Annotated in this window: 64 protein-coding genes, 1 pseudogene and 1 other annotated feature (1 of these 66 running past the window's edge); of the genes and pseudogenes, 48 read left to right on the forward strand and 17 right to left on the reverse strand. The window is 43.8% G+C overall.

What is annotated here, in order from left to right; all coding sequences use genetic code 11:
• Positions 1-93 precede the first annotated feature (93 nt).
• Positions 94-991 (forward strand): annotated as a pseudogene (locus tag NSQ16_RS05830) (S1 RNA-binding domain-containing protein).
• A gap of 52 nt (positions 992-1,043) precedes the next feature.
• Here NSQ16_RS05830 and NSQ16_RS05835 read toward each other — a convergent pair.
• Genes NSQ16_RS05835 through NSQ16_RS05845 form a run of 3 tightly spaced genes read right to left on the reverse strand, consistent with a single transcriptional unit; the run spans position 1,044 to position 3,075 of the window.
• Positions 1,044-1,628, reverse strand: coding sequence for a sporulation delaying protein family toxin (locus tag NSQ16_RS05835; RefSeq protein WP_003244950.1), 585 nt, complete (start codon positions 1,626-1,628; stop codon positions 1,044-1,046).
• The gene (locus tag NSQ16_RS05840; protein WP_032730460.1) at positions 1,625-2,554 is read right to left on the reverse strand and encodes a sporulation-delaying protein SdpB family protein; all 930 of its coding nucleotides are present in this window, start codon (positions 2,552-2,554) and stop codon (positions 1,625-1,627) included. The genes NSQ16_RS05835 and NSQ16_RS05840 overlap by 4 nt, the downstream gene beginning before the upstream one ends.
• Complete coding sequence (locus tag NSQ16_RS05845; RefSeq protein WP_041850995.1) at positions 2,539-3,075, reverse strand: SdpA family antimicrobial peptide system protein; 537 nt, start codon at positions 3,073-3,075, stop codon at positions 2,539-2,541. The genes NSQ16_RS05840 and NSQ16_RS05845 overlap by 16 nt, the downstream gene beginning before the upstream one ends.
• A 177-nt stretch (positions 3,076-3,252) precedes the next feature.
• Between NSQ16_RS05845 and NSQ16_RS05850 the strand changes: the two genes are divergently transcribed.
• The 4 genes from NSQ16_RS05850 to nprB all read left to right on the forward strand — a co-directional run bounded on the left by NSQ16_RS05850 (position 3,253) and on the right by nprB (position 6,248).
• Positions 3,253-3,600 carry a PadR family transcriptional regulator gene (locus tag NSQ16_RS05850; RefSeq protein ID WP_003245674.1) on the forward strand — a complete coding sequence of 116 codons (348 nt, stop codon included), beginning with the start codon at positions 3,253-3,255 and terminating at the stop codon, positions 3,598-3,600.
• Complete coding sequence (locus NSQ16_RS05855) at positions 3,597-4,184, forward strand: hypothetical protein (RefSeq protein ID WP_048654860.1); 588 nt, start codon at positions 3,597-3,599, stop codon at positions 4,182-4,184. The genes NSQ16_RS05850 and NSQ16_RS05855 overlap by 4 nt, the downstream gene beginning before the upstream one ends.
• Positions 4,185-4,203: 19 nt before the next feature.
• Complete coding sequence (locus NSQ16_RS05860; protein ID WP_048654861.1) at positions 4,204-4,497, forward strand: DUF3784 domain-containing protein; 294 nt, start codon at positions 4,204-4,206, stop codon at positions 4,495-4,497.
• A gap of 134 nt (positions 4,498-4,631) precedes the next feature.
• Positions 4,632-6,248, forward strand: coding sequence for a neutral protease NprB (gene nprB / locus NSQ16_RS05865; protein WP_048654862.1), 1,617 nt, complete (start codon positions 4,632-4,634; stop codon positions 6,246-6,248).
• 46 nt (positions 6,249-6,294) lie between these two features.
• On the opposite strand, the gene NSQ16_RS05870 is transcribed toward nprB, so the two are convergent.
• Entirely contained in the window at positions 6,295-7,146 is an 852-nt protein-coding gene (locus NSQ16_RS05870; RefSeq protein WP_003245785.1) for a DegV family protein, read from the reverse strand.
• Between the two features lie 137 nt (positions 7,147-7,283).
• Between NSQ16_RS05870 and NSQ16_RS05875 the strand changes: the two genes are divergently transcribed.
• Both NSQ16_RS05875 and NSQ16_RS05880 read left to right on the forward strand, forming a co-directional pair.
• The gene (locus tag NSQ16_RS05875; RefSeq protein WP_003245017.1) at positions 7,284-8,126 is read left to right on the forward strand and encodes a YitT family protein; all 843 of its coding nucleotides are present in this window, start codon (positions 7,284-7,286) and stop codon (positions 8,124-8,126) included.
• Between the two features lie 18 nt (positions 8,127-8,144).
• Positions 8,145-8,600 carry a BsuPI-related putative proteinase inhibitor gene (locus tag NSQ16_RS05880; protein ID WP_014479419.1) on the forward strand — a complete coding sequence of 152 codons (456 nt, stop codon included), beginning with the start codon at positions 8,145-8,147 and terminating at the stop codon, positions 8,598-8,600.
• A gap of 30 nt (positions 8,601-8,630) precedes the next feature.
• On the opposite strand, the gene NSQ16_RS05885 is transcribed toward NSQ16_RS05880, so the two are convergent.
• The 3 genes from NSQ16_RS05885 to yitU all read right to left on the reverse strand — a co-directional run bounded on the left by NSQ16_RS05885 (position 8,631) and on the right by yitU (position 9,897).
• Complete coding sequence (locus NSQ16_RS05885; protein WP_003245613.1) at positions 8,631-8,828, reverse strand: DUF3813 domain-containing protein; 198 nt, start codon at positions 8,826-8,828, stop codon at positions 8,631-8,633.
• On the reverse strand, positions 8,829-8,981 hold the full coding sequence (locus NSQ16_RS05890; protein WP_017695668.1) for a hypothetical protein: 153 nt from the start codon (positions 8,979-8,981) through the stop codon (positions 8,829-8,831). It abuts the gene before it with no gap.
• A 103-nt stretch (positions 8,982-9,084) separates the two neighbouring features.
• Entirely contained in the window at positions 9,085-9,897 is an 813-nt protein-coding gene (gene yitU / locus NSQ16_RS05895) for a 5-amino-6-(5-phospho-D-ribitylamino)uracil phosphatase YitU (RefSeq protein WP_014476412.1), read from the reverse strand.
• Between the two features lie 120 nt (positions 9,898-10,017).
• On the opposite strand from yitU, the gene NSQ16_RS05900 reads away from it, so the two are divergent.
• From NSQ16_RS05900 to NSQ16_RS05960, 13 genes are all read left to right on the forward strand, one after another.
• Entirely contained in the window at positions 10,018-10,785 is a 768-nt protein-coding gene (locus NSQ16_RS05900) for a prolyl oligopeptidase family serine peptidase (protein WP_038427598.1), read from the forward strand.
• Positions 10,786-10,848: 63 nt separating this feature from the next.
• Entirely contained in the window at positions 10,849-11,157 is a 309-nt protein-coding gene (locus tag NSQ16_RS05905) for a metal-sulfur cluster assembly factor (RefSeq protein WP_003232998.1), read from the forward strand.
• Positions 11,158-11,221: 64 nt separating this feature from the next.
• The gene (locus NSQ16_RS05910) at positions 11,222-11,392 is read left to right on the forward strand and encodes a YqaE/Pmp3 family membrane protein (RefSeq protein WP_003232996.1); all 171 of its coding nucleotides are present in this window, start codon (positions 11,222-11,224) and stop codon (positions 11,390-11,392) included.
• A 60-nt stretch (positions 11,393-11,452) separates the two neighbouring features.
• Positions 11,453-12,883, forward strand: coding sequence for an FAD-binding oxidoreductase (locus tag NSQ16_RS05915; RefSeq protein WP_003232994.1), 1,431 nt, complete (start codon positions 11,453-11,455; stop codon positions 12,881-12,883).
• Positions 12,883-13,422, forward strand: a complete 540-nt coding sequence (locus NSQ16_RS05920) for an MFS transporter (RefSeq protein WP_003232993.1) — start codon at positions 12,883-12,885, stop codon at positions 13,420-13,422. The genes NSQ16_RS05915 and NSQ16_RS05920 overlap by 1 nt, the downstream gene beginning before the upstream one ends.
• Positions 13,423-13,628: 206 nt before the next feature.
• Entirely contained in the window at positions 13,629-14,666 is a 1,038-nt protein-coding gene (gene argC, locus NSQ16_RS05925; protein ID WP_003232991.1) for an N-acetyl-gamma-glutamyl-phosphate reductase, read from the forward strand.
• A gap of 19 nt (positions 14,667-14,685) precedes the next feature.
• Positions 14,686-15,906, forward strand: coding sequence for a bifunctional ornithine acetyltransferase/N-acetylglutamate synthase (gene argJ / locus NSQ16_RS05930; RefSeq protein ID WP_003232989.1), 1,221 nt, complete (start codon positions 14,686-14,688; stop codon positions 15,904-15,906).
• Positions 15,907-15,920: 14 nt separating this feature from the next.
• On the forward strand, positions 15,921-16,697 hold the full coding sequence (gene argB, locus NSQ16_RS05935; protein ID WP_003232987.1) for an acetylglutamate kinase: 777 nt from the start codon (positions 15,921-15,923) through the stop codon (positions 16,695-16,697).
• On the forward strand, positions 16,694-17,851 hold the full coding sequence (locus NSQ16_RS05940) for an acetylornithine transaminase (protein WP_230488453.1): 1,158 nt from the start codon (positions 16,694-16,696) through the stop codon (positions 17,849-17,851). The genes argB and NSQ16_RS05940 overlap by 4 nt, the downstream gene beginning before the upstream one ends.
• Before the next feature lie 70 nt (positions 17,852-17,921).
• Positions 17,922-18,983, forward strand: coding sequence for a carbamoyl phosphate synthase small subunit (locus NSQ16_RS05945; RefSeq protein WP_230488454.1), 1,062 nt, complete (start codon positions 17,922-17,924; stop codon positions 18,981-18,983).
• Positions 18,976-22,068, forward strand: coding sequence for a carbamoyl phosphate synthase large subunit (locus NSQ16_RS05950; protein ID WP_339232609.1), 3,093 nt, complete (start codon positions 18,976-18,978; stop codon positions 22,066-22,068). Before NSQ16_RS05945 ends, NSQ16_RS05950 begins: the two co-directional genes overlap by 8 nt.
• Entirely contained in the window at positions 22,056-23,015 is a 960-nt protein-coding gene (gene argF / locus NSQ16_RS05955; RefSeq protein WP_327837727.1) for an ornithine carbamoyltransferase, read from the forward strand. The genes NSQ16_RS05950 and argF overlap by 13 nt, the downstream gene beginning before the upstream one ends.
• Before the next feature lie 85 nt (positions 23,016-23,100).
• A complete protein-coding gene (locus NSQ16_RS05960) occupies positions 23,101-23,280 on the forward strand; it encodes a YjzC family protein (protein ID WP_003245356.1) in 180 nt (59 codons plus the stop codon).
• Between the two features lie 45 nt (positions 23,281-23,325).
• On the opposite strand, the gene NSQ16_RS05965 is transcribed toward NSQ16_RS05960, so the two are convergent.
• Positions 23,326-23,511 (reverse strand): DUF2929 domain-containing protein, encoded by a 186-nt coding sequence (locus NSQ16_RS05965; protein ID WP_003245236.1) that lies wholly within the window; start codon positions 23,509-23,511, stop codon positions 23,326-23,328.
• 248 nt (positions 23,512-23,759) lie between these two features.
• On the opposite strand from NSQ16_RS05965, the gene NSQ16_RS05970 reads away from it, so the two are divergent.
• From NSQ16_RS05970 to comZ, 4 genes are all read left to right on the forward strand, one after another.
• Positions 23,760-24,494, forward strand: coding sequence for a hypothetical protein (locus tag NSQ16_RS05970; RefSeq protein ID WP_033883595.1), 735 nt, complete (start codon positions 23,760-23,762; stop codon positions 24,492-24,494).
• An 81-nt stretch (positions 24,495-24,575) separates the two neighbouring features.
• Positions 24,576-25,133, forward strand: coding sequence for a hypothetical protein (locus NSQ16_RS05975; protein WP_014479435.1), 558 nt, complete (start codon positions 24,576-24,578; stop codon positions 25,131-25,133).
• A gap of 89 nt (positions 25,134-25,222) precedes the next feature.
• Positions 25,223-26,176 carry a transcriptional regulator Med gene (med, locus tag NSQ16_RS05980; protein ID WP_014476425.1) on the forward strand — a complete coding sequence of 318 codons (954 nt, stop codon included), beginning with the start codon at positions 25,223-25,225 and terminating at the stop codon, positions 26,174-26,176.
• Between the two features lie 14 nt (positions 26,177-26,190).
• On the forward strand, positions 26,191-26,382 hold the full coding sequence (comZ, locus tag NSQ16_RS05985) for a ComG operon transcriptional repressor ComZ (protein WP_003224559.1): 192 nt from the start codon (positions 26,191-26,193) through the stop codon (positions 26,380-26,382).
• Between the two features lie 29 nt (positions 26,383-26,411).
• Here comZ and yjzB read toward each other — a convergent pair whose 3' ends face one another.
• Positions 26,412-26,651, reverse strand: a complete 240-nt coding sequence (gene yjzB, locus NSQ16_RS05990) for a spore coat protein YjzB (protein WP_003232972.1) — start codon at positions 26,649-26,651, stop codon at positions 26,412-26,414.
• Positions 26,652-26,815: 164 nt separating this feature from the next.
• Between yjzB and fabH the strand changes: the two genes are divergently transcribed.
• The 9 genes from fabH (at position 26,816) to NSQ16_RS06035 (ending at position 36,672) form a co-directional block, all read left to right on the forward strand.
• A complete protein-coding gene (gene fabH / locus NSQ16_RS05995; RefSeq protein ID WP_003232971.1) occupies positions 26,816-27,754 on the forward strand; it encodes a beta-ketoacyl-ACP synthase III in 939 nt (312 codons plus the stop codon).
• Positions 27,755-27,776: 22 nt separating this feature from the next.
• Positions 27,777-29,018 (forward strand): beta-ketoacyl-ACP synthase II, encoded by a 1,242-nt coding sequence (gene fabF / locus NSQ16_RS06000; protein ID WP_003244890.1) that lies wholly within the window; start codon positions 27,777-27,779, stop codon positions 29,016-29,018.
• Between the two features lie 75 nt (positions 29,019-29,093).
• Positions 29,094-29,879 (forward strand): DUF2268 domain-containing protein, encoded by a 786-nt coding sequence (locus NSQ16_RS06005; RefSeq protein ID WP_032725393.1) that lies wholly within the window; start codon positions 29,094-29,096, stop codon positions 29,877-29,879.
• A 191-nt stretch (positions 29,880-30,070) separates the two neighbouring features.
• Positions 30,071-31,057, forward strand: a complete 987-nt coding sequence (gene appD, locus NSQ16_RS06010) for an oligopeptide ABC transporter ATP-binding protein AppD (RefSeq protein ID WP_046160279.1) — start codon at positions 30,071-30,073, stop codon at positions 31,055-31,057.
• The gene (gene appF, locus NSQ16_RS06015) at positions 31,054-32,043 is read left to right on the forward strand and encodes an oligopeptide ABC transporter ATP-binding protein AppF (protein ID WP_041056494.1); all 990 of its coding nucleotides are present in this window, start codon (positions 31,054-31,056) and stop codon (positions 32,041-32,043) included. The genes appD and appF overlap by 4 nt, the downstream gene beginning before the upstream one ends.
• 87 nt (positions 32,044-32,130) lie before the next feature.
• Positions 32,131-33,759: a peptide-binding protein gene (locus tag NSQ16_RS06020; RefSeq protein ID WP_326144936.1), complete on the forward strand. Its 1,629-nt coding sequence runs from the start codon at positions 32,131-32,133 to the stop codon at positions 33,757-33,759.
• Between the two features lie 74 nt (positions 33,760-33,833).
• Entirely contained in the window at positions 33,834-34,784 is a 951-nt protein-coding gene (locus tag NSQ16_RS06025) for an ABC transporter permease (protein WP_015252362.1), read from the forward strand.
• Positions 34,785-34,799: 15 nt separating this feature from the next.
• Entirely contained in the window at positions 34,800-35,714 is a 915-nt protein-coding gene (gene opp4C, locus NSQ16_RS06030) for an oligopeptide ABC transporter permease (protein WP_339232612.1), read from the forward strand.
• 205 nt (positions 35,715-35,919) lie between these two features.
• Complete coding sequence (locus NSQ16_RS06035; protein ID WP_339232613.1) at positions 35,920-36,672, forward strand: YjbA family protein; 753 nt, start codon at positions 35,920-35,922, stop codon at positions 36,670-36,672.
• 34 nt (positions 36,673-36,706) lie between these two features.
• On the opposite strand, the gene trpS is transcribed toward NSQ16_RS06035, so the two are convergent.
• Entirely contained in the window at positions 36,707-37,699 is a 993-nt protein-coding gene (gene trpS, locus NSQ16_RS06040; RefSeq protein ID WP_230488456.1) for a tryptophan--tRNA ligase, read from the reverse strand.
• A gap of 58 nt (positions 37,700-37,757) precedes the next feature.
• Positions 37,758-37,972, reverse strand: a binding site (T-box leader).
• Between the two features lie 470 nt (positions 37,973-38,442).
• Between trpS and oppA the strand changes: the two genes are divergently transcribed.
• The 8 genes from oppA to spx all read left to right on the forward strand — a co-directional run bounded on the left by oppA (position 38,443) and on the right by spx (position 46,685).
• Positions 38,443-40,080: an oligopeptide ABC transporter substrate-binding protein OppA gene (oppA, locus tag NSQ16_RS06045; protein WP_021479550.1), complete on the forward strand. Its 1,638-nt coding sequence runs from the start codon at positions 38,443-38,445 to the stop codon at positions 40,078-40,080.
• A gap of 106 nt (positions 40,081-40,186) precedes the next feature.
• Entirely contained in the window at positions 40,187-41,122 is a 936-nt protein-coding gene (oppB, locus tag NSQ16_RS06050; protein WP_014479444.1) for an oligopeptide ABC transporter permease OppB, read from the forward strand.
• 3 nt (positions 41,123-41,125) lie between these two features.
• The gene (gene oppC / locus NSQ16_RS06055; protein ID WP_021479549.1) at positions 41,126-42,043 is read left to right on the forward strand and encodes an oligopeptide ABC transporter permease OppC; all 918 of its coding nucleotides are present in this window, start codon (positions 41,126-41,128) and stop codon (positions 42,041-42,043) included.
• Between the two features lie 4 nt (positions 42,044-42,047).
• Positions 42,048-43,124 (forward strand): oligopeptide ABC transporter ATP-binding protein OppD, encoded by a 1,077-nt coding sequence (gene oppD / locus NSQ16_RS06060; protein ID WP_072173823.1) that lies wholly within the window; start codon positions 42,048-42,050, stop codon positions 43,122-43,124.
• A 1-nt stretch (position 43,125) separates the two neighbouring features.
• Positions 43,126-44,043, forward strand: coding sequence for an oligopeptide ABC transporter ATP-binding protein OppF (gene oppF, locus NSQ16_RS06065; protein ID WP_003239287.1), 918 nt, complete (start codon positions 43,126-43,128; stop codon positions 44,041-44,043).
• 106 nt (positions 44,044-44,149) lie between these two features.
• Complete coding sequence (locus NSQ16_RS06070; RefSeq protein ID WP_085186279.1) at positions 44,150-45,367, forward strand: MFS transporter; 1,218 nt, start codon at positions 44,150-44,152, stop codon at positions 45,365-45,367.
• 163 nt (positions 45,368-45,530) lie between these two features.
• Positions 45,531-46,109 (forward strand): GNAT family N-acetyltransferase, encoded by a 579-nt coding sequence (locus tag NSQ16_RS06075; RefSeq protein ID WP_230488457.1) that lies wholly within the window; start codon positions 45,531-45,533, stop codon positions 46,107-46,109.
• A 180-nt stretch (positions 46,110-46,289) separates the two neighbouring features.
• Entirely contained in the window at positions 46,290-46,685 is a 396-nt protein-coding gene (spx, locus tag NSQ16_RS06080; protein ID WP_014476435.1) for a transcriptional regulator Spx, read from the forward strand.
• Between the two features lie 45 nt (positions 46,686-46,730).
• Here spx and NSQ16_RS06085 read toward each other — a convergent pair whose 3' ends face one another.
• Positions 46,731-47,387 (reverse strand): TerC family protein, encoded by a 657-nt coding sequence (locus NSQ16_RS06085; protein ID WP_003232944.1) that lies wholly within the window; start codon positions 47,385-47,387, stop codon positions 46,731-46,733.
• Between the two features lie 169 nt (positions 47,388-47,556).
• On the opposite strand from NSQ16_RS06085, the gene NSQ16_RS06090 reads away from it, so the two are divergent.
• Positions 47,557-47,697: a hypothetical protein gene (locus NSQ16_RS06090; protein WP_119122854.1), complete on the forward strand. Its 141-nt coding sequence runs from the start codon at positions 47,557-47,559 to the stop codon at positions 47,695-47,697.
• Entirely contained in the window at positions 47,664-48,320 is a 657-nt protein-coding gene (mecA, locus tag NSQ16_RS06095; RefSeq protein WP_003232942.1) for an adaptor protein MecA, read from the forward strand. Before NSQ16_RS06090 ends, mecA begins: the two co-directional genes overlap by 34 nt.
• Here mecA and NSQ16_RS06100 read toward each other — a convergent pair.
• A complete protein-coding gene (locus NSQ16_RS06100; RefSeq protein ID WP_021479547.1) occupies positions 48,315-48,437 on the reverse strand; it encodes a hypothetical protein in 123 nt (40 codons plus the stop codon). The genes mecA and NSQ16_RS06100 overlap by 6 nt on opposite strands.
• Before the next feature lie 43 nt (positions 48,438-48,480).
• Here NSQ16_RS06100 and coiA point away from each other — a divergent pair, with 43 nt between their 5' ends.
• On the forward strand, positions 48,481-49,632 hold the full coding sequence (coiA, locus tag NSQ16_RS06105) for a competence protein CoiA (protein ID WP_268992296.1): 1,152 nt from the start codon (positions 48,481-48,483) through the stop codon (positions 49,630-49,632).
• Between the two features lie 229 nt (positions 49,633-49,861).
• A complete protein-coding gene (pepF, locus tag NSQ16_RS06110) occupies positions 49,862-51,691 on the forward strand; it encodes an oligoendopeptidase F (protein ID WP_003245178.1) in 1,830 nt (609 codons plus the stop codon).
• Between the two features lie 37 nt (positions 51,692-51,728).
• Here the strand turns inward: pepF and NSQ16_RS06115 are convergent, their stop codons facing one another.
• From NSQ16_RS06115 to NSQ16_RS06135, 5 genes are all read right to left on the reverse strand, one after another.
• A complete protein-coding gene (locus tag NSQ16_RS06115) occupies positions 51,729-51,896 on the reverse strand; it encodes a hypothetical protein (protein WP_003244944.1) in 168 nt (55 codons plus the stop codon).
• Positions 51,897-52,209: 313 nt separating this feature from the next.
• Positions 52,210-53,109 (reverse strand): protease adaptor protein SpxH, encoded by a 900-nt coding sequence (spxH, locus tag NSQ16_RS06120; RefSeq protein ID WP_003245184.1) that lies wholly within the window; start codon positions 53,107-53,109, stop codon positions 52,210-52,212.
• Positions 53,106-53,504: a group 2 truncated hemoglobin YjbI gene (locus NSQ16_RS06125; protein ID WP_003232928.1), complete on the reverse strand. Its 399-nt coding sequence runs from the start codon at positions 53,502-53,504 to the stop codon at positions 53,106-53,108. The genes spxH and NSQ16_RS06125 overlap by 4 nt, the downstream gene beginning before the upstream one ends.
• A 254-nt stretch (positions 53,505-53,758) precedes the next feature.
• Entirely contained in the window at positions 53,759-54,493 is a 735-nt protein-coding gene (gene cwlQ, locus NSQ16_RS06130; RefSeq protein ID WP_329956613.1) for a bifunctional muramidase/murein lytic transglycosylase, read from the reverse strand.
• 14 nt (positions 54,494-54,507) lie between these two features.
• Entirely contained in the window at positions 54,508-55,080 is a 573-nt protein-coding gene (locus NSQ16_RS06135) for a CYTH domain-containing protein (RefSeq protein ID WP_003232924.1), read from the reverse strand.
• Positions 55,081-55,204: 124 nt separating this feature from the next.
• Between NSQ16_RS06135 and NSQ16_RS06140 the strand changes: the two genes are divergently transcribed.
• The 3 genes in view from NSQ16_RS06140 to NSQ16_RS06150 are tightly spaced (at most 28 nt apart) and all read left to right on the forward strand, a layout consistent with a single transcriptional unit that may run on beyond the window.
• A complete protein-coding gene (locus tag NSQ16_RS06140; RefSeq protein ID WP_230488458.1) occupies positions 55,205-55,573 on the forward strand; it encodes a hypothetical protein in 369 nt (122 codons plus the stop codon).
• Between the two features lie 28 nt (positions 55,574-55,601).
• Positions 55,602-56,237, forward strand: a complete 636-nt coding sequence (yjbM, locus tag NSQ16_RS06145) for a GTP diphosphokinase (protein WP_003245294.1) — start codon at positions 55,602-55,604, stop codon at positions 56,235-56,237.
• Positions 56,238-56,255: 18 nt separating this feature from the next.
• Positions 56,256-56,368, forward strand: partial view of an NAD kinase gene (locus NSQ16_RS06150; protein ID WP_003232918.1) — the beginning only. The gene runs 688 nt beyond the window's last position; the window shows 113 of its 801 coding nt (coding positions 1-113); its start codon is at positions 56,256-56,258; the stop codon falls past the right edge of the window.

The following is a 56,368-nucleotide window of genomic DNA, read 5'->3' on the forward strand; positions in this document are numbered from 1 at the left end:
AACCTCCATAACATTTAACTTATGTGTTGATTATAGTAGAATAAAGAGAAACTTCCAACAGAACAAAGAATCAATTTGTGATGATTGGAAAAAATGTTAACAAAATCCGCAGAGGAATAAGCGGAACAGGAAGGACGATAGCATGAGACCAGGGCAGCAATTAACCTTGAGTATAGATCACCAAACCGACTTCGGTTACTTTTTAACCGATGGGGAAGATACGATTCTCTTACATAACAGTGAAATGACTGAGGATATCGAGGACAGAGACGAAGTAGAAGTCTTTATATACGTCGACCAGCAGGAAAGGCTTGCGGCCACGATGAAAATTCCGGTCATCAGCGCGGATGAATATGGCTGGGTTGAAGTGGTTGATAAAGTGGAGGATATGGGCGTTTTCGTTGATGTCGGTTTATCGAAGGACGCACTAGTCGCAACTGAGCATTTGCCGCCGTACGAAGATGTCTGGCCGCAAAAAGGGGACAAACTTTACTGTATGCTGAAGGTGACGAACCGGGGGCGCATGTTTGCGAAACCAGCGCCGGAAGATATCATCAGCGAACTGTTTACCGACGCTTCAGAAGATCTGATGAATAAAGAGCTGACAGGTACGGTGTACAGGCTGATCGCATCGGGTTCATTCGTGATCACGGATGACGGTATCCGCTGTTTTATTCACCCGTCAGAAAGAAAAGAGGAGCCAAGACTGGGTTCAAGAGTCACAGGCCGGGTGATTCAAGTGAAAGAAGACGGTTCAGTCAACTTGTCGCTGCTTCCGAGAAAACAGGATGCAATGTCAGTTGATGCTGAGTGCATTCTAACGTATATGAGAATGAGAAACGGTGCCATGCCGTACAGTGACAAAAGCCAGCCTGACGATATCAGAGAACGTTTTAATATGAGCAAAGCCGCCTTTAAACGCGCGCTGGGCCATTTGATGAAAAACGGAAAAGTGTATCAGGAAAATGGATGGACATACGAGAAAAAATAGCATGAAAACGGCTCGCCTGCAGCAGACTGCGGAGCGAGCCGTTTTTTTATGTCTAGTTTAATTCATCAACCAGTGTTCTGATTGCCATTTCGCGATCCACATTGTCTGAAATCGCAATCGGCGTAATATCAATGGCGAGAATGATCAGAATCAGGGCACCTGCTGCAGCAACATAAGAAACATAATAGAAATAGTTAGCGGTATCAACAGTGTTGACAAGCTCGGCCTGAACTCTGGATGTATCATCCTTAGAAGCGGCGATTTCCTTTGCAGCTTCTACTTTTTCTTCAACGATTTGACCTGCTTTTTTCAGCAGTTCATCCACTTTCAATGCATCTTTGCTGTAAACAGCTTTCTTCAGGTTATCAAAAAAGTCAGCATCCTCTTTTTTAATATCAGCGACAACCTGATTGGCAAAAGCCTTTGCCTGTTTTGTGTTGAGTTTGTCTGTCATCGCTTTATTAAAGACCTCTGGAAGCTGTTTGCCAACTTCCCCTTGGGCAAACACAAAGCCTTTAAAAATTTCCTCACCTGAATACTCAAGCTGCTTTGCCTGTGCCACACTTTCTTGCTGCTTCACCAAAAACACAGTCGTCACCAATACAACCGACAAAAATACTAGAAACGCCTTCTTCAAACTGAAACCTCTCCCTTCTTGTGTTTTTTATTCCACAACAGTCTGCGAATATATGTAAATTGAATCGTGGAATCGATAGGAGTGAGATACAATATCAAAATGCCGGCCATGATAATGGAAAAACTGATAAGGCCTAGCATGACTGCAAAAATCTCATGCATAAAAACAGCGATGATCAAAATCAATCTCCAATGCTTCTTCGGCGCAAACAGCGCCGCGAAGATGACAATTTGAACCAGCAGCGTCCCCCATGTCGGAATCACCACGAACGGACTTGTTACAATTGGCTTCGTTAACGCCTGAAAAAAGCCGTTGAAGCCAATGGTTTTTTCCTGGGCGAAATAATAGACGGCCGTTCCGTCCACCCATTCCTGCTGAGACAGCTTAGCGACGGTAGAGTGAAAATAAAGCACCGCCACTTGGATTCTGATCACAAAATAAGAAATAAAAGCTGTTATTTTTCCAAGTGTTCTTTTGCCCTCTATAGGTCTCGTACTCCAATGCCATTTTCTCGGATCGGTCAGCGTGATGGGAAGCAGTAAAAAGGTCATGACGGCTGCTGCCTGCTCGCCTCCGTCGATGACGATCAGCGATGACTGCAGGCTGTAACTGACATACCAATGCAGAACCCCGGTGATTCTGGGGCGCCAGCCAATGACAACAAGCACCAGAATGACAATGCAGACCCACCTGAAAAGATTTAACATCATATAGTTATTTTCGCCGAGGCAAAAGAGACTGAGATTCATTTTACAAGCTGGATAGCTGCTGATCCCGCTGGCTGGCTTCATAATGAGGCTCGGGTGATTGATGAGCAGCGTCAGCAGGCTGGATAGCGCAATGATGCTTCGCGCGAGGCCGTATACATTTGTCCACGGGTTTCTTTCGTCCCATCTGGTGATGGTCTGTTTTATGTTTTCGAGCATGAGATCACAACCTTGACTATGCTTTTTACCTGATAAGACGAAGGGGTGTATTTAGAATAGCTCCAAGGAACAATATCCTCTTTCGTCAAATAGTAGCTGCCACAAAGCAGCGGGCGGGGAGCGGGTGTTTTTAATTGCACGGTTTTGGCTTTGCTTTTGCATGCGCCGAGGTCCTTTTCTTTACATGCTGTCCACTGTTCCTTGTCGACTTGGCTGTAGATCACGCCCATTTCAACGCCTTGTGACCGCCCATACCGATACAGGCCGAATAGGTTGTCAGCCCTCATATTGGGCCATCTGACCTTGGCGCTGGCATTTTCAGCCTCATATAAGCCGATTGCAGTATCACGCGGATTTTTGCTGAAAAAGCCCCAGCCCTGAGGGAGGATGCTGGACATGAGAAATTTGGAGTCCTTTGTCAGCGGAATCGGGGTTGTCCCTAAGCTGCCAATAATAGAAAACAGAAATAGCGAACCCCAAAGGATTGAAAAAATGACAAAAAATGATATCGATTTCTGCATTCGACTGCTCCTTTTAACCTGAAGAATCGTTTTTACACTTTTCATAATATAAAAACATTTATGTAATAAAAAGGTTAAAAAGTATGAGAAATTCCATTTTTGTTAAAAGAAAAAACAGGACATTTTACACTGCTATATGTGATTGATATATAGTATTTTTTTCGATATATTTAAACCATGAAAACGAATCAAGTTAATGACCGCTGGATTGTTCAATTTCGAAAAGGGATTTTCGAGCTGGCCATCCTATCCCTTCTGCGTTCTAAACCGATGTACGGTTATGAGCTGACGTCATCCTTAAAAACCACCTCGGCGCTGGCTATTTCAGAGGGAGCGATTTATCCGATTTTGAAACGTATGACCGAGAAGGGATGGATCGAATTTTTTTGGGAAGATTCACTGGACGGCCCGAAAAGAAAGTATTACAAAATGACGCAAAAAGGAGAAGAAATGTTAAAAGAACGGCTGGAGAAATACCTGGAAACCCATCAAGCCTTACTGTCTTTATCGGGGGATTTGCTATGAATGGACAGCTTATCATTGACCGATACATGGAGGAACTAAATGCAGAGCTGGCGAATATGCCTGATGTAGAGAGAGAAAACGCTATCGACGAATTAAAGGGGCATATCACCGCTTTCGTTCAAGACAGAATCAAAGCCGGCCTTAGTGAAGAGGAACTGCAGGAAGCTGTTGAATCTGAATTTTCTCATCCGAAGGAGCTTGCCGAATTGATGATGGGTGATGGGGGAGAGACGAAAAGGAGGAGGTCTTTATTGGGCAAAAGCTGGATTTCGGTCCTTCTCATTGTCACGATTATCGCCCTGCCGCTGCTGCCGTCCGACTTCAGACATCTGCCGCTGGCTGTTTATTTAATGGTGCTCGCCGGATATGTATGGAAGCGGAAAAAATTGATGATGTTTGCAGGTGTCAGAAAAAACAAAATGCGCTCTCAAAAGGAGATTGTCAAGATTTCGCGAGTCGGTGCGGTTTATCTGCTGTTTTTAGCAGTGGTGCTTCTTTTGAGCCCGTTCCTCAATGCGCTTGTCGTCCTGCTGCTGATTGCAGTAAGCTGCGCCGCTTTTTTTCTTTTTCTTAACATCAAGTAATTTTGTAGGAGGCTGTAAGATGGAAATCAGCATCAATTATCTATTAATTGTTATCGCGCTTTTATTCTTTGTGGTTGCCTATTTTATCGGAATCAAAAAACAAACCTGGATGCTGGCTGGGTTTAACGAGGCGCGTATACGGGATAAAGACCGGCTGGCCAGAATAGCAGGCTACTTTTTCTTGAATTCCGGTTTGTTCATATTGCTGAATAGTTTTATCTCATTTCAAGGTCAGGAGCAGCTCATACCACCGCTTATACTGGCATATGGCGCAGGGGTTATTATTTATGTCAATAAAAAATTAGTAGAGTAGAAAAAGAAGGGCAGAGCGAAATATCTCTGCCCTTTTTTGGGGGAAAATAAGAACGAAGCACCACATACAAGTTTTTGTATTTTTGATAGGATGAAGAAAAATGGTAGATTCCAAAATAGGAAGGATGTGGTGTTTTGCGCAACTTGACCAAGACATCTCTATTACTGGCCGGCTTATGCACAGCGGCCCAAATGGTTTTTGTAACACATGCCTCAGCTGAAGAAAGCATCGAATACGACCATACGTATCAAACCCCTTCATACATCATCGAAAAGTCACCGCAGAAGCCGGTACAAAACACAACCCAGAAAGAATCGCTATTTTCCTATCTTGACAAGCATCAAACGCAGTTTAAGCTCAAAGGGAATGCGAACAGCCATTTTCGCGTTTCGAAAACCATAAAGGATCCAAAGACAAAACAAACGTTTTTTAAATTAACGGAGGTTTACAAAGGAATTCCGATTTACGGCTTTGAACAAGCGGTCGCGATGAAGGAAAACAAACAAGTGAAAAGTTTCTTTGGAAAGGTGCATCCGCAAATCAAGGACGTCTCCGTCACACCGTCTATTTCTGAGAAAAAAGCAATACATACAGCAAGGCGTGAGCTCGAGGCTTCCATTGGAAAAATCGAATATCTTGATGGGGAACCAAAAGGCGAATTATATATCTATCCACACGACGGTGAATATGATCTCGCCTACCTTGTGAGACTCTCGACATCTGAACCTGAGCCTGGCTATTGGCATTATTTCATCGATGCCAAAAACGGAAAGGTCATTGAGTCCTTTAATGCCATTCATGAAGCGGCAGGTACAGGAATCGGCGTATCAGGTGATGAAAAAAGCTTTGACGTCACAGAACAAAATGGGCGCTTTTATTTGGCTGACGAAACAAGGGGAGAAGGGATCAATACATTTGACGCGAAGAACCTGAACGAAACCTTGTTTACGCTTTTGTCTCAACTGATCGGGTATACGGGCAAAGAAATAGTCAGCGGCACGTCCGTATTTAATGAACCTGCGGCTGTAGACGCACACGCAAATGCGCAAGCCGTTTACGATTATTACAGCAAGACATTTGGCCGTGATTCTTTTGATCAAAACGGAGCAAGGATTACGTCTACCGTGCATGTCGGAAAACAATGGAACAATGCTGCGTGGAACGGTGTCCAGATGGTATACGGGGATGGAGACGGTTCGAAATTTAAGCCGCTGTCTGGATCGCTCGACATTGTCGCGCATGAAATCACACACGCAGTCACACAGTATTCCGCCGGTCTTTTATATCAAGGAGAACCCGGTGCATTAAATGAGTCCATTTCTGACATTATGGGCGCGATGGCTGACCGTGATGATTGGGAGATCGGCGAAGATGTCTATACTCCTGGTATTGCAGGAGATTCATTGCGGTCATTGGAGGACCCATCTAAGCAGGGAAATCCAGATCATTACTCGAACCGCTACACAGGAACAGAGGATTATGGCGGAGTCCATATCAATTCGTCCATTCACAATAAAGCAGCTTATCTTCTTGCAGAAGGAGGCGTGCACCACGGTGTACAGGTTGAAGGGATTGGGCGTGAAGCAAGTGAACAAATTTACTATCGGGCTTTAACATATTATGTAACGGCATCTACAGATTTCAGCATGATGAAGCAAGCGGCGATTGAAGCTGCCAATGATTTATACGGTGAAGGCTCGGAGCAATCAGCTTCAGTCGAAAAGGCGTATGAGGCTGTCGGCATTCTATGAGCAAACAAAAACAGTCAGGACACAGAGTCTGACTGTTTTTGTTTGCTCATTTTCTTAAAAAGAATATCGCCAATGTTCCTGGACCGGCATGCGAGCCGATTGCTGAACTGATTGGATGCATAATGATTTCTTTCGGCTTGAACGCTTCCTCAATCAGGTGTTTCATGTCCGTGGCTTTTTCTTTGTTCGCGGCGTAGCTGATCCCGACGGTTTGATTGCTCCAATCATCCCCGCGCTCTTTCATAAGCTCGATGATCCGTTTGAAAAGTTTCTTCTGTCCGCGAATTTTTTCCAGAGGCACAAGCTTGCCGTCCTCCATCTGAAGCAGCGGTTTAATATTCAACAGGCCGCCGACAAAAGCGGACGTTTTGGATATCCGGCCGCCCCTCGCGAGATATGTTAAATCATCAACGGTAAAAATGTGTTCAAGCTGGCTGCAAAAGTTCTTTACAGACGTTTCAATTTCTTGTATTGTATTCCCGTTGATACAGAGATCGGCAGCATGCCGGACAGCCAGACCGTATCCTAATGAAGCGCATTTGGAATCAATGACCCGCAAATCGAAATCGGGGAATTCCTCCTTCACTTCATTGGCGATCATTACAGCTGTCTGATACGTGCCGGAGAGACCTGAGGAAAAGGCAATGTAAAGAGCGGGATCACCTGTTTCGGCATATTGCAAAAACACATTTTTAATCGTTTGCGGTGAGGCTTGGGACGTCTTAGGCGTTTCTCCATTTTGCATCGCTTCAAATATTTGATCCGCATGAATTGTGACTGCATCTTCGAATTCTTTATCGCCGAGAGAAACCCTGAGCGGAATAAAGCCAATGCCTTTTTCTTCAAAATAAGAACGAGGCAAATCAGTGGCGCTGTCAGCGATGAGATGAACTGTCATATTGCTTCCCTTCTTTCCGTTATCGCTCGTTATCATGAGAGTTAAGCCAACTATATCATATTAATTTGCCAAAATCGTGTTCAAATATTTGTTTTAAGGGAAAACATAATAAAGAAGAAAGAGCGGAGGAACATGCCATGGTACTAGATCAAACAAAAAAATTACTCATCGTCATCATCGGCGCTTTACTCAATGCTGCCGGGCTGAACTTATTTTTGATACCTGCAGATGTATATGCCAGCGGATTTACAGGTGTTGCCCAGCTTTTATCAAGCGTCGTTGATCAATATGCCCCCTTTTACATATCGACGGGAACGCTCTTGTTCCTCTTAAACATTCCGGTCGGTATTTTAGGATGGCTGAAGGTCGGCAAATCGTTTACAGTGTACAGCATTTTAAGTGTCGCACTCACTACTCTGTTTATGGGGATCCTGCCGGAAACAAGCCTGTCACATGACATTTTGCTGAACGCGGTGTTCGGCGGCGTCATTTCCGCAGTCGGTATCGGCTTAACATTAAAATACGGAGCTTCGACAGGCGGGCTTGATATCGTCGCCATGGTGCTTGCAAAGTGGAAGGATAAACCCGTCGGCACGTATTTCTTCATTCTGAACGGGATTATCATCTTGACGGCAGGATTATTGCAAGGTTGGGAGAAAGCATTATATACCCTGGTTACGCTGTATGTGACAACAAGGGTGATCGACGCCATTCACACTCGCCACATGAAGCTCACGGCAATGATCGTGACGAAAAAGGCGGACGAAATCAAGGAAGCCATTTACGGAAAAATGGTGCGCGGCATCACAACTGTTCCGGCAAAAGGAGCTTTTACGAACGAACAGAAAGAAATGATGATTATCGTCATCACGAGGTATGAACTGTACGATTTAGAAAAGATCGTCAAAGAAGTTGATCCGAAAGCATTTACGAACATTGTTCAAACGACAGGGATTTTTGGTTTCTTTAGAAAAGACTGACGAAAGCAGGTGGAAGTCGTGAAACGGCTGCTTGTGATGCTCCTCCCCGTGCTGCTTTTGATAGGCTGCGGGAAAGATGAGCAGACAGAACCCGATAAGGAGGTATCAGGCGGAATGGAGAATCAAGAGGTTGTTTTATCTATTGACGCAATTCAGGAGCCTGAACAAATCAAGTTTAACATGTCGCTGAAGAACCAAAGCGAACGTGCTATTGAGTTTCAATTCAGCACAGGGCAAAAATTTGAACTTGTCGTGTATGATTCTGAGCACAAAGAAAGATACCGTTATTCGAAAGACAAAATGTTTACGCAGGCTTTTCAAAACCTGACGCTTGAATCTGGAGAAACATATGATTTCTCTGATGTGTGGAAGGAAGTCCCGGAGCCCGGAACCTATGAGGTAAAGGTGACATTTAAGGGCAGGGCGGAAAATCTCAAGCAGGTTCAGGCTGTTCAGCAGTTTGAAGTCAAATAAGAGGCTATGGCGAGTCGCCATAGCCTTTTTTTATTGGAGTTTGTCCAGCTGATTTTGAAATTGATGCAGCTGTTGACGTTCCGCATCTGTCGAATTGGCATACGCAGAAGATACAGCATTTTTGGCTCTCAGAATCGCTTGCTCCTGATCGCCTTCCTCAAAGCCGTTTGTCACCATGACCGCCTGTTGAACAAATGATTTTGCCTGCTGAAACAGTTCATTTCTCATTTAATATTCAACCTGGCTTTCGGCCGAGTCTCGTGCCGCGGCATGCTGGTGAGCTTCTTCTAAAGTAGACCGATATGGAAATCTTGCGGCGTGTAGCCCGATGGAGTCTTTACCCTGCTGAATAAACCTTCTGGATTTGCTTCGTTTACCCATTTTGAGACTGCCCCCTTCCATACTTTGACGAGATGAGTCGTCTTCAATAGTATGGTAGGGCAAAGTAAGGTTTATGAGTGGGAAAAATTAATACGGACCTTCTTTAAAGTGAGAAATATTCTTTCAAAAACCTTGCAACGCCGTCCTCTTCATTTGTAGCCGTTGTTCGGTTGGCAATCTGCTTGACCGCGTCAATTCCATTTCCCATTGCAACGCCGCAGCCTGCAAATTCAAGCATTTCCAAATCGTTATCCTCATCCCCGAAAGCAATGATCCGCTCCCTCGGCACGCCGTAATAATCGCTGATTTTCTGAAGGCCGACCGCTTTATTCATGCCGCTTTTGATAATTTCAATGACATGCCACGGTGCAGCCCATCTTCTATGGTCGATTACCTCGGCATGCACATCTGATAAATATGAGCGTATTGCCGGCACATCCTCTTCTTTTGCATGTATGAGTACAGAAGTCACATCTTCACCAAGATTTTCCCGCAAGTCTCCGACCGTTACATTTGTTGTGTTCATGTTAAAGGCATCTATCAGGTGCTCATCATGGTAATGAAAGTATACGTCGTCAATCACTTCAGCAAGCACGTTATGTACGTTGTAGCTCTCGCTGATATCCACGAGCTGTTTGACAACATCAAGCGGCAGTGACGTATGATACCGTCCCCAGCTGTCGTCTTGCGGATGATGGACAAATGCTCCGTTAAAATTGACAATTGGCGTTGTCAGCTCCATCTGCTGGTAGTACATGGAACTTGAACGATACGGACGGCCTGTTGAGATGCAGACATAATGCCCGTCATCTTTTAGGCGCTGTATCGTCTGAAGGGTGTTTTCAGATATGGTTTTATCATCCTTTAATAATGTTCCATCTAAATCTAATGCGATTAAATAGGGTTTTGTCTCCATGAAAAGCTCCTTTAACCTTAGATTTTGCTTGTTTTGCCTTACTTACAGTGTAGCTTTTTACCATCTTTATTGTCTACATGTTACACTTATGATTATGGTTATCCTAAGGAGGGGCACATTGTGATACAAATTGAGAATCAAACCGTTTCCGGTATTCCGTTTTTACATATTGTAAAGGAAGAGAACAGGCACCGCGCTGTTCCTCTCGTATTCTTTATCCATGGTTTTACAAGCGCGAAGGAACACAACCTTCATATTGCTTACCTGCTTGCGGAGAAGGGCTTCAGAGCCGTTCTGCCGGAGGCTCTGCACCATGGGGAACGGGGAGAAGAAATGGCTGTCGAAGAGCTGGCGGGCCATTTTTGGGACATCGTCCTAAACGAGATTGAAGAGATCGGCGTGCTTAAAAACCATTTTGAAAAAGTAGGCCTGGTAGACGGCGACCGCATCGGTCTCGCAGGCACGTCAATGGGCGGCATCACAACGCTTGGCGCTTTGACTGCATATGATTGGATAAAAGCCGGCGTCAGCCTGATGGGAAGCCCCAATTACGTGGAGCTGTTTCAGCAGCAGATTGACCATATTCAATCTCAGGGCATTGAAATCGATGTGCCGGAAGAGAAGGTACAGCAGCTGATGAAACGTCTCGAGTTGCGGGATCTCAGCCTTCAGCCGGAGAAACTGCAACAGCGCCCGCTTTTATTTTGGCACGGCGCAAAAGATAAAGTTGTGCCTTACGCGCCGACCCGGAAATTTTATGACACGATTAAATCCCATTACAGCGAGCAGCCGGAACGCCTGCAATTTATCGGAGATGAAAACGCTGACCATAAAGTCCCGCGGGCAGCTGTGTTAAAAACGATTGAATGGTTTGAAACGTACTTATAAAGCACTAAGTTATTAACAAGAGCTGAATTTACGTTATACTGTAGAAAAAAGGAGTGAGGGAACGTGGAAGAAGCATTAAAAGAAAACATCATGGGCGCCCTGGAACAGGTTGTCGATCCTGAGCTTGGCGTTGATATCGTGAACCTCGGCTTGGTATATGACGTTGATATGGATGAAGATGGCTTGACGCACATCACCATGACGCTAACATCAATGGGATGCCCTTTAGCGCCGATTATCGTGGATGAGGTGAAAAAAGCATTAGCGGACCTTCCTGAAGTGAAAGACACAGAGGTTCACATTGTATGGAATCCGCCTTGGACTAGGGATAAAATGTCCAGATACGCAAAAATTGCGCTTGGCATTCAATAAAACAAAAAAGGACAGCCTGACATGTGAGGCTGTCCTTTTTTACAGCTGAAAGGAGTGAAAGGAAATGATGTACCTGCTGGCAGTTTTATGCCCGCCGCTTGCTGTTTTGTTTTCGGGAAAACCGTTTCAGGCCTTGCTGAATCTCATATTGACCTGTATCTTTTGGCTGCCGGGCGCGATTCACGCCTGCTTTATCGTCGCCGACCGCCGTGCCGAAAAACGGGCAAGAAGATAATTTGGAAAAATGAGGACGCAGTCATGGTATAATGGTCATAAAAACAGCAGGGAGAGCACTATGAAAAAGAAATTGCTTGCATTCGCGCTTTGTACTGGCGCGTATGCGGCCCTGTTTGCGTACTCTGTGAACTCAGAGCAAAAAACAGCCACAAGCGAGATGACGGATGTCAGCCGCCTGATGCCTGTAAAAATAAAGCAGACAGTGAAAGGGCAGGAAGAGGAAATGCTCATTGACACAGTCAAAGAGGCAAATCGAAAAAACATAAAAATTTCAATCGCCGGGGCCCAGCACTCCATGGGCGGCCATACATATTATGAGGACGGCATCGTTCTCGACATGACGGGCTACAACAAAATCCTGTCACTCGATCAAGAGAAGAAAACCATCAGGGTGCAAAGCGGTGCAACGTGGAATGATATCCAGAAATACGTGAATCCATACGGACTCGCGGTAAAAGTCATGCAGTCACAAAACATTTTTACAATCGGCGGATCTCTCAGCGCAAATGCACACGGACGTGATATTCGCTACGGCTCGCTAATTGATACAGTCAAATCATTCCGGCTTTTAAAAGCTGACGGGATGATTATCACTGTCACTCCAAAAGATGATTTGTTTACGGCGGTCATCGGAGGGTACGGCCTTTTTGGCGTGATTCTTGATGTAACGCTTGAGCTGACAGATGATGAGCTGTATGTCATGAAGACAGAAAAAATGAATTACAGCACATACTCAGACTATTTTTCAAAGCATGTAAAAGGAAATCCAGATGTCCGAATGCATCTGGCGCGAATTTCAACAGCGAAAAAAGGATTTCTGAAAGACATGTATGTCACGAATTACGTATTGGCTAATCATCAGGATCAGCTGTCCTCATACAGCGAACTTAAAGAAGACGAGTATACGGGAGCCACAAAGTTTGCACTCGGCTTGTCAAGACGGTATGAATGGGGGAGGAATTGGCTGTGGGACACACAGCAATCCTATTTCCTGAGCCAGAACGGCACAGAGATTTCACGCAATAACGTCATGCGGTCCGAATCAAAGTTTCTTGAGTATGAAAACAATGACAACACAGATGTTTTGCAAGAATACTTTGTGCCCGTGAAGGAGTATGGGTCCTATATTGATGACCTGAGACAAACGCTGTCGGACGAAGATCTGAACCTGCTGAACATTACGATCCGCTACGTGCAGAAAAATGAAAAGGCCGACCTTTCCTATGCGAAGGACGATATGTTTTCGCTCGTACTATTAATAAACGAGGGCTTTTCAAAAGAAGACCAGGCAGATACCGCCCGAATCATCAGGCGCATGACAGACGTTGCCATCAAGCACGGCGGCAGCTATTATCTGCCTTATATGACCTACCAGACAAAAGCGCAAATGAGACAGGCATATCCGAAAAGTGAAGCGTTTTTTCAGAAAAAACGAACCTATGACCCGGATGAGCGCTTTATGAATTACTTTTATCAGAGGTATAAATAATGGGGAAAAACAAATTAAAATGGCTGACATTATCACAAAGCAGCGTGTTTTTCGCAAGCAGCTTAATCTTTCCGTTTTATATTCTGTTTGTGAAAAATATCGGCTCAAGCTACACACAGTTCGGTTTTTCCTACGGATTGTTCGGGTTGAGCGGAGCGCTTATTTACCCGCTCCTCGGACGGCTGTCTGAAAGGTTTGACAGCCGTTATTTTCTGCTTCTGAACTCGTGGGGGATGGCTGTTCTGCTTTTATATGTCCCGCATATCGGAAGCGTCGTTCAAGTGTATATCGTCCAAGTGCTGTTAGGGCTCTTTGGAGCGATGCAAAAGCATGGAGAAAAAGTGCTGATCGCTAATTTTACAGACAGTGGAGAGCGTGGAAAGAAGATCGGGAATTACCATTTTTGGACAGCTGTCTTTTCAGCAGCAGCCATTATGCTCGGGGGCTTTCTCGCTGACTTTTTCACAGTGCAAATGATTTTTTATGCAAGCTCTATTCTATATTTTTTGAGTGGATTGATGATGATGAAAACAGGCTGACGCGGTCAGCCTGTTTTTTTATGCGGCTGAAATGCGGCACCGCATCAACGTTTTTGTGCTGGAGTCGTGCTGATTTTTTTTGAGCGGAATTCCCATTGAACAGAAAATTTATAAATGAATAAAAATATTAAATATACGATTGAATTAATTTTTATTCATGTTATAATGTTAAATAATTTCACAAAGACCAAGAGGGTGAACTTGTTTTGAAAATAGGAATTGTAGGTGCTACAGGATATGGAGGCACCGAACTTGTCAGGATTCTTTCGCATCATCCTCATGCAGAGGAATGCATACTTTATTCATCCAGCGGAGAAGGGAATGTCTATAGCGAGGGTTATCCTCATCTTACCGGCTTAGCGGATCAGCAGCTGAAGCCGATTGATATGAATACGATCAAACACGAAATAGATATCATGTTTCTCGCTGCGCCGCCCGGAGTATCAAGTGAATTGACTCCAAAGCTGGCAGACGCGGGAATTCCGGTTATTGATCTGTCAGGTGATCTGAGGATAAAAGAACCGGCTGAATATGAAAAATGGTATAAACGGACAGCGGCACCGAAGGCGGTGATTCAAGAGGCGGTATACGGTCTGGCAGAACTGAATCAACTGCAAATTCAACAGGCGAAACTCATTGCCAATCCAGGCTGTTTTCCAACAGCTGTTTTGCTTGGCCTCGCGCCATTGGCTCAAAAGAAACTGCTCGATGAATCTTTCGTTATCGTTGACGCGAAGACCGGTGTTTCCGGAGCGGGAAGAAAAGCATCCATGGGAACTCATTTTTCTGAGCTGAACGACAATTTTAAAATTTATAAAGTCAATGAACATCAGCACACGCCGGAAATTGAGCAGGCGCTGAATGAATGGCAGCCAGGTCTCGGGCCCATTACATTTTCGGCTCACTTGGTTCCGATGACAAGGGGCATCATGGCGACGATGTATACCAGATTAACCTGTGACCTAACCGCAGATGACCTGCATGATTTATATTCGGAATTTTACCAAGATTCATATTTTGTGAGAGTGAGGCCAAAAGGTCAGTACCCGCAAACGAAAGAAGTGTACGGCAGCAATTTCTGTGATATCGCCGTGACCCTCGATGAGAGAACGAACAGAGTCACGATCGTCTCGGTAATCGATAATTTAATGAAGGGTGCCGCCGGTCAGGCAGTGCAAAACTTTAATTTGATGAATGGCTGGAATGAAGAAACTGGACTCACCATCACGCCAATTTATCCATAGAACGGGAGAGAATCGAACCATGATTCAGTTAAGTGAAGATCAAATTGTAAAAGTAACAGGTGATGTATCCTCGCCAAAAGGGTTTCAGGCAAAGGGTGTGCATTGCGGACTGCGCTACTCGAAAAAAGACCTCGGCGTCATTATCAGCGAGACACCGGCCGTGAGTGCAGCAGTTTATACCCAAAGCCACTTTCAGGCTGCTCCGATCAAAGTGACACAAGACAGCTTAAAGCACGGACCGACACTGAAAGCCGTCATCGTCAACAGCGCCATTGCCAACGCCTGCACGGGAGAACAGGGCTTAAAGGACGCATACACAATGCGGGAGAGCTTTGCTTCACAGCTTGGCATTGAGCCGGAGCTTGTCGCTGTTTCATCAACGGGTGTCATCGGCGAGCATTTAGACATGGAAAAAATCCACGCGGGGATCGAACTGCTGAAAGAAACACCTGCGGGATCAGGCGATTTTGAGGAAGCGATTTTAACAACTGATACGGTGATCAAGCAGACGTGCTATGAACTGGCAATCGGCGGCAAAACAGTCACGATCGGCGGAGCGGCCAAAGGCTCTGGGATGATACACCCGAACATGGCCACGATGCTGGGATTTGTGACAACTGACGCGGCAATCGAAGAAAAAGCGCTGCAAAAGGCGCTTCGGGAAATCACTGACGTTTCATTTAACCAAATCACAGTTGACGGAGAAACATCCACGAACGACATGGTATTAGTTATGGCGAATGGCTGCGCCGAAAACGAGTGCCTGACAGAAGACCATCCAGACTGGCCGGTCTTTAAAAAAGCGCTCTTGCTCACTTGTGAGGATCTAGCTAAAGAGATTGCCAGAGACGGAGAAGGCGCGACAAAACTAATTGAAGCCCAAGTACAGGGAGCGAAAAACAATCTTGATGCAAACGTCATTGCCAAAAAGATTGTCGGCTCAAATCTTGTAAAAACGGCAGTATACGGAACAGATGCCAACTGGGGGCGGATCATCGGAGCCATCGGACACTCCGCAGCACAGGTGACGGCAGAAGAAGTAGAGGTTTATCTTGGCGGCCAATGCCTGTTTAAGAATAACGAACCTCAGCCATTCTCTGAATCTATCGCCAAGGAATACCTTGAAGGAGATGAAATCACCATTGTCATCAAGATGGCTGAAGGGGACGGAAACGGGAGAGCGTGGGGCTGTGACCTGACCTATGACTATATCAAAATTAACGCGAGCTATCGCACGTAATAAAGGGGAGCGAAATGAAGAAAACAATCGTTTTTAAATGCGGGGGAAGCGTCATCCGTGAGCTGTCGGAAGAATTTTATCAAAATCTGAAAGAGCTGAGGGCGTCAGGCTGGAAGCTGGCAATCGTACATGGCGGGGGACCGGAAATCACAAATATGCTGAAACGGTTAAATATCAAGACAGAGTTTTCGGGCGGACAGAGGAAAACAACGAAGCCGGTGCTGGAAGTGGCGGAAATGGTTTTATCCGGTTCTGTCAATAAATTTTTCGTTGCTGAGCTTGCCAAACACGGACTGCGAGCCGCGGGCATTTCTGGTAAGGATGGCGGTCTTTTGGAGGCTGATTATCTAGATCCGGAAACATACGGAGAAGTGGGAGAAATCAAAAAAGTCGATGCGTCCATGGTGAACGCGCTGATGGAAAATGGCATCATCCCCGTTATTGCGCCGCTGTCTATGACAAGCGACTGCAAAACGCTGAATGTAAATGCTGATCTGGCTGCTTCAGCAGTCGCCGGAGCGCTTGAAGCCGATAAGCTGATGTTCGTCACGGATGTCGATGGAATCATGAAGGAAAAGCAGCGTCTGGACGTCCTGACCCCTAAGGAGATTCAGATGCTGATCAAGCAGGAAGTGATCACAGGAGGGATGATCCCGAAGGTCAATTCAGCCTTGTCAGCTTTATCAGATCAGGTGTCTGAAGTCATGATCGTAAACGGTAAAGGATCATTCTTCGCAGAACAAACCTTTCAAGGGACAAAAATTGTCAAAGCAAAGGAGGCTGTTTCATGAGCAGCTTGTTTCAAACCTACGGCCGTTGGGATATTGACATCAAAAAAGCAAAGGGAACGTACGTTGAGGATCAAAACGGCAAAACGTACCTTGATTTCATTCAGGGGATTGCGGTATCAAATCTAGGACACTGCCATGAAGCGGTGACAGAGGCAGTCAAAAAACAGCTTGACAGCGTATGGCACGTATCCAACCTGTTTCAAAACAGTCTCCAAGAGCAAGCGGCGCAGAAGCTGGCAGCGCATAGTGCGGGAGATCTTGTCTTTTTCTGCAACAGCGGCGCGGAGGCGAATGAAGGTGCGATAAAGCTTGCCAGAAAAGCAACTGGAAAAACAAAAATCATCACTTTTCTTCAGTCGTTCCATGGCCGCACGTATGCAGGGATGGCTGCGACCGGACAGGATAAAATCAAAACAGGCTTCGGCCCGATGCTTGGAGGCTTTCACTACCTGCCATACAATGATCCTTCTGCTTTTAAAGCTCTTGGGGAGGAAGGCGATATTGCCGCGGTGATGCTTGAAACAGTGCAGGGAGAAGGAGGAGTCAATCCGGCGAGTGCTGAATTTTTATCAGCCGTACAGTCGTTTTGCAAGGAAAAGCAAGCCCTTCTCATCATTGATGAAATCCAGACCGGCATCGGACGGACGGGAAAAGGCTTCGCATATGAGCACTTCGGACTCTCACCGGATATCATCACAGTCGCCAAAGGATTGGGAAACGGCTTTCCGGTCGGCGCTGTCATCGGAAAAAAACAGCTTGGAGAAGCGTTTACCCTTGGTTCTCACGGAACGACTTTCGGAGGAAACATGCTGGCGATGGCTGCTGTGAATGCCACATTGCAAATTGTATTCCAGCCTGATTTTTTGCAAGAGGCTGCTGACAAAGGGGCGTTTTTAAAAGAACAGCTTGAGGCAGAGCTAAAGAGCCCTTTTGTTAAACAAATCCGAGGTAAAGGATTAATGCTTGGAATTGAGTGTGATGGCCCGGTTGCTGACATTATTGCTGAATTGCAGACATTAGGCTTGCTTGTATTGCCGGCCGGCCCGAACGTGATTCGGCTGCTGCCGCCGCTCACCGTGACTAAGGATGAAATAGCAGAAGCCGTCAGCAAGCTGAAACAGGCAATCCCTCATCATTCCGCTGTAAACCAGTGATTTTTTTTCGATATAAAGGCATAAAAATTCATTTTTATAATTAATTATTCATCAAGAGGTGGGCTGTTAGATGGAAGGTTATTTAGTGTTAGAAGATGGGACATCGTTCAGCGGCGAGCTGGACGGTCATGAAAACTGTACGGGAGAAGCTGTTTTTTTCACAGGAATGACAGGCTACCAGGAAGTGCTGACAGATCCATCGTATAAGGGACAGATTATTGTATTTACCTACCCGCTGATTGGCAACTACGGCATAAATGAAAAGGATTTTGAAAGCAAGAAACCGCAAGTAAAAGCAGCGGTTGTCTATGAGGCGTGTGATCACTTTTCTCATTATGAAGCGGTATACAGCCTCAAGGAGTATTTACAGAAATGGAACATTCCGCTGTTAACCCATGTCGATACGAGGGCTGTCGTGAAGAAAATTCGGGCAAACGGGACGATGGGTGCAACAGTCACAGCCTCTAAAGAAGGAGCTGAGATGGCCCTTCAACCCGAGAATGTGGCAGAGCAGGCTTCAGCCCAGGAAATCAGCACATTCGGCGACGGGAATAAACATATCGCTCTCATTGATTTTGGCTATAAAAAGTCAATCGCATCATCACTTGTCAAACGGGGCTGCAAGGTCACTGTGGTGCCATACAAGCAAATGGAGGCCGTATACAACATCAAACCCGATGGCATTGTGCTATCGAACGGACCTGGAGATCCGAAAGCCATTCAGCCATATTTAGGAAAGATCAAAAGCATCATCAGCCGCTTTCCGACTCTAGGCATTTGTCTCGGACATCAGCTGATCGCGCTCGCGTTTGGAGGGAATACTTTTAAGCTGCCATTCGGGCACAGGGGAGCTAATCATCCGGTCATTGACCGTGAGACGAAACGGGTCTTTATGACAAGCCAAAACCACAGCTATGTGGTTGATGAACAGTCGATTAATGAAGAAGAGCTCACGATCAGGTTTCATCATGTCAATGATACGTCAGTTGAAGGGCTTGCCCATAAAAAACTGCCTGTCATAAGTGTTCAATTCCACCCGGAAGCCCATCCCGGACCTGCGGAAAGCGAATGGATTTTTGATGATTATCTAAAGAATGTGATACCAGCAAGGAGAGAAATCGCGCATGCCTAAAGACACCAGTATTTCAAGCATATTAGTAATCGGCTCAGGCCCGATCATCATCGGGCAGGCGGCAGAATTTGATTATTCTGGCACTCAAGGGTGCATCGCGCTGAAGGAGGAGGGCTACCGGGTCATTCTCGTCAACAGCAATCCGGCGACAATTATGACTGATGAAGCCTTCGCTGATGAAATTTATTTTGAGCCTCTGACAGCAGAAAGCCTGACAGCCATCATTAAGAAAGAACGGCCTGATGGGCTTCTTGCCAATTTAGGCGGTCAGACCGCGTTGAATTTAGCGGTGGAGCTTGAAGAAACGGGTGTTTTAAAAGAGCACGGCGTCAAACTTCTCGGCACATCCGTTGACACGATACAAAAAGGAGAAGACCGGGAAAAATTCCGTTCGTTAATGAATGAATTAAAACAGCCCGTGCCGGAGAGTGAAATTGTTGATAACGAGGCCGATGCCCTCCATTTTGCGGAATCCATCGGTTTTCCTGTTATTATCAGACCAGCTTACACATTAGGCGGAAAGGGCGGAGGAATCGCCCCTGATAAAGAAGCCTTTACAGCTATGATTAAGCAGGCGCTATTAGCAAGCCCGATCAATCAATGCCTTGTCGAAAAAAGCATTGCCGGCTTTAAAGAAATTGAATATGAAGTCATGCGTGACAGCAATAACACATGCATTACCGTCTGCAATATGGAAAATATCGATCCGGTCGGCGTGCATACAGGTGACTCTATTGTTGTGGCGCCGTCACAAACATTGACAGACGAAGACTATCAAATGCTGCGGACAGCAAGTCTGACGATCATCTCAGCACTTGATGTTGTAGGCGGCTGCAACATTCAATTCGCGCTTGATCCATTCAGCAAGCAATATTACGTCATTGAAGTGAATCCGCGTGTAAGCCGGTCATCGGCTCTCGCGTCTAAAGCGACCGGTTATCCGATTGCGAAGATGGCCGCGAAACTGGCAGTCGGATACACCCTTGACGAGCTGAAAAATCCGCTCACAGGGTCGACTTACGCAAGCTTTGAACCGGCACTGGACTATGTGATCGTCAAATTTCCGCGCTGGCCGTTTGATAAATTCAAAAACGCAGACCGCAAGCTTGGCACAAAAATGAAAGCCACCGGTGAAGTGATGGCGATTGAACGGAATTTAGAAGCAGCGATACAAAAGGCAGCCGCGTCGCTTGAATTAAAAAATATCGGGACACACCTTCCAGAGCTCAGCGGGTTGTCAATTGATACGCTATGGGATTTGGCAATCACTCCGGATGACCGCAGATTTTTCGTTGTCATGGAGCTGTTGAGCCGCAGCGTCTCGATTGATGACATCCATGAAAAAACAAAAATTGATCCGTTTTTCCTTCATACCTTTGACAACATCATCAAATTGGAAAACCGCCTGATGGAAGCAGGGAGTGATCTCTCTTTTGAATTATTGAAGAAAGCAAAGGAAAAGGGATTCTCAGACGCAACGATTGCCTCGCTGATCGGCAAAACAGAAGAAGAGGTGCGCGCGTTTCGCAAGGAGATGGGCATTACGCCTTCCTTTAAAATCGTAGATACATGCGCGGCAGAGTTTGATGCGAAAACAAACTATTTTTACTCCACATATTTCGGAGAAACCGATGGAGACATCAGCCGCAAAGAGAAAAAACGCGCGCTCATTATCGGATCAGGACCGATTCGGATCGGCCAAGGCGTTGAATTTGATTACAGTGCCGTTCACGGCGTGCTGACACTGCAAGAGCTTGGGTTCGAAACCATCATGATTAACAATAACCCAGAAACGGTCAGCACCGATTATGAAATTGCGGATCGCCTGTATTTTGAACCGATGACAACGGAGCATATTGTAAACGTGGCGGAGCAGGAAAATATTGATTTTGCAATTGTGCAATTCGGCGGCCAAACTGCAATCAATGCTGCTGAAGCGCTCGAAAAAGCCGGCATTACTCTTCTTGGCACATCATTTCAAACGCTCGACGTGTTAGAGGATCGGGATCAATTTTATCAGCTTCTTGACGAGCTGGGATTGAAGCACGCAAAAGGAGAAATTGCTTATACAAAAGAAGAAGCCGCTTCAAAAGCGAGTGAGATCGGCTATCCGGTGTTAATCCGCCCATCTTACGTTATCGGCGGAATGGGCATGATCATTGTTGACTCGCAAGCCCAGCTTTCTCAGCTGCTGAATGATGAGGACAGCATGCCATACCCGATTTTGATTGATCAGTATGTGTCTGGAAAGGAAGTCGAAATTGATTTGATTTCCGACGGCGAGGATGTCTTTATCCCGACATATACCGAGCATATTGAACGGGCGGGTGTCCATTCAGGGGACAGCTTTGCCATTCTTCCCGGGCCGTCCATCACGAGCGGGCTACAGCAGGGCATGAAAGATGCGGCACAAAAAATTGCCCGAAAACTTTCATTTAAAGGCATCATGAACATTCAATTTGTGATCGACAATGGAAACATACTTGTTCTTGAAGTGAATCCGAGAGCGAGCCGCACGGTTCCTGTCGTCAGCAAAGTAATGGGCGTTCCGATGATTCCGCTCGCCACACGACTGCTAGCGGGAGCGTCCTTAAAAGATCTAAATCCGGAAGTTCAAAATCATCATGGAGTTGCCGTGAAGTTCCCTGTTTTTTCTTCTCATGCGATCCAGGATGTGGATGTCAAGCTTGGGCCGGAAATGAAATCAACGGGAGAAGGCATGTGTGTCGCATATGATGCTAACAGTGCCTTGAAAAAAATCTATACAAGAGTCTGGAGTCAAAAAGGCAGCATTTATTTGCAAAACGTTCCGGAAGATGTGAAGGAGTTAGCAGAAAACGAAGGTTTTACAATACATGAAGGAACATTTGCCTCATGGATGGAACAGGAAGGAAAATCGCTCCACATCAATCTGAGCGGTTCTGAAGAAGCACGCAAAGAACGTTTGGAAGCCATGACGCACGGCATCCCCATCTTTACAGAAGAAGAAACTGTGCGGGCGTTTTTACAAAGCGGTTCTGGCCATCCGCAGCCTGTATCTCTCAAAGACCTCTATAAAAAGGAAGTGGCATCATGCACACAGTGACGCAAACCAGTTTATACGGAAAAGATTTATTGACGTTAAAGGACCTTAGTGAAGAGGATATAAACGTCTTGCTCGCAGAAGCCGGTGAGCTGAAACAAAACAAAATTCAGCCTATATTCCATGGCAAAACCTTGGCGATGATTTTTGAAAAATCATCAACGCGGACCCGTGTTTCATTTGAAGCGGGCATGGCGCAGCTGGGCGGGAACGCCCTCTTTCTAAGCCAGAAAGATCTGCAGCTGGGGCGCGGTGAGACTGTCGCTGATACGGCAAAAGTGCTGTCAGGCTATGTGGATGCCATCATGATCCGGACCTTTGAACATGAAAAGGTGGAGGAACTTGCCAAAGAAGCTGACATTCCGGTGATCAATGGACTTACCGATAAATACCACCCATGCCAGGCGCTGGCGGATCTCTTGACGATTAAGGAGATAAAAGGGAAGCTTAAAGGCGTAAAAGTCGCATACATCGGTGACGGAAATAACGTGGCGCACTCCTTGATGATCGGCTGCGCGAAAATGGGCTGTGATATCTCGATCGCTTCGCCAAAGGGATATGAAGTGTTAGATGAAGCAGCTGAAGCGGCAAAAACATACGCACTTCAATCCGGCTCTTCTATCACGCTGACAGATGATCCGATTGAAGCTGTAAAAGACGCGGACGTGATTTATTCTGATGTGTTTACAAGCATGGGGCAGGAAGCGGAAGAGCAAGAACGTCTTGCTGTCTTTGCGCCTTATCAGGTGAATGCGTCGCTGGTCAGCCATGCCAAGCCTGACTATACATTTTTACATTGTCTCCCTGCGCATCGTGAGGAAGAAGTGACTGCGGAGATTATTGACGGGCTGAACTCTGCAGTGTTCCAGCAGGCGGAAAACCGTCTTCATGTGCAAAAAGCACTGCTGAAGGCTATTTTATATAAAGGGGAATCATCAAAAAACTGCTGAGCCAAACTCAGCAGTTTTTTTGATGGCAACATATTCACAGCCGCTTAGGCGCATACTACAGCAAAAAGGAAAAGGAGGAAAAACAGTGGGACAGCAGCACCAATTCCGGCCCGGACAGAAAGCGCCTAATAACGGTGTCTACGTAGAAATCGGCGAGACAGGGAGCATGGTTAAAAACCCTCAAAAGGTCCATCTGTCAGCAGGGGAAATGTTTCCCGAAACATCAAACCACAACCGGCTGTGGACCTACAAAAGAAAGCCGTGACCACTAAAAAACCCAAAACAATAAATGTTTTGGGTTTTTGGCTTTTTAATGCTGGCTTGCATTTTTGTTCATAGGCATGATTTCTGCTAAAACCATGATTAAGACATACAGTACAACAGCAATGACAGATGATGTTTTGAAATTATACGTAACGCTGTTCATGCTTGCAACCAAGTAGCATGCCATATGTGATAAAAGGAACGTCCAAATAAAGGCAATAATATATCGCACGTTTCCACCTCGTCCTTCTCATTCTATTCTAAAAGTTATCATACCATACAAAAAGCGAAGGGGGAATCCAATTTTAGCAGAAAGTGAGGTGACAAAAGAGTCTGATTCGTCACACTTTAATGGTAAAATATAAAACGTCAATCAGTATAATAGCCAAAAATGTAAAAGGCTAGGACTTTACCTTATTCGTTTCTTTTCTATTTACATAAGATAGCGTGAGATGAAGTGTGAAAGGAGGCGGGCAAGCGATGGGAATAACGGAAAGATACTTTCAACTGGGAACGGAGCATAATGTCATTCATCTGCCCTATCGCCCGAACGGCTTCGGCATCTTTATCTTGGGGGACAGAACCCACTTTGTCGGACATGATTCAAGCTTTTGGCAGCAGCATTATGGCAGAAATCAGCTTCTGAGCATGTTGATGAATGAAGGATACACTCTTTTTAACAGCAATCTGTTCGGAAGGCATTGGGGGGCGGAAAAAGCAGTCACCTATGCCAAACAGCTGATACATTCTGTGCTGAAGCAGGAAATCCTCAATCCGAAGATTCATATTTTAGCAGAAGGCATGGGTGCTCTCGTGGCCGATGAACTGCTTCGTTTTTCCCCGGATCATATCCGCTCAGCCGCAATGTTGAATCCTTGTCTCGATCTTCAGGCACATTATGAATCGGAAAAAGAAAATAAATTTTTCTATAAACAATTTTTGAAAGAAGTATCGAAAAGCTACGGAATTTCTGAAAAAGAAGCGGAAGCGCTTCGTTATAAAACAATTCAAAGCTACCCGAGCGGCGTACCGGTTCATATATGGCAGCGTATGACCGGATCTCCATATCCCTACAGTGTACATGCAGAAGTTTTCAAGGAAAAACAGCAAAAGCAAGGCTCACCGGTCGACATGACATTTCATTTATTTGAGCATCCAAGCAGAATTTATGCATCAATTTGCAAATTCTTTCACAGTCATGAAAAAGAATTATAGAGAATATAATGACAACAGCCTTCTCTTTTGCGGAGGCTGTTTTGTTTTGGGAAATGAAAAACCGGAAGGGCGGCAGATGCAATGGAATCAACGCTGATTGTAGGTGCGGACGAATTTTTCGGCCTTTCATTATGTGAGCGAATGATGGATGAAGGCATACATGTTGACGTTGTTCTGGCGGAAACAGAAGATAAAATGAGACAAATGTACTTAGAAGAAAGACTCATGTGGCTTGGGAGAAATGAACTCTTTCGCCAGCTTGAACACATTGGAGACCAAAATTATGATACAATTTGTATCCAGTTCGGAAGTTTTTTGCCTTTAGACCAATGTGATTCTCCTTATATTTTAGTATATGAAGAAGACCGAAAAGAATGGGAAAAACGTGAAAAAACAGGCTCGGAAAAAACCGTGATCCTGCCGAAAATGTATGGGCCATGGAAAGAAGAAACAGAGGAAGACGGCTATTATACAAATGACGTCGCTGACGAGTTGCTGAGATTCCTGTTAGAACCAAGCCGTCATAGCAAAGATCAGCTTTTTGAATTGCAAGTCACAGAAAAAACCTCAAAAGAAGAAGCAAAAACAAAAATTATCGAGTGGAAAAGACAATTTTCATCAATTTTCGACAAATATTAAGAAAAACCTTCCATGTTTCGAGTTTTCTAGATACAATAAACGTATAAAAATAAACATGTTATAGCTTGTCAAAAGGAGTTGAACATGACTTGATCACAAGGCTTGTCATGATCTTTTCTGTCCTCCTTTTATTGAGTGGATGTGGACAAACTCCGTTCAAAGGAAAAATTGAGAAGGTCGGCATGCTCTTTCCTGATACGATTAATGACCTCGTATGGGGCACAAAAGGGTATAAAGGATTACTGAATATACAATCCAAATACAATGTGGACGTCTATTATAAAGAAGGCGTTAAAACAGAAGAAGATATCATAAATGCGATTGAGGATTTTCATAAGAGGGGCGTCAATCTGCTCTACGGCCATGGGAGTGAATATGCTGAGGTGTTTAACTTGGTCGGCGAAGATTATCCAGATATGGAATTCGTCATTTCCAATGCGAAAGCGAAAGCTGATAATGTAACGAGTGTCCATTTTAGCGGGGAAGCAATGGGCTTTTTTGGAGGAATGACTGCTGCCCATATGTCGAAAACGAATCAGGTCGGTGTAATTGCTTCCTTTACGTGGCAGCCTGAGGTTGACGGTTTTATCAAAGGGGCCAAGTATGAAAATCCGGATATAGAGGTAAATACGAAATATACGGATCATTGGGATGATGATACAACAGCAGTAAAGCTTTATCAGAAAATGAAGAACGAAGGCGCGGATGTTGTGTATCCCGCCGGAGACGGGTATAATGTTCCTGTTATTCAGCAAATCAAAAAAGACGGTCTTTATGCCATTGGCTACGTCACAGATCAATCGGATTTGGGCGAGAATACCGTATTAACCAGCACGGTGCAAAATGTGGACAAGGCCTATGAAATCATTGCTGAACAATTTAATAAAGGCACCCTTGAGGGCGGCGATCATTACTACGACCTGAATACGGGAGTCGTTGAGATGGGAACATTCAGCCCGCTCGTCGACAAAGACTTTCAGCAAAGAATCGCCAAGCTGATCAAAACATACAACAAAACAGGCGAGCTGCCAAAAAACGAATAATGGAGTGACGTCACATGCAGCACGAAAAATCACTTGAATTCTTGCAAATTGCCATGAAATATCTCCCTGAAGCGAAAGAACAGCTTGAGAAATCAGGCATTGAGCTCTCAATGGAGGCCATCCAGCCGTTTATGAATCTATTTACAACGGTAATGGCGGAAGCTTATGAGCTTGGCAAGTCTGACGCTAAATCTGAAACAGAATAAGAAGAAGCCACTTTTTTGAAAGTGGCTTTTCACATGATTTTCTTTTTAATAGCGGAGAGCATGGGCGCAAGCTCCTTTAAAGCGGGCTTGATTTGATCAAGAGAGTTCATAATTGAACCGATTTGGTCCATAATATGCATGTAATTAATCGTCTCTTCGTCGTTTGTCTGAGAAACCTGAGAAACTTCCTCTTGCTGTTCCTCCTCCTTCTCTTCTGTTGGTTTTGCTGCATCGCCGAACATCATTCTTGAAAACACATCCAACTGCATACGCCTCCTTTCCATATACCATACTCTATGAGTAAGATGAACTGATAGTTTAGACGAATATATTGCCATGTGAAAAAAAATAGGATAGAATTAGTACCTGATACTAATAATTGATCACAACCTGATTGATCTTCTAAATTTAAGATATAAAGGAGTCTTCCCTTATGAAAGCTGGAATACTTGGTGTTGGACGTTACATTCCTGAGAAGGTTTTAACAAATCATGATCTTGAAAAAATGGTTGAAACTTCTGACGAGTGGATTCGTACAAGAACAGGAATAGAAGAAAGAAGAATCGCAGCAGATGATGTGTTTTCATCACATATGGCTGTTGCAGCAGCGAAAAATGCGCTGGAACAAGCTGAAGTGGCTGCTGAGGATCTGGATATGATCTTGGTTGCAACTGTTACACCTGATCAGTCATTTCCTACGGTCTCTTGTATGATTCAAGAACAGCTCGGCGCGAAGAAAGCGTGTGCTATGGATATCAGCGCGGCTTGTGCGGGCTTCATGTACGGGGTTGTAACCGGTAAACAATTTATTGAATCCGGAACCTACAAGCATGTTCTAGTTGTCGGTGTAGAGAAGCTCTCAAGCATTACCGATTGGGAAGACCGCAATACAGCCGTTCTGTTTGGAGACGGAGCAGGCGCTGCGGTAGTCGGGCCAGTCAGTGATGACAGAGGAATCCTTTCATTTGAACTAGGAGCCGACGGCACAGGCGGTCAGCACTTGTATCTGAATGAAAAACGACATACAATCATGAATGGACGAGAAGTTTTCAAATTTGCAGTCCGCCAAATGGGAGAATCATGCGTAAATGTCATTGAAAAAGCCGGACTTTCAAAAGAGGATGTCGACTTTTTGATTCCGCATCAGGCGAACATCCGTATCATGGAAGCTGCTCGCGAGCGTTTAGAGCTTCCTGTCGAAAAGATGTCTAAAACTGTTCATAAATATGGAAATACTTCTGCCGCATCAATTCCGATCTCTCTTGTAGAAGAATTGGAAGCCGGTAAAATCAAAGACGGCGATGTGGTCGTTATGGTAGGGTTCGGCGGAGGACTAACATGGGGCGCCATTGCAATCCGCTGGGGCCGATAAAAAAAGGTGAGGTGCACACAAGATGACTAAAAAAAGAGTAGTTGTTACAGGACTTGGAGCATTATCTCCACTTGGCAACGACGTCGATACAAGTTGGAATAACGCAATCAACGGTGTGTCCGGAATCGGTCCGATCACTCGTGTTGACGCTGAAGAATATCCGGCAAAAGTTGCCGCTGAATTAAAAGATTTTAATGTTGAAGATTATATGGATAAAAAAGAAGCCAGAAAAATGGACCGCTTTACACAATATGCGGTTGTGGCTGCGAAAATGGCGGTTGAAGATGCAGATCTTAACATTACCGATGAGATCGCGCCGAGAGTCGGTGTTTGGGTAGGCTCCGGTATCGGAGGACTTGAAACACTAGAGTCTCAATTTGAAATCTTCTTAACAAAAGGCCCAAGACGGGTAAGCCCGTTTTTCGTGCCAATGATGATTCCTGACATGGCGACAGGCCAGATTTCTATTGCATTAGGAGCAAAAGGGGTGAACTCTTGTACGGTTACAGCATGTGCTACAGGAACGAACTCCATCGGTGACGCGTTTAAGGTTATTCAGCGCGGTGATGCAGACGTGATGGTCACAGGCGGAACAGAAGCGCCGCTGACAAGAATGTCATTCGCCGGCTTTAGTGCCAACAAAGCGCTGTCTACTAATCCAGATCCGAAAACAGCGAGCCGCCCGTTTGATAAAAATCGTGATGGCTTTGTCATGGGGGAAGGTGCAGGGATTATCGTTCTTGAAGAACTTGAGCATGCCTTGGCCCGCGGCGCTAAAATTTACGGAGAAATTGTCGGCTATGGCTCAACCGGAGACGCTTATCATATCACAGCGCCGGCCCAAGACGGTGAAGGCGGAGCGAGAGCGATGCAAGAAGCCATTAAAGATGCAGGCATTGCACCTGAAGAAATTGATTACATCAATGCTCACGGGACAAGCACGTATTACAACGACAAATACGAAACAATGGCGATTAAGACCGTTTTTGGCGAGCATGCGCATAAACTTGCGGTAAGCTCTACAAAATCGATGACAGGCCACCTCTTAGGAGCAGCCGGCGGTATTGAAGCGATTTTCTCTATCCTGGCCATTAAAGAAGGCGTGATTCCGCCGACAATCAATATTCAAACACCTGACGAAGAATGTGATTTGGATTATGTGCCTGATGAAGCCCGCAGACAGGAACTTAATTATGTTCTCAGCAACTCATTAGGATTTGGCGGACACAACGCAACATTAATCTTTAAGAAATATCAATCATAATCAAGCCAAACCGGCTGCCCTTAAAGGGTAGCCGGTTTTTTTTGTGTGCATAGGATTAAAAGAGGAGGCGATCACATGAGTGTAGAACAAACATATAGCTGGCTCAGGAAGGCTGATTCAATAGATGATTTGGCGCATTACATTATCCCGCTTTTTTCAGGTGCGGAGAAAAAGAACTGGAAAGGCATTCTGGGACACCTTCAGCATCATGGGATGTTTAAAAACATAAAAGAGGGTATTCAGACTGTTTCCAAGCTGAAGGAAAAAGGTTTTTACGGACATATCCAAAAGGAAGAACAGTACCTCAAAAACAAATGGCAAGGTCCTGATGTACCAATTGTTACGCTGCCGGTTGATGAACGAAACAGGAGAATCCGTTTAGAGTTCGGATCAAAATCAGGACTCGCCTTTCAAGACAAAATGTTCCTTTTTCTTTCGTCAGATTTAGATTTTGGGTCGGTATCTGCCCTTATGACGCATGAGTATCATCACGTTTGCCGGTTAGGTCATCTGACAAAAGAGGAAAAGGATGTCACATTACTTGATACAATCATCATGGAAGGGCTGGCGGAATATGCTGTTTATGAGAGGTTCGGCCGAAGTCAAACGGCTGAGTGGACGACTTGGTATACACCGGAGCAGCTTCAGGCTTTATATGAAAAAAAGATTGCGCCCCATCGGGATATCAAACGGGATAATCGATTATTTCCCCAACTGTTATTCGGCAAAGGATATCAGCCAAAAATGCTTGGATACGCAGTTGGATTCAATATTGTAAAAAAATATTTAACCGCCAGCAAGGCAAGCACCGCAGACGGGCTGTCCATTCCTGCTGAGACCTTTTTGGATGCAATGCTTTAAAAGGATAAAATAATGGAATTTCATTAATAATATTACATTTATCCTAAAAAATTCTTGATTTTGCAAAATGATTGTAATAATATACAACTATAAAATTTTTCGATAATTCAATATTATTTATTATTTCTGAATAAAGGGATTGCTTTCTCTTGAAAACGTTTGACAACAAGAGGGGGGAAAGGGGAGCTAGCATGAGCACACTTTTAGAAGTGAATAATTTAAAGACTTATTTTTTCAGGAAAAAGGAGCCGATCCCTGCGGTTGACGGAGTCGATTTTCACATCAGCAAAGGCGAAACCGTCGCGCTTGTAGGTGAATCGGGCTCCGGAAAAAGCATTACTTCTTTATCAATTATGGGCCTCGTCCAAAGCTCAGGCGGAAAAATCATGGACGGCTCTATTAAACTCGAAGACAAAGACCTCACCTCATTCACTGAAAACGATTATTGCAAAATCCGCGGTAACGAAGTATCCATGATCTTTCAGGAACCAATGACCTCCCTTAATCCGGTGTTAACAATCGGAGAACAAATTACCGAAGTGCTGATTTACCATAAAAACATGAAGAAAAAAGAAGCCCGTCAACGGGCTGTTGAACTCTTGCAGATGGTCGGTTTCTCCCGGGCGGAGCAAATTATGAAAGAGTACCCGCATCGGCTGTCCGGCGGTATGAGACAGAGGGTGATGATTGCCATCGCACTGAGCTGTAATCCTAAACTGCTCATTGCTGATGAACCAACGACAGCGCTGGACGTGACAATACAAGCCCAGGTGCTGGAGCTCATGAAAGATCTCTGTCAGAAGTTCAATACATCGATTCTTCTCATCACACACGACTTAGGTGTCGTGTCTGAGGCTGCCGATAGAGTAATTGTCATGTACTGCGGACAAGTCGTAGAAAACGCTACCGTTGATGACTTATTTTTAAAACCGCTTCATCCGTATACAGAAGGCCTGCTTACGTCAATTCCTGTTATAGATGGAGAGATTGATAAATTAAATGCGATTAAAGGCAGTGTGCCTACACCGGATAATCTGCCGCCGGGATGCCGTTTTGCCCCAAGGTGCCCGAAAGCTATGGATAAGTGCTGGACAAATCAGCCTTCGCTTTTGACACACAAAAGCGGAAGAACGGTGAGATGCTTTTTATATGAGGAAGAGGGTGCCGAACAATCATGACAGCAGCTAATCAAGAAACAATCTTAGAGCTTCGTGACGTAAAAAAATACTTTCCGATCCGGTCAGGCCTTTTTCAAAGAAAAGTCGGTGATGTAAAAGCGGTGGATGGTGTTTCATTTTCGTTAAAAAAAGGAGAAACACTCGGAATCGTTGGAGAGTCGGGCTGCGGAAAATCGACTGCCGGCAGAACGATGATCAGACTGTACAAACCGACAGAGGGCCAAATTCTTTTTAAAGGGCAGGATATTTCCAATCTGTCAGAGGAGAAGCTGCGGAAGAGTGTCCGCAAAAATATTCAAATGGTTTTCCAAGATCCATTTGCTTCGTTAAACCCGAGAAAGACCCTGCGTTCCATCATAAAGGAGCCGTTTAATACGCACAACATGTATACCATGCGTGAACGAAACGAAAAAGTTGAAGAACTGCTTGCAAGAGTAGGGCTTCACCCGTCGTTTGCCAGCCGTTATCCCCATGAGTTTTCAGGCGGCCAGCGTCAGCGGATCGGCATTGCCAGAGCACTCACTTTGAATCCAGAGCTGATCATTGCAGATGAGCCGGTTTCCGCACTTGATGTATCCATTCAGGCCCAAGTGATTAACTTGATGGAGGAATTACAGGAAGAATTTAATCTTACGTATCTATTTATCTCTCATGATCTGAGTGTCGTCCGCCATATCAGCGACAGAGTCGGAGTAATGTATCTTGGCAAAATGATGGAGCTGACCGGCAAGCATGAGCTTTATGACAACCCGCTCCACCCATATACCCAAGCGCTTTTATCCTCCGTTCCGGTTACAAGAAAAAGAGGTTCTGTCAAACGTGAACGCATTGTCCTGAAGGGAGAACTGCCTAGTCCGGCCAACCCGCCAAAAGGCTGCGTTTTCCACACAAGATGTCCTGTTGCAAAATCGATATGCAAGGAACAAATACCAGAATTTAAAGAAGCTGCTCCCAGCCACTTTGTGGCTTGTCACCTTTATAGCTAATGTTGCCCGCACAGCTTTGAGAGGGGGTATGCACACTACATAAACAACAGCTGAGAAGAACGAACATTTAAAAGGGGGAAATATCTAATGAAAAGACGGAAAACCGCACTGATGATGCTAAGTGTATTGATGGTCCTGGCCATCTTTTTATCAGCCTGCTCGGGATCAAAATCAAGCAACAGCAGCGAGAAAAAATCAGCAGGCAAACCGCAGCAAGGCGGGGATTTGGTTGTTGGTTCAACTGGGGAGCCTACGTTGTTTAATCCACTCTATTCTACAGACGTTTCCAGTTCAGATATTGAAGGGATGATCTATAGTACATTATTAGAAACGGATGAAAAACTAAATGTGAAACCTGCTTTAGCTGAGAAAGTAACGGAATCCAAAGATGGCCTGACTTATGATGTCAAAATTAGAAAAGGTGTAAAATTCCATGATGGAAAAGAACTTACAGCCGATGACGTTGTTTTCACTTATAGCATCCCTTTAAACAAGGACTATAATGGTGAACGCGGTTCTGGTTTTGAATCACTAAAATCTGTTACAAAAAAAGGTGATTATGAAGTTGAATTTAAATTAAAGAAAAAGGATGCGTATTTTTACAATGTTGTTTTAGACAGTTACGGTATTCTGCCTAAACACATTTTAGGGAAAGTGCCAGTTGCAGATTTAGGAGAAAATGAATTTAACAGGAAAAATCCAATTGGTTCGGGTCCATTCAAGTTTGTTGAATGGAAGAAGGGCGATTATGTAAAACTTGAAGCAAATGATGACTATTATGGCGGAAGACCGTATTTAGATACAGTGACAGTTAAGACGATTCCTGATTCTAATGCAGCTGTTGCTCAATTAAAAGCTGGGGATATTGACTTCTTTGTTGTACCAGGCACAGACTTTGAGACAGTTAAAACATTTGATAATGTTCAAGTTAAATCAGATCTTGGTTTGAACTACAGTTATATTGGATGGAATGAAAAAAATGAATTATTTAAAGACAAAAAAGTCCGTCAAGCTCTTACGTATGCGCTTGATCGAAAAGCAATGGTAGATCAGGTGTTAAACGGTGATGGAAAAGTTGCAAACGTTCCTGAAAGTCCGCTTTCTTGGAACTATCCAAAAGGTGATGTACCTACATTTGATTACAATCCTAAAAAGGCTAAAAAGCTCTTGGAAGAAGCAGGATGGAAAGATACAGATGGAGACGGTTACCTTGATAAGGACGGAAAGAAATTCTCATTTACCATTAAAACGAACCAGGGTAATAAGATTCGGGAGGATTTAGCAGTTGTTGTTCAGCAGCAACTTAAAGAAGTAGGAATTGAAGCAAAACCGCAAATTGTAGAATTTAGTGCTCTTATTGAACAAACAAGCGCACCGAATTGGGATTATGATGCACTACTGCTCGGTTGGAGTTTGGCTACATTCCCAGATCAATTTTCAATTTTCCACTCCAGTCAATCTAAGAACGGATTAAACAACATATGGTATAAGAATCCTAAAGTCGATAAACTTTTAGAAGAAGCTAAATCAATTACAGACAGAAAAGAATATCAGAAAAAATACGAAGAAATCTATAAATTGATTGCTGAGGACCAGCCTTATTCATTCCTGTTTTATTACAATTATCATAGGGCAATCCCGACAAACATGCATGGATATGTATTCCATCCGAAAAATGACTTATATCATATTGAAAAATGGTGGCTTGAACAATAATAGTTAAATCCCTAGAGAGGTGAGGATTATGCATCCTTTCCTCTTTATCCTATTTTAGAAAAGGGGACAAGAATATGGTTACATATATTGTTCGTCGAACATTAATGTCTCTGCCAATTCTTTTGGGCATTACAATTTTATCATTTGCGATAATGAAAGCGGCGCCAGGTGATCCGATGTCACTTATGATGGATCCGACAATCAGCCAAGCTGACAGAGCCAAATTTATTGAAAAGTACGGGCTCAATGATCCAGAACCTGTTCAGTACTTAAAATGGCTTGGGAACATGCTCCAAGGCGACTTTGGGACATCTATTGTGAAAAAGGGGACACCAGTTTCCGATCTAATCCTTTCACGTTTGCCAAATACTCTGGTGCTTATGGTTTTTTCAACTCTTGTTGCTCTTCTGATTTCAATTCCTTTCGGTGTTCTTTCTGCAAAACGCCCTTATTCTAAGCTTGACTATGGTATAACCGTCACGTCATTTTTGGGGCTGGCAATACCAAATTTCTGGTTCGGATTAATTCTTATTATGGTTCTTTCCGTAAATCTCGGTTGGTTTCCTACGGGAGGTGTCGGCACTTTAAACGCTGACTTTAACATTTTTGATAGGCTCCATCATTTAATTTTACCTGCGTTTGTTTTAGCAACTGCGGATATGGCAGGTATTACTCGTTATACAAGATCAAGTATGCTTGATGTATTAAAGCAAGATTATATAAGAACAGCTCGAGCCAAAGGATTCAAAGAAAATAAAGTGATTTTTAAACATGGTTTGAGAAATGGCCTGCTTCCTGTTATTACAATTTTCGGATTGATGATTCCATCATTTATTGGCGGTGCTGTAGTAGTTGAACAGATTTTTACTTGGCCGGGATTAGGGAAGTTATTTATTGATTCGGCATTCTCTCGAGATTATCCGGTTATTATGGCCATGACTGTGATTTCTGCTGTTTTGGTTGTACTGGGGAACTTGATTGCAGATATTTTGTATGCATTAGTTGATCCGAGAATTGAATATTAAAAGGGGGTGGCACACATGACACATCCAAACACTGCGGCTCCCTCTAATGAGGTAAAGCTAAAAGAAAATATTAGAAAAAAACCAGAAACAATGACTAGGATCTTTTTTGAGAAATTTTTCAAAAATAGGCTTGCTGTTGTTGGGGGTATAATTTTAACAGTTATCATCTTAATGGCGGTCTTTGCTCCTTTTATTGCGCCTTACTCGCCTGAGAGTCAATCTCTTTTAAACAAACTGAAGCCGCCAAACGCTCAAAATCTAATGGGGACGGATAAGTTTGGGCGCGATATATTTACAAGGGTGTTATATGGTGCCCGTGTGTCTTTATTAGTTGGTTTTGCTTCCGTAATTGGTGCGATTACAATTGGTACGGTTGTTGGAGCCTTAGCAGGATACTTTAGAGGAATAGTAGATGCTGTATTGATGAGGGCTGTCGACGTAGTTTTATCTATTCCGGATATTTTTCTGCTTATTACCTTAGTTACAATTTTTCAACCGGGAATGGATAAGTTAATTTTAATTTTTTCTCTGACGGGCTGGACTACAACAGCGAGACTAGTCAGAGGCGAGTTTCTATCCCTACGGTCAAGGGAATTTGTATTGGCTGCTAAAACAATAGGCACAAAAAATCACAAAATTATTTTTTCGCATATATTGCCGAATTGTATTGGGCCAATTATTGTTTCCGCTACTCTAAAAGTAGGCAGTGTCATTCTAGCTGAATCAACGCTAAGCTATTTGGGTTTCGGTATCCAGCCGCCAATTGCTAGCTGGGGAAACATGCTTCAGGATGCTCAAAACTTTACATTAATGATTCAAGCATGGTGGTACCCGTTATTTCCCGGGCTATTTATTTTAATGACCGTTTTATGCTTCAACTTTGTCGGCGATGGTCTGCGGGATGCGCTTGATCCGAAAAATATTAAATAAAAATGAATATCATATCTGTGATAAAATATCACCAAATCAGAAAAAAAGCAGGTCTCCTTTTGTCAGAAAATATACAAAGAGATCTGCTTTTTGTGATTCTTACATAAATCCAGTGATTCCAGATTTCCTCAATCTCTTTGGAATAATTTCTCTATCCCTTGCCTATACTGTGGACAACAGTTTTTATAAAAGTGAGGGGTTAGAGATGTTATTTCTTCATGATGTGTGGGTCAATTGGTTTGAAGGGGAAGAAAATGGCTACAATGTATGCCACTTTCACGAATGGCGCAAGGAAGATACGGTTGAGCTTTTGGATCAGGTGCCGCTGTTAAGGGTGCCGTCAGTACTGTTTCATTACATAGAAAACGATTTGTCAGTGCTTCCGGAAGGTTTGCTTGAAGACGTACATCAGAAATCGTACATTCGGAAAAATCATGAGCGGACAAAGCTTGAGTATTGTTTTGTCGTAACAGACGGAATCGGCATTTTAGCTGTCGACACGATCGGCTACACGATCCCTGTCAGAAAAAGCCGTCTGATCCCAAGACAGGAGCAGCTCGTTTATGAAATGGTAAAAGATGTAGAGCCTGAAGCATATGAATTTGAGCCAAAGAAGCTGGAATCCTCTAAGGAATATCACATCTTATCATTAGCACCAGAACATGTCAGAGGACTGACAAGAAAAGAACGGCAAATCAAGCAGCTGATGTTTATGGCGCTTGACCAATTGAAAGGGCTGAAAAACCGGGCGGAAATCGGCTACTGGTACACAGAGTGGAATCCGCATATGTATGAACAAATCAAAAGGATGAGCTTTGAAGAGATTTGGGACATGCTGTATAACGAAACAATTGAAGGCTGGTCGGACAAGCACCTAGCTTTTTGCGAAAACCTAATAAAAGGACAGCCTTTTTTCGAAAAGCTATGGGAAATGGAAAACGAATCAAAGGTCAACTAAAAAAAACCGCTCTTTGCAAAGAGCGGTTTTTTGATTAGCGTCTTTTTCTTCCAAGACCCATGGCATTCTCCATTTTTTTCAGCATTTTGTTTGCTGTCCGGTTCGCTCGTTCCGCGCCTTCATCAAGAATCCGGTCTAATTCTTCAGATTCTACCAGCTCGTAATAGCGGTCCTGGATCGGTTTTAATGCGTTCACCACGACTTCTGCCAAATCACCTTTAAACTCGCCGTAGCCTTTTCCTTCGTACTTTGCTTCAAGCTCTTCAATTGTCGTATTGCCGAGGATTGAATAAATTGTAAGAAGGTTTGAAACGCCCGGTTTGTTTTTCTTATCAAATTTCACAATGCCTTCAGAATCCGTTACAGCGCTTTTGATTTTCTTTTCAAGCTGCTTCGGCTCATCCAGCAATGTAATATAAGCTTTCTGATTCGGATCAGATTTGCTCATTTTCTTCAGCGGATCATTCAGAGACATGATACGTGCACCGACTTTTGGAATTTTCACTTCCGGAATCGTAAAGATGTCGTTGTATTTTTTGTTGAAGCGTTCTGCAAGATTCCGCGTCAGCTCAAGGTGCTGCTTTTGATCCTCGCCGACAGGTACAAGATCCGTTCCGTACAGCAGAATATCAGCGGCCATCAGCGGCGGATATGTTAACAGGCCGGAGACGACAGCTTCATTGCCTTTGGATTTGTCCTTAAATTGAGTCATCCGCTCAAGCTCGCCGATATAGGCGACACACTGCATCATCCATCCGGCCTGCGCATGCGCGGGGACCTCTGACTGAATAAACAATGTTGCTTTTTCTGGATCAAGTCCGACAGCTAAGTAAAGCGCCGCGAGATTGCGGATATTCTTTCTAAGCTCAAGCCGGTCTTGAGGAACAGTTATCGCATGCTGATCGACGATGCAAAAATAGCTGTTATAATCATGCTGCAGTTCGACAAACTGCTTCATTGCACCGATATAGTTGCCGAGCGTCACTGAGCCGCTTGGCTGAATGCCTGAAAAAATCGTTTGTTTCATGAAAACATCAACCTCATTTCTTAAAACATAATAAAAAAGGCTCATTCTTCCCCTGTAAAAAAGGGACGAATGAACCGTGGTACCACCCTGATTATTCCATTAAAATGGAATCACTCTGACGTTTGTAACGGAGACTGCTCCGGCTGAGCCTACTTTTTTCCAGTTCGGTCAGCTGCTCCAAAGTCCATTCCACATTGCCCGTTATCTGCTCCCAGCACCGCAGACTCTCTTCAAACAGGTGAAATGTGTACTACTCTTTTTCATAGCAAGCTTTTCTTTTGATTGCTTCATTATAAATCAATTATAACCAATTGTCATCATGAAAAAACATTCTTTTTTCCAGTAAAATTGTAATAATATAAATAACACGAGTGCTGTAAAATCCTTAAATGATAACTGCTATCAGCGTAAAAACAGGCAGATATTATATGTAAAAAGCAATATGGGCAGAAAACACATGAAAAAGTTTTTAATCAATTTATGCTTTAAATGGTAGAAGGATATTATGTTCATGGAAGAAAAACTAACGAAGTTTAAATATTTTAAATTGATAAAATAATATTGCAATAAATTATTTGTTTCATTATAATGAACTTGTTCACTCTATTGTTACAGCTTTTTTACAAAAATAATCAGAAAAGACGGAACAGAATAAAAGTTGTGGAAACTCAGGTTCATTTGTCTGATATTTCTGAGGATTTAGCCGTAAGGAGCTGAAAATTATTATTAGGGGGTTTGCGAATATGAAAAAACGTTGGTCGATTGTCACGTTGATGCTCATTTTCACTCTCGTGCTGAGCGCGTGCGGCTTTGGCGGCAGCGGATCAAACGGTGAAGGGAAAAAGGACAGTAAAGGAAAGACGACACTTAACATTAATATTAAAACTGAGCCGTTCTCCTTACATCCGGGATTGGCAAATGATTCAGTATCAGGCGGTGTCATCCGTCAGACTTTTGAAGGATTGACACGTATCAATGCAGATGGTGAGCCTGAAGAAGGCATGGCTTCTAAAATTGAAACGAGCAAGGACGGTAAAACATATACATTCACTATTCGTGATGGTGTGAAATGGTCTAATGGAGACCCTGTAACAGCACAAGATTTTGAATATGCTTGGAAATGGGCGCTTGATCCTAATAACGAATCACAATACGCTTACCAGCTCTACTACATAAAAGGTGCTGAAGCGGCGAATACCGGCAAAGGCAGCCTAGATGATGTGGCAGTAAAAGCTGTGAATGACAAAACGCTGAAGGTTGAATTAAATAACCCGACGCCATATTTCACTGAATTAACTGCGTTCTATACGTATATGCCGATCAATAAGAAAATTGCAGAGAAAAATAAAAAGTGGAATACAAATGCCGGAGATGATTATGTATCAAACGGGCCGTTCAAAATGACGGCATGGAAACACAGCGGTTCTATTACTCTCGAAAAAAATGACCAGTATTGGGATAAAGACAAAGTCAAACTGAAGAAAATCGATATGGTTATGATCAACAATAACAATACGGAACTAAAAAAATTCCAAGCTGGCGAACTTGATTGGGCCGGTTTGCCGCTCGGGCAGCTTCCGACAGAATCTCTCCCTTCCTTGAAAAAAGACGGTTCTTTACATGTTGAGCCGATGGCAGGTGTGTATTGGTACAAATTCAACACTGAAGCTAAGCCGTTAGACAACGTCAATATCCGTAAAGCATTATCTTATGCGATTGACCGTCAATCGATTGTTAAAAACATTACGCAAGGTGAACAAATCCCGGCTATGGCTGCGGTGCCGCCGACAATGAAGGGATTTGAGGATAACAAAGAAGGCTACTACAAAGACAACGATGTTAAAACGGCAAAAGAATACCTTGAAAAAGGCCTAAAAGAAATGGGCTTAAGCAAGGCATCTGACCTTCCGAAAATCAAATTGTCTTATAACACTGATGATGCACATGCGAAAATCGCTCAAGCTGTACAAGAAATGTGGAAGAAAAATTTAGGCGTTGATGTTGAGCTTGATAACTCAGAATGGAATGTCTATATTGATAAGCTCCACAGCCAAGATTATCAAATCGGCCGTATGGGCTGGCTTGGGGACTTCAATGATCCTATCAACTTCCTAGAATTGTTCCGTGACAAAGACGGAGGAAATAACGATACAGGCTGGGAAAACCCAGAATTCAAAAAATTGCTGAATCAGTCACAAACTGAAACAGATCAAAACAAACGTGCAGAGCTGCTGAAAAAAGCGGAAGGTATTTTCATTGATGAAATGCCGGTAGCTCCAATTTATTTTTATACGATTCCTTGGGTACAAGACGAAAATCTGAAAGGAACTATTATTACTGGAACTGGAGAAATTTACTTCAGAAACGCGTACTTTCAATAAGTCTTATTTGTGAAAACAATAACCTCAAGGTATATGGGGACCTATTTCCCATATACCTTTCTTACTGAGGAATATAAAAAAGTAAAAACCATGGAGGTGTTCCCCCTTGCTAAAATATATCGGAAGACGCTTAGTCTATATGATTATCACACTATTTGTGATTGTAACTGTGACATTCTTCTTAATGCAAGCAGCACCGGGCGGGCCATTTTCAGGTGAGAAAAAGCTTCCGCCTGAAATTGAAGCAAACTTAAATACGCACTATGGCTTGGACAAGCCGCTGTTTGTACAATACGTCAGTTATTTGAAATCAGTTGCAATGTGGGATTTCGGACCATCATTTAAATATAAAGGTCAGAGTGTTAACGACCTGATCAATTCAGGTTTCCCCGTTTCATTCACTCTTGGAGCAGAAGCTATTCTCCTCGCTTTAGCATTAGGTGTATTGTTTGGAGTCATTGCAGCTCTTTACCATAATAAGTGGCAGGATTATACCGTCGCGATTTTAACGATATTTGGTATTTCGGTTCCAAGCTTTATCATGGCGGCTGTTCTGCAATATGTGTTCTCCATGAAGCTTGGGCTGTTTCCGGTCGCGGGGTGGGAGTCCTGGGCATACACCTTTTTGCCTTCAATCGCACTTGCTTCCATGCCGATGGCGTTCATTGCCAGACTTTCCCGTTCAAGCATGATCGAAGTGTTAAACAGTGATTATATCCGCACTGCGAAAGCGAAAGGGCTGTCTCGTCCAGCAGTTACTGTGCGGCACGCCATTCGAAACGCGCTTTTGCCGGTTGTTACATACATGGGCCCGATGGCCGCCCAGGTCTTAACGGGAAGTTTTATCATTGAAACGATTTTTGGGATCCCGGGTCTTGGTTCCCACTTCGTCAACAGTATTACAAACCGTGATTATACAGTCATTATGGGTGTAACGGTGTTCTTCAGTGTCATCCTGCTATTGTGTGTATTAATCGTAGACGTGCTTTACGGCATTATTGATCCAAGAATCAAGCTTTCCAAAGCAAAGAAAGGAGCCTAGGCCATGCAGAACATTCCAAAAAACATGTTTGAACCAGCCGCAGCGAATGCCGGCGATGCAGAAAAAATAAGTAAAAAGAGCCTTTCCCTCTGGAAAGATGCGATGCTTCGCTTCCGCAGCAATAAGCTTGCAATGGTCGGGCTTATCATTATCATGCTCATTATCCTTATGGCAATTTTTGCGCCGGTGTTCTCAAGGTATGATTATTCAACTACTAATCTTTTAAATGCGGATAAGCCGCCTTCAAAAGATCACTGGTTCGGCACAGATGATCTTGGACGGGACATTTTCGTCCGTACATGGGTAGGAGCGCGAATCTCAATCTTTATCGGTGTCGCAGCCGCTGTTCTCGATTTGCTGATCGGCGTCATTTGGGGGAGCATTTCAGGCTTCCGCGGAGGCAGAACGGACGAAATCATGATGCGAATCGCTGATATCCTTTGGGCAGTTCCTTCATTATTAATGGTTATCTTACTGATGGTTGTTCTTCCGAAAGGTCTATTTACGATTATTATTGCCATGACGATTACAGGCTGGATTAATATGGCCAGAATCGTGCGCGGACAAGTGCTGCAGCTGAAGAATCAGGAGTATGTGCTTGCTTCACAGACACTGGGTGCAAAAACATCCCGTCTTCTGTTTAAACATATCGTGCCAAACGCAATGGGTTCTATTTTGGTCACGATGACACTGACAGTTCCTACTGCGATTTTCACAGAAGCCTTTTTAAGCTATTTGGGACTTGGTGTTCCGGCTCCGCTGGCAAGCTGGGGAACGATGGCTTCTGACGGATTGCCTGCATTGACCTATTATCCGTGGCGTTTATTCTTCCCTGCCGGATTTATCTGCATTACAATGTTTGGTTTCAACGTTGTTGGCGACGGATTAAGAGACGCATTGGATCCTAAGTTACGTAAATAAGGGAGTGATACGGGTGACACGCCTATTAGAAGTAAAAGATTTAGCAATTTCATTTAAAACATATGGCGGAGAGGTCCAGGCGATCCGCGGAGTGAATTTCCATCTGGATAAAGGGGAGACGCTGGCCATTGTTGGAGAATCAGGTTCCGGAAAAAGTGTAACCTCTCAAGCGATTATGAAGCTGATTCCAATGCCTCCGGGTTATTTCAAACGCGGTGAGATCCTGTTTGAAGGGAAGGATCTGGTGCCGCTGTCCGAAAAAGAAATGCAAAATGTCCGGGGAAAAGAGATCGGCATGATATTCCAAGATCCGATGACCTCTTTAAATCCAACGATGAAGGTCGGTAAACAAATTACGGAAGTGCTTTTTAAACACGAAAAGATCTCGAAGGAAGCGGCTAAAAAACGCGCGGTTGAACTGCTGGAATTAGTCGGTATCCCAATGCCGGAAAAGCGGGTGAACCAATTTCCGCATGAATTTTCAGGCGGGATGAGACAGAGGGTTGTCATTGCCATGGCGCTTGCAGCGAATCCGAAACTTCTGATCGCCGATGAGCCGACAACTGCTCTTGATGTAACGATTCAAGCGCAAATTTTGGAATTAATGAAGGATTTGCAAAAGAAAATTGACACGTCCATCATCTTTATCACACACGATCTTGGTGTTGTGGCTAACGTTGCTGACCGGGTCGCTGTCATGTACGCGGGACAGATTGTAGAAACCGGTACGGTAGACGAAATCTTCTACGATCCGAGACATCCGTACACTTGGGGGCTTCTTGCATCCATGCCGACACTGGAAAGTTCAGGAGAGGAAGAGCTGACTGCCATTCCGGGCACACCGCCTGATTTGACAAACCCGCCAAAAGGAGATGCTTTTGCCCTGCGGAGCCCTTATGCGATGAAAATCGATTTTGAACAGGAGCCGCCAATGTTTAAGGTATCTGATACTCATTATGTCAAATCGTGGCTGCTTCATCCCGACGCGCCAAAGGTAGAGCCGCCAGAAGCGGTAAAAGCGAAAATGCGTAAACTGGCAAACACGTTTGAAAAACCTGTCTTAGTGAGAGAAGGTGAATGAATTGACTGAAAAACTATTAGAAATCAAACATTTAAAACAGCACTTTGTCACGCCGAGGGGAACGGTTAAGGCTGTAGATGATTTATCATTTGATATCTATAAAGGTGAAACATTAGGGCTGGTTGGTGAATCTGGCTGCGGTAAATCGACAACAGGCCGAAGCATTATCCGGCTGTACGAAGCAACCGATGGTGAGGTGCTGTTTAACGGTGAAAATGTGCACGGGAAAAAATCGCGGAAAAAGCTGCTGGAATTCAACCGCAAAATGCAGATGATTTTCCAAGACCCATATGCATCCCTGAATCCGAGAATGACAGTTGCTGATATTATTGCTGAAGGCCTTGATATTCATAAGCTGGCAAAAACGAAAAAAGAGCGGATGCAGCGAGTTCATGAACTATTGGAAACAGTGGGATTGAACAAGGAACACGCGAACCGCTATCCTCATGAATTTTCCGGCGGCCAGCGCCAAAGAATCGGGATTGCCAGAGCTCTTGCTGTTGATCCGGAATTCATTATCGCGGATGAGCCGATTTCCGCTTTGGATGTATCCATTCAAGCGCAGGTCGTGAATTTAATGAAAGAACTGCAAAAAGAAAAAGGGCTCACATACCTGTTTATTGCCCACGATTTATCGATGGTCAAATACATCAGTGACCGCATTGGCGTCATGTATTTCGGGAAACTGGTTGAGCTTGCGCCGGCAGATGAGCTTTATGAAAATCCGCTTCACCCATATACAAAATCATTGCTTTCTGCGATTCCGCTTCCTGATCCGGACTATGAGAGAAATCGCGTTCGCCAGAAATATGATCCGTCTGTCCATCAATTAAAGGATGGGGAAACGATGGAATTCCGTGAAGTCAAACCGGGACATTTTGTGATGTGCACGGAAGCCGAATTTAAAGCTTTTTCATGATTCATCAATCCTTCAAGAGATTTCTCTTGAAGGGTTTTTTTGCGTCCTCATAGAAAGTGAGAATGATAACATTTACAATTAGAGGAAAAAGCGGGGGCGAAATACGATTCAATTTCTGCATAACAAAAATGTTTTTGCGCTATTGCTGTCTCAATCTTTTCAATCTTTAGCAGGAGTCCTCGTCACAATCGTTTTAATGGTCCGGGTCTATCAAATGACTGACTCCGTTTTTTTGGCGGGCCTTATTTTATCGTTCATGTCGTTTGCGAGTATAGCAGCAAGCTTTTGCGTCTCTCCGGTGCTTCGCATTCTCGGTTTTAAAAAGGTGCTTGCGGGAGCGAATCTGCTGAGAGCGGTCTTTACAATCCTGATGGCATACAGCGTCACTCATCACGGACAGGCATTCTTTTGGATTACGCTGCTGTTTGTGTTTTGTTTTTCCTTCGCGGGCGCTTTTTTTCAGCCGGCAAGATTTGCGCTGCTGCCGATTATTGTTCCAAAGAAGCAATATATAAAAGCGAATGGTGTGATCTCGCTCTCGAATCAATTGTTCTTAACAGCAGGCTGGGGCCTTGGAGGCCTTCTGACGTACGCCGTCCCTTTTGAACTCGTTGTGGGCGCTGCCATTTGCCTGTTTGTTCTATCGGGAGCTTCCATCAGTGTGCTGCATGTAAATGAAGAAGAGGCTGCAGGAACTGCTGAAACAGCATCTGCCAGAAGTATATGGAAGGATTTAATGATCATCCCTATTGTAAGAGACATTACTGTAATGGACATGATAGAAGCTTTGGCGGGTTCCGTATGGTCATCTGCTATTCTCCTCGCATTTACTGCGGCTGTTTTGCATGAAACAGAGGTGTGGTGGGGGATGTTTAACGCTTCCTATTTTATAGGCGCAATTGTCGGCAGTGTGATTGCCATTCGTTTTTCTTCTTTTTTTGAGCGGAATATGGGCTATGCCATTATGTTCAGCTCGCTTGTAATGTCGGCGCTGACCCTTTTGTTTTCATTTTCTCCAGTCCCATTTTTATGTGCTCTGGCTTGTGCTGCAATGGGGCCTTTTTATCAGGTGCGTGATATTTGCCAGGAAACCATGCTGCAGGAGGTTATTCCCGAGCAGAAACGAATCGGAATCATGGCTGCAAAAAATGCGATTTTGACTCCTTGGTCAGGCGTCACCTACTCCATTATGGGGCTAGTGGCTGATGCTGCTGGTGCGAAAATAGCTTTTATCGCGGCTGCTGCATTATATATCATGACATTTCTGATTGCACTGGCGCAGCCCCGCCTGATTCATTACAGGCGGGAAAACCGAGTTCAATGAGATACACTTCAAAATGAACGGAGCAGCTGGCTCCGTTTTTGCTGAAAAAAAATGAAACCATGGCGGAAGTTCGCACGTCTTTATAGATGTAAGGCTGTTTAAACAAGAAGAAATGGGGTATATCTAAAAGTATGAAGACAACGAACTCATAAGGAGCAAATCAATGAACTGGTATGAAAAGCTTAGCGAGTACTTTCCAATTGAAGAAATGAAATCAAAAGCGCATATGGAAGCTCTTCTGAAAGAGCGAAGCGATATTTATCATAAAGATGAAGGCAAACATCATATTTTAATGTTTGCGGAATTCGATTCTTTTATCTTCGTTGATTATCTGTATGTGTCTAAGGATGCAAGAGGGCAGGGGCTTGGCGGCAAATTGATCGCGAAGCTGAAAAAGAAAAATAAGCCCATATTGCTCGAGGTGGAACCTGTGGATGAAGATGATACTGATACAGAAAAACGCCTGAGGTTTTATCAAAGAGAGCATTTCAAGCATGCTAAGTCAATTGGGTACCGGCGCCGGTCATTGGCTACGAATGAAGTAAACAAGATGGAGATTCTGTACTGGTCACCAAAAACAGAATCAGAAGAAGAAATTCTTGAAGCCATGAAACAAACATATGAAAACATTCATACTTATAAAGACGAGAAATGGTACGGGGAATCGTACGAAAAAACGGATGAAGTCCTGAAACTCATTGATGAAGAAAAACAAAAAAATATTTTCGATCAGTTAAGCTAATTGAGAATTAGAACATATCATGAACATTAAAAATTTGCTGGATTGACACATTTTTTTCTTAGGATACTGTTCACACTTACTTTTTTATAGTATAATACCTGTAAAGATTCCTTTTTTAGAGTAATTTCAATTTAAGAATAAAATAGATGTTCATCCTACTAATTAGAGGAGTGAAGATGAATGGTTACACTATACACATCACCAAGCTGTACTTCATGCAGAAAGGCGAGAGCGTGGCTCGAGGAGCACGATATTCCATTTGTAGAAAGAAACATTTTCTCTGAACCTTTATCAATTGATGAAATAAAACAAATTCTTCGAATGACTGAGGATGGAACAGATGAAATCATCTCAACCCGTTCAAAAGTATTCCAAAAACTGAATGTGAACGTTGAATCTATGCCGCTGCAAGATTTGTACCGCTTGATCAACGAGCATCCAGGTTTGCTTCGCCGTCCGATCATCATTGACGAAAAACGTTTGCAGGTCGGATATAACGAAGACGAAATCAGACGTTTCCTGCCAAGAAAAGTTCGCTCTTTCCAATTAAGAGAAGCACAGCGTTTGGCAAACTAATAGATCGTATCATCAAAAGAAGGCTGAGTCATCAGCCTTCTTTTATTATTTTTCAACCTGCTGGTAATAAATGCTCGCAAGAATGACAAACGCAACCGTCAAAATGGGGAGGAGCGTTTCAACTGTGCCGTGCTGCGCCATAAAAAGCGACAGCTTTTTGTCTCTGACAATCATTTCTCCGCCAGTATAAGCAAGCAGCCCGCTTCCCGCGTAAATCAGAAGCGGTATTTTCTCTAGTGCAATATGGATGAGTTTGCTGCCCCAAATAATAACCGGAACCGATACACACAAACCTATAACAACGAGAGAAAACTCACCGTGTGATGCTCCCGCAACTGCGATGACGTTGTCCAGCGACATAAAGAGATCTGCAAGCACAATCGTTCGTATCGCTCTCCACAGGGAGGTGCTGCTTTTAATGTGTTTCGTGTCTTTTTTTTCAATCAGCAGCTGATATCCTAAATACAGCAGGAAAATTCCGCCGGCGCACTGCAAGAACGGAATGTTCAAAAGATATACTGCTGCACTTGTTAATCCGATTCTCATAGCAACGGCAATAAATGTTCCGAGAATAATGGCTTGCTGTCTTTGCTTGTCCGGCAAATGTCTGCTGGCCATGGCAATAACAACCGCGTTATCTCCGCCGAGGATCAGGTCAATCCCAACAATGACAAGCAGAGAAATCAGATAGTCATGCTCCATGAAGCGGCACCTCGCTTTCAGTCCTTCGCTTGTACTACTACTATATGAGACAGGTCATATTTTATGATATCAGCCGCCTGATCTGCCGTTTTTTAGGCAAAGGTGCATTTTTATTTCTTTTGTGACTGTTTTATCATAAAATAGAAATACAAAGGAATTCACACTGGCCTTGGTTAAGGTTAAGATGTGGACGGAATGGGTAAAGTGTAGTAAAGTACAATTAATCGGGAGCTTAGATGTCCCTTCAACATCTTATATAGAAGGGAAGGTTGGCAAATGGAAATTGAAAGAATTAACGAGCATACAGTAAAATTTTATATGTCTTACGGAGATATTGAAGATCGCGGTTTTGACAGAGAAGAAATTTGGTATAACCGTGAGCGCAGTGAAGAACTTTTCTGGGAAGTCATGGATGAAGTTCATGAAGAAGAGGAATTCGCTGTGGAAGGCCCACTTTGGATTCAAGTTCAGGCACTGGACAAAGGATTAGAAATCATCGTCACAAAAGCCCAGCTTTCCAAAGACGGACAAAAGCTCGAACTGCCGATTCCTGAGGATAAAAAGCAAGAACCAGCATCTGAGGATCTTGACGCCTTGCTGGATGATTTCCAGAAAGAAGAGCAAGCCGTCAATCAGGAAGAGAAGGAGCAAAAGCTTCAATTTGTCTTGCGATTTGGCGATTTTGAGGATGTTATTTCTCTATCTAATTTGAACGTTAACGGAAGCAAAACGACTTTATATTCGTTTGAGAACCGATATTATTTATATGTAGATTTTTGCAATATGACTGATGAAGAGGTTGAAAATCAGCTAAGCATCCTGCTGGAGTACGCAAATGAATCCTCAATCAGCATACACCGTCTTGAAGAGTACGGCAAGCTGATTATTTCAGAGCATGCTCTAGAAACGATAAAAAAACACTTTGCATCATAGCAAACCGATTTCCTTCCGGAAATCGGTTTTTTTTATGCACGAAAATGCCATTTTAGAGATGTGAAAAATCAAAAACATATAGACAAGCGGAAAATACAGCGAACAGGAGTTGATCATCTTTTCCAGAAAGTATACTTCATCTGGAAAGGAGAGATGACAATTGTTTAGTGCTGTGACTGAAGACGGCCAAATGTTTCACCTTCTAGGCGCTCAGCAAAACCAGAAATTAAAGCGGAGACGGTTCTTCTGTCCGGTATGCGGGGGAGAGCTAGCTGTGAAGCTCGGACTTCAAAAAGCGCCGCATTTTGCCCATAAACAGAACAAGTCCTGCTCCATAGACATCGAACCGGAAAGCGCCTACCACTTAGAAGGAAAAAGACAGCTGTATGTATGGCTGAAAACGCAACGGGCTTCACCAATATTGGAGCCGTATATAAGGACAATCAACCAAAGACCGGACGTCATGGCAAGAATCAAGGAGCATATGCTTGCTGTTGAATATCAATGCGCCACTATCGCTCCAGATGTCTTTCAAAAGCGGACAGAGGGCTTCAAACAAGAAGGAATCATCCCACAGTGGATTATGGGATACAGCCGCTTAAAACGGACTGCTTCGTCCTTTTATCAGCTTTCAGCTTTTCATTGGCAGTTTATCAATGCAAGTCCATACAGAGAACTGATATGTTATTGTCCTGAAAGGCGTTCTTTTCTCCGGCTCAGCCACATCATTCCATTCTACACAAACCATTCTTATTCCTCAGTCCAAACGATCCCTATCCATCGGGCAGGTGCAGACGATCTTTTTTTCACTGAACCGAAACCCTCAATTCAATATTCAGGCTGGACGAAAGCGATTCACCGTTTTCGCCATAAACCCCATCGGTTTAACTCTAAGGAAACAAATCGCCTTAGGCAGATGTTTTATGAGAAGCGGCAGACATCTTTTTCTTTTCTGCCGACTGAAGTGTTTGTTCCTGTTAGAAAAGGGGCAGTTTTTAAGAGTCCGGTTTTTGTGTGGCAGGGGTTTCTTTATTTGTTTATGACGGATCTTGGAGGTAAACGTGCGTCAATTCGTTTTTCAGCCGTTTTGCAGCAGTGCAAACTGCACATTCATAATAAGAACATTGCACTCAGGTTCGAATGCAGCGAAGAGTGTCTTTCAGAAGCGGTTAAACAGTATATTGATTTTTTGTGCAAGAAGGGATTTTTAAGGGAGACTCAGAAAGAAGTATATGTGCTGAATCAGCCTGCAGGCGGCATACACTCCATGCAGGATCTCATAGAAAGAGACCGCAGCTGTTTTATAGAATGAGTTTGTCTTATTTGGCTCACCCTAAGACAAAGGTGGTGGGCAGGCTGTGAAAGGCACAAAAGGAAAGGTTTTTCGTGTTTTTACTGCTTTTTTGGCATTCGTTCTCTTCATTACTGCATATGATTTGACAAAAGGCAGTGAAAAACCGGAAGATATTCACAACACAAGTTTATTGAGAAACAGCTGTTTTTTCAATTGGCTTGAATCAAAGAAGACGAGGGGGATCACCATGGCTGAGGAAAAAAAAGCAAACCAACTGCCTGACAGAAGTGAGGTAAAGGCAGAAGACACATGGAGACTTGAGGATATTTTTCCTAGTGATGAGGCCTGGAATAAAGAATTTCAAGCTGTAAAAGAATTAATTCCGAATTTATCTAAGTATAAAGGAAAGCTGGCAGATTCAGCTGATCATTTATACGAGGCTCTTACGTATCAAGATAAAGTGATGGAGCGGCTGGGTAGGCTGTACACATATGCGCATATGCGCTCTGACCAGGATACTGGGAACTCCTTTTACCAGGGGCTGAATGACAAGGCGGGAAACCTGTATACACAGGCCGCAAGCGCGACAGCTTATTTGGTTCCGGAGATTTTATCCATAGAAGAAGACAAACTGCAGCAGTTCATTCTTGAAAAAGAAGAATTAAAGCTGTACTCTCATGCGATTGAGGAGATTACAAAGGAACGTCCGCATGTGCTGAGCGAGAAGGAAGAGGCACTGCTTGCTGAAGCCTCCGAGGTACTGGGGTCATCTTCAAATACATTCAGCGTGTTAAATAACGCAGATATAACGTTTCCGTCCATTAAAGACGAAGATGGGAATGAGAAACAGATCACTCACGGCAACTTTATTAATTTCTTGGAAAGTGAAAACCGTGAAGTCCGCAAAAATGCGTTTGACGCAGTGTATAAAACGTACGGACAATATAAAAACACAATGGCCACGACGCTAAGCGGCACTGTGAAAAAGGACAACTTCTACGCGAGAGTGAAAAAGTACAAGTCCGCGCGTGAGGCTGCGCTTTCTAACAACAGTATTCCTGAGGAAGTATACGATAACCTTGTTAAGACGATTAATAAGCATTTGCCGCTCCTGCACCGCTATATTGCGCTAAGAAAGAAAGTGCTTGAGCTTGATGAAGTGCATATCTATGACCTGTATACACCGCTTGTGAAAGATGCTGGGATGAAGGTGACATACGAGGAAGCCAAAGATTACATGCTGAAAGGCCTCGCACCTTTAGGGGAAGAATATGCCTCTATCCTAAAAGAAGGACTGGAAAACCGCTGGGTGGACGTTTACGAGAATAAAGGCAAACGCAATGGGGCTTATTCATCAGGAGCTTACGGCACGAATCCGTATATTTTGATGAACTGGCATAATAACGTCAATAATCTCTTTACGCTCGTGCACGAGTTTGGACATTCCGTACACAGCTACTATACGAGAAAGCACCAGCCTTATCCATACGGCAATTACAGCATCTTTGTCGCGGAAGTTGCCTCTACGACAAATGAAGCGCTCCTTGGCGAATATTTGCTGAACAATTTAGAGGATGAAAAACAGCGCTTATATATTCTCAACCATATGCTTGAGGGCTTTAGGGGAACGGTCTTCAGACAAACGATGTTCGCTGAATTTGAACATCTGATTCATACAAAGGCGCAAGAAGGCGAGCCGCTTACACCTGAGCTTCTGACAAATGTCTATTACGACCTGAATAAAAAGTATTTTGGAGACGGCATGGTGATTGATAAGGAAATCGGCCTTGAATGGTCGCGTATTCCGCACTTCTATTACAATTACTATGTGTATCAGTATGCGACAGGGTACAGCGCTGCCCAAGCATTAAGCAGCCAGATTTTGAAGGAAGGAAAGCCGGCGGTTGACCGTTATATTGACTTCCTGAAAGCGGGAAGCTCACAATACCCGATTGATGTCCTGAAAAAAGCGGGTGTTGATATGACGTCTCCAGAGCCAATCGAAGCCGCGTGCAAAATGTTTGAAGAAAAACTTGATGAAATGGAAGAGCTGCTGATGAAAGTCAAGCAGTCTTAAAAAAGTAAGCCTGTGCGGAAATGACGCACAGGCTTTTTTAAAACCCTTTAAAGGTTTTCCGGTGATTCAAGCGGTAGAGGGTAAACAAAATAGACAGAAACAGCAGAGGAGAGGTAATATAAAGCGGCAGCATATGCATCATGCCTAAGATATTCAAGCAGAAAAAAACAGCAATGCACACAATTGAGATCAAAGTAGACATCATGGCGGTCCTCCTCGTCCTTTTTCCTTATAAGGATATGAGTGAATGCACTTCGTTATGTTTTGTGACAAAAATATGAACATTAAGCATAGAGGTTGTCAAAAGTCGACATCTTTTGTTATCATAAGGATGTGAAATTGATCACAAACAAACATTACCCCTTTGTTTGACCGTGAAAAATTTCTCCCATCCCCTTTGTTGTCGTTAAGACATATGAAACCGCGCTTATCCCGGCGCGGTTTCTTTAGTGCTAAAAATGGAACGTACGTTTGGTTACGGCATAAAAAAACAGCCTCAAGCATATGCACGCCTGCGGCTATTTTTCACATGATTGATATTCATCAGAATAAGTGCTGAGAGACTTCCAAAACATTCCGTGTTTGGCTTCCACTTTGGCAACCTTTTTAGCAAACGCCAGTTTTTTCATTTCTTTTTCTACCTCTTCAAGGCTCAGGTCATATACAAGAGCAATTTCCTTCGAGGCAACGAAGCGGAAATATTCAATAAAACATTCTAAAGGCGGTGTTTCCGACGGCTTCGGCTCGTCGCCAAGCATCTCAAATAAAATTTCTTCATATACATCATATGAGTAGCTGCCAGGAACTTTAAGCCCTTCATCCTCATGCTGCGTATTAAAAAACGTCAGTGTCGGATTAACAGAAACATCCATCTCAGCAGCAATTTTCATGTCACATTGAAGCGCCTTGACCGCGCTTTGAGAATGCAGATCTTTTTTGAATTCTTCAAGATCGAGACTTGTATTTTCAGCAATCTCCAAAAGCACGTTTTCATCCGTAATATTTTTCTTTGAAACAAATAGGCTCTCCTGCATATTTCTGAGAAATTGCATGCCGGCTTTTCGTCCTTGCAATTCGGCTGCTTTAAAAGCGAGAGCAGCCATATAAGGCGATGAAAGCGGCTGATCCTGTTCGAACCAGACATTGCCGTCACATGACATGCCAGAGCGGCTCGCGATCTTTTCCCATGCTTCTGCGAGAAGATGCTTTTTTCGCTTTTTATTTAAAGCGGTAAGGCTTGCGGAAGCGATAATGCGTAAGGTGAAAAAACGTCCGTATCTGATTTTTAGCTTTTTGATGACGGGCTCTAAGGACCAGCATTCTGGACATAAAGGGTCTACAAACATATAAATTTCAAGCGGCTTTTTTGGATGACCGTGGCAATGGGCGAAGTATAGCTCATGCTGATAGTTTGTCAAGATGATCGATCCTCCGCTTCCGTTTGATTCACCATATGCCTTGCTGTCAACTCCAGCCGGCCAAACAAAAACTCACGAATTTCGCCCTCCAGCCCTACATGGTCCATTGCGTCCTTCATACAGCTGAGCCACGCATCAGCTCTCTCGTTTGTAATTGGAAAGGGAAGATGCCTTGCTCTGAGCATAGGATGGCCGTGCTCCTCAGTATAAAGCGGAGGCCCGCCTAAATACTGAGTTAAGAATTGCTTCTGTTTCCTGGCGGTTTCTGTCAAATCGCTTGGAAAAATCGGCTTCAGCAAAGGATGAGACGCGACACGCTCATAAAAAGTATCAACAAGTTGCGATAGAAGTTCCTCTCCAATCGCTTCATAAGGTGCGTTAAACGATTGTCCCATGTTGACTACTCCTTTAAATATGGCTAATAGGAATCATAAATCCTATTGCAAAAAGTAATTTTCTGTATTTCATTGTTTCATCTAGATTTATTTTAGCAACAAGGCATCATTTCTACAAACAAACTGCCTTTTATGCGTTTGATGACTCATTTCGGCTGACAGCCGGGGTTTGTATTTCATATCATATCACATAAAAATCAGGAATGCGTAAGATTTCACTCCGCAAAAAAACCAGAGGGAAAGAGCACCTCTGGTTACGCGTAATAAGCTGAAGTTATTTTTTTTACATAGTTTTGCGTTTCTTGGAAAGGAGGAATGCCTCCGTATCGGTCAACATTCCCCGGTCCGGCGTTGTAAGCCGCTAATGCCATAGACACATTGCCGTCGTATTTATCCAGCATTTGTTTTAAATATTTCGTTCCGCCCTCCACATTTTGCTGCGGATCAAGCGGATTGGAAACGCCAAGTGAGCTTGCTGTTGACGGCAACAGCTGCATGAGGCCCATCGCACCTGCTCCGCTGACCGCTTTTGCATTAAAGCCTGATTCCTGTTTGATGACGGCGCGGATCAGTTTTTCATCAACGCCATATTTATCAGCGGCTTTTTTAATCGCACTGTCAATAGAGAAGTCTCCCGAACTGATCTGATTTGCTTCATGTTTGTTTGAAGCTGAATCTGCAGCAGCTGTTTCAGTGCTTTCTGCCGCTTTTGTGATTGAACCTGAATTGCTGCTCGTATATGAGTTAAGCCCATACGCTGAAAGCAGTGACGGCGCTGTTGTATTCGCGCTGTTCAGCATGCTGAGCGGGCTTGGCGATGAAGAAGGTGCTGATTGCTGAGATGTCAGACCGTTTGTATATTGGCTGAGCAAAGAACTGAAACTTGAAAGCGGGCTTTCCGTATTCTGAGTGTCCGTGCTGCTGCGTGCATTAGATATGGACTGTAATGCCTGAAGCTGAAGTAATGCTGCCCAATTCGTTACATTCACGATGTCATTCCACCTTATATAGACTTTCGTTTTTCTTCATAAAAACGCAGAATTTTATTTTTGGTTTCGCGCTGAGGAATGCTGAATTGCTGAAGCAGCTTTTCGAAGGCTTGTCTGCCCTCATGCCAATCCGCCGCCTCAAATTCAATTTCATAGTCCTCTTTATTTAAATATCGGCTGTGGTCTAAAACTATTAAGCCTTTTTCTGTTTCTTTTTCCGCACGGTTTGTTGCTAAAGATCCAAAGTATTGTATGGCATCCGTATCGATCTGAAGCTTGTGCAGCTGGTCCTTCACAGGGCCCTCGGGAACTGAAAATCCAGCGAGATCTGATACCTCTGAAAGCTGCTGGTGCGTTTCCAGAAGCCCCACATCAGCCGGCTCCTTTAATGTAAGGACATACTTTCCGTTTTTTCTGCGGATACGAAGCGCAGCATGTTTTTGTTTCAGCGCGAAGCTGTCTGTATCAAAATAATGATTCTTTTGATCTGTAAAATCTTTTTCTGTCAGCTGGAGTGCCGATGCTATGTTTTTGAATTCTTGTTTGGTCAGCATGTTTTTAAATTCGATTTCAATCTCTTGGCTCATGATGCTCTTCCTTTCCGCCCTGTAAATCTTATTTTTACTATTATCTCTTTAGATGTTAGGTTTATCAATATCGAGCTCGATATGATAAAATGAATCTGTACTTTGTTTAAAAAAGGAGAGCATTATGCAAAACAGAATCGAAATTTTGAATGCAACATTATCGGATGATCAGCTTCGCCTTGCCTGTCAGACAGAAGGAAACGAAGCGCAACGCAAGCCGTCAGGTCAAATGCTTGTTGATTCTGACCACTTTGCTTTTGTATACATACTTGAATTAGCTGATTCTTTTGAATATGTCATTATAAAGGAACATGTATGGCCGGAACTGAAGCAGGCCCATGCACAAAAAATACCGGTTGTTTTAGAGGCAGGAGACCAAACAATTGAACTGGCAGGCCTGCATGAGGAGCTGGAATATCTTTTAGAAAATATAAAAGATAATGCAAACTATGGAGAAGAAATGGAAGAAAAAGTGAAACGCGTGTTTTTATAGAAACTGGTTCGGAATTGGGGGATGTATGATGGATGACAAACAATGGGAGCGTTTTTTAGTGCCGTACCGCCAGGCTGTCGAAGAGTTGAAAGTGAAGCTCAAGGGGATCCGCACACTATATGAATACGAGGACGACCATTCACCGATCGAATTTGTGACCGGACGCGTCAAGCCTGTGGCGAGCATACTTGAAAAAGCGAGACGGAAAAGCATACCGCTGCATGAAATTGAAACCATGCAGGACATTGCTGGCCTTAGAATCATGTGCCAATTTGTCGATGACATCCAAATCGTAAAAGAGATGCTTTTTGCCAGAAAAGATTTCACCGTTGTGGATCAGAGGGATTATATTGCGGAACATAAAGAGAGCGGATACCGATCATACCATCTTGTTGTGCTGTACCCTTTGCAGACGGTATCCGGAGAAAAGCATGTTCTCGTAGAAATACAGATCCGTACACTGGCGATGAATTTTTGGGCGACCATTGAGCATTCATTGAATTATAAATACAGCGGAAACATTCCTGAAAAAGTAAAACTAAGGCTTCAGCGCGCTTCTGAAGCGGCTTCCCGGCTTGATGAAGAGATGTCGGAGATCAGGGGTGAAGTACAGGAAGCTCAAGCTGCCTTTTCAAGAAAGAAAAAAGGAAGCGAGCAACAATAGGTAAAGGGGAAGAAGAGCATGAAATTTGCCGTATCATCAAAAGGAGATCAAGTTTCTGATACGCTGAAAAGCAAAATACAGGCGTATTTATTGGATTTTGATATGGAACTCGATGAAAATGAACCGGAAAT

The organism is Bacillus sp. PS108, from assembly GCF_037963335.1.
In the GTDB taxonomy this organism is placed as follows: domain Bacteria; phylum Bacillota; class Bacilli; order Bacillales; family Bacillaceae; genus Bacillus; species Bacillus subtilis.

Excerpts from the sequence above, each read along its gene's own strand:
- NSQ16_RS05950 (WP_339232609.1), top strand. The coding sequence starts at position 18,976 with ATGCCTAAAGACACCAGTATTTCAAGCATATTAGTAATCGGCTCAGGC.
- argB (WP_003232987.1), top strand. The coding sequence starts at position 15,921 with ATGAAGAAAACAATCGTTTTTAAATGCGGGGGAAGCGTCATCCGTGAG.
- pepF (WP_003245178.1), top strand. The coding sequence starts at position 49,862 with ATGGCTGAGGAAAAAAAAGCAAACCAACTGCCTGACAGAAGTGAGGTA.
- trpS (WP_230488456.1), bottom strand. The coding sequence starts at position 37,699 with ATGAAACAAACGATTTTTTCAGGCATTCAGCCAAGCGGCTCAGTGACG.
- NSQ16_RS06020 (WP_326144936.1), top strand. The coding sequence starts at position 32,131 with ATGAAAAGACGGAAAACCGCACTGATGATGCTAAGTGTATTGATGGTC.
- argF (WP_327837727.1), top strand. The coding sequence starts at position 22,056 with ATGCACACAGTGACGCAAACCAGTTTATACGGAAAAGATTTATTGACG.
- comZ (WP_003224559.1), top strand. The coding sequence starts at position 26,191 with ATGCAGCACGAAAAATCACTTGAATTCTTGCAAATTGCCATGAAATAT.
- spx (WP_014476435.1), top strand. The coding sequence starts at position 46,290 with ATGGTTACACTATACACATCACCAAGCTGTACTTCATGCAGAAAGGCG.
- NSQ16_RS05940 (WP_230488453.1), top strand. The coding sequence starts at position 16,694 with ATGAGCAGCTTGTTTCAAACCTACGGCCGTTGGGATATTGACATCAAA.
- NSQ16_RS05920 (WP_003232993.1), top strand. The coding sequence starts at position 12,883 with ATGGGGAAAAACAAATTAAAATGGCTGACATTATCACAAAGCAGCGTG.
- NSQ16_RS05890 (WP_017695668.1), bottom strand. The coding sequence starts at position 8,981 with ATGGGTAAACGAAGCAAATCCAGAAGGTTTATTCAGCAGGGTAAAGAC.
- NSQ16_RS06135 (WP_003232924.1), bottom strand. The coding sequence starts at position 55,080 with ATGAGCCAAGAGATTGAAATCGAATTTAAAAACATGCTGACCAAACAA.
- NSQ16_RS05840 (WP_032730460.1), bottom strand. The coding sequence starts at position 2,554 with ATGCTCGAAAACATAAAACAGACCATCACCAGATGGGACGAAAGAAAC.
- NSQ16_RS06140 (WP_230488458.1), top strand. The coding sequence starts at position 55,205 with ATGCAAAACAGAATCGAAATTTTGAATGCAACATTATCGGATGATCAG.
- NSQ16_RS05970 (WP_033883595.1), top strand. The coding sequence starts at position 23,760 with ATGGGAATAACGGAAAGATACTTTCAACTGGGAACGGAGCATAATGTC.
- NSQ16_RS05910 (WP_003232996.1), top strand. The coding sequence starts at position 11,222 with ATGATGTACCTGCTGGCAGTTTTATGCCCGCCGCTTGCTGTTTTGTTT.
- NSQ16_RS06115 (WP_003244944.1), bottom strand. The coding sequence starts at position 51,896 with ATGATGTCTACTTTGATCTCAATTGTGTGCATTGCTGTTTTTTTCTGC.
- yjzB (WP_003232972.1), bottom strand. The coding sequence starts at position 26,651 with ATGCAGTTGGATGTGTTTTCAAGAATGATGTTCGGCGATGCAGCAAAA.
- NSQ16_RS05875 (WP_003245017.1), top strand. The coding sequence starts at position 7,284 with ATGGTACTAGATCAAACAAAAAAATTACTCATCGTCATCATCGGCGCT.
- NSQ16_RS05855 (WP_048654860.1), top strand. The coding sequence starts at position 3,597 with ATGAATGGACAGCTTATCATTGACCGATACATGGAGGAACTAAATGCA.
- fabH (WP_003232971.1), top strand. The coding sequence starts at position 26,816 with ATGAAAGCTGGAATACTTGGTGTTGGACGTTACATTCCTGAGAAGGTT.
- appF (WP_041056494.1), top strand. The coding sequence starts at position 31,054 with ATGACAGCAGCTAATCAAGAAACAATCTTAGAGCTTCGTGACGTAAAA.
- NSQ16_RS06125 (WP_003232928.1), bottom strand. The coding sequence starts at position 53,504 with ATGGGACAATCGTTTAACGCACCTTATGAAGCGATTGGAGAGGAACTT.
- NSQ16_RS05845 (WP_041850995.1), bottom strand. The coding sequence starts at position 3,075 with ATGCAGAAATCGATATCATTTTTTGTCATTTTTTCAATCCTTTGGGGT.
- NSQ16_RS05975 (WP_014479435.1), top strand. The coding sequence starts at position 24,576 with ATGGAATCAACGCTGATTGTAGGTGCGGACGAATTTTTCGGCCTTTCA.
- NSQ16_RS06025 (WP_015252362.1), top strand. The coding sequence starts at position 33,834 with ATGGTTACATATATTGTTCGTCGAACATTAATGTCTCTGCCAATTCTT.
- fabF (WP_003244890.1), top strand. The coding sequence starts at position 27,777 with ATGACTAAAAAAAGAGTAGTTGTTACAGGACTTGGAGCATTATCTCCA.
- NSQ16_RS05915 (WP_003232994.1), top strand. The coding sequence starts at position 11,453 with ATGAAAAAGAAATTGCTTGCATTCGCGCTTTGTACTGGCGCGTATGCG.
- NSQ16_RS05885 (WP_003245613.1), bottom strand. The coding sequence starts at position 8,828 with ATGAGAAATGAACTGTTTCAGCAGGCAAAATCATTTGTTCAACAGGCG.
- yitU (WP_014476412.1), bottom strand. The coding sequence starts at position 9,897 with ATGGAGACAAAACCCTATTTAATCGCATTAGATTTAGATGGAACATTA.
- mecA (WP_003232942.1), top strand. The coding sequence starts at position 47,664 with ATGGAAATTGAAAGAATTAACGAGCATACAGTAAAATTTTATATGTCT.
- oppC (WP_021479549.1), top strand. The coding sequence starts at position 41,126 with ATGCAGAACATTCCAAAAAACATGTTTGAACCAGCCGCAGCGAATGCC.
- NSQ16_RS06075 (WP_230488457.1), top strand. The coding sequence starts at position 45,531 with ATGAACTGGTATGAAAAGCTTAGCGAGTACTTTCCAATTGAAGAAATG.
- NSQ16_RS06100 (WP_021479547.1), bottom strand. The coding sequence starts at position 48,437 with ATGATCAACTCCTGTTCGCTGTATTTTCCGCTTGTCTATATGTTTTTG.
- appD (WP_046160279.1), top strand. The coding sequence starts at position 30,071 with ATGAGCACACTTTTAGAAGTGAATAATTTAAAGACTTATTTTTTCAGG.
- opp4C (WP_339232612.1), top strand. The coding sequence starts at position 34,800 with ATGACACATCCAAACACTGCGGCTCCCTCTAATGAGGTAAAGCTAAAA.
- NSQ16_RS06085 (WP_003232944.1), bottom strand. The coding sequence starts at position 47,387 with ATGGAGCATGACTATCTGATTTCTCTGCTTGTCATTGTTGGGATTGAC.
- yjbM (WP_003245294.1), top strand. The coding sequence starts at position 55,602 with ATGGATGACAAACAATGGGAGCGTTTTTTAGTGCCGTACCGCCAGGCT.
- argJ (WP_003232989.1), top strand. The coding sequence starts at position 14,686 with ATGATTCAGTTAAGTGAAGATCAAATTGTAAAAGTAACAGGTGATGTA.
- NSQ16_RS06035 (WP_339232613.1), top strand. The coding sequence starts at position 35,920 with ATGTTATTTCTTCATGATGTGTGGGTCAATTGGTTTGAAGGGGAAGAA.
- NSQ16_RS05860 (WP_048654861.1), top strand. The coding sequence starts at position 4,204 with ATGGAAATCAGCATCAATTATCTATTAATTGTTATCGCGCTTTTATTC.
- oppA (WP_021479550.1), top strand. The coding sequence starts at position 38,443 with ATGAAAAAACGTTGGTCGATTGTCACGTTGATGCTCATTTTCACTCTC.
- NSQ16_RS05850 (WP_003245674.1), top strand. The coding sequence starts at position 3,253 with ATGAAAACGAATCAAGTTAATGACCGCTGGATTGTTCAATTTCGAAAA.
- NSQ16_RS06005 (WP_032725393.1), top strand. The coding sequence starts at position 29,094 with ATGAGTGTAGAACAAACATATAGCTGGCTCAGGAAGGCTGATTCAATA.
- NSQ16_RS05945 (WP_230488454.1), top strand. The coding sequence starts at position 17,922 with ATGGAAGGTTATTTAGTGTTAGAAGATGGGACATCGTTCAGCGGCGAG.
- NSQ16_RS05870 (WP_003245785.1), bottom strand. The coding sequence starts at position 7,146 with ATGACAGTTCATCTCATCGCTGACAGCGCCACTGATTTGCCTCGTTCT.